The organism is Paraburkholderia sp. Cy-641, from assembly GCF_011752945.1.
In the GTDB taxonomy this organism is placed as follows: Bacteria; Pseudomonadota; Gammaproteobacteria; order Burkholderiales; family Burkholderiaceae; genus Paraburkholderia.
Genome location: NZ_VWWM01000002.1, coordinates 1 through 57,208, shown reverse-complemented (window position 1 = coordinate 57,208; position 57,208 = coordinate 1). Strand labels below are relative to the sequence as shown.

The 57,208-nt window shown below is 65.5% G+C and carries 52 protein-coding genes, 1 tRNA gene, 1 pseudogene and 1 riboswitch (1 of these 55 cut by a window edge); of the genes and pseudogenes, 34 read left to right on the top strand and 20 right to left on the bottom strand.

From position 1 onward, the window contains the following. From F3J20_RS01620 to F3J20_RS01605, 4 genes are all read right to left on the bottom strand, one after another. Positions 1-601, bottom strand: partial view of a cytochrome b/b6 domain-containing protein gene (locus F3J20_RS01620; RefSeq protein WP_167046556.1) — the 5' portion only. It extends 266 nt beyond the left edge of the window; only the first 601 of its 867 coding nucleotides appear in the window; the start codon lies at positions 599-601; its stop codon lies beyond the left edge, outside the window. A 56-nt stretch (positions 602-657) separates the two neighbouring features. Next, positions 658-1,293, bottom strand: a complete 636-nt coding sequence (locus F3J20_RS01615) for a hypothetical protein (RefSeq protein ID WP_167046559.1) — start codon at positions 1,291-1,293, stop codon at positions 658-660. 118 nt (positions 1,294-1,411) lie between these two features. Further along, a complete protein-coding gene (locus F3J20_RS01610) occupies positions 1,412-1,915 on the bottom strand; it encodes a hypothetical protein (RefSeq protein ID WP_167281556.1) in 504 nt (167 codons plus the stop codon). A gap of 98 nt (positions 1,916-2,013) precedes the next feature. After that, positions 2,014-2,595, bottom strand: a complete 582-nt coding sequence (locus F3J20_RS01605) for a TetR/AcrR family transcriptional regulator (protein ID WP_167046563.1) — start codon at positions 2,593-2,595, stop codon at positions 2,014-2,016. A gap of 347 nt (positions 2,596-2,942) precedes the next feature. Between F3J20_RS01605 and F3J20_RS01600 the strand changes: the two genes are divergently transcribed. The 3 genes from F3J20_RS01600 (at position 2,943) to F3J20_RS01590 (ending at position 5,186) form a co-directional block, all read left to right on the top strand. Further along, positions 2,943-3,479, top strand: coding sequence for a TetR/AcrR family transcriptional regulator (locus F3J20_RS01600; protein ID WP_167281554.1), 537 nt, complete (start codon positions 2,943-2,945; stop codon positions 3,477-3,479). A gap of 65 nt (positions 3,480-3,544) precedes the next feature. Continuing rightward, positions 3,545-4,423 carry a DMT family transporter gene (locus tag F3J20_RS01595; protein WP_167281552.1) on the top strand — a complete coding sequence of 293 codons (879 nt, stop codon included), beginning with the start codon at positions 3,545-3,547 and terminating at the stop codon, positions 4,421-4,423. Between the two features lie 55 nt (positions 4,424-4,478). After that, positions 4,479-5,186 carry an alpha/beta fold hydrolase gene (locus F3J20_RS01590; RefSeq protein ID WP_167281550.1) on the top strand — a complete coding sequence of 236 codons (708 nt, stop codon included), beginning with the start codon at positions 4,479-4,481 and terminating at the stop codon, positions 5,184-5,186. Between the two features lie 142 nt (positions 5,187-5,328). On the opposite strand, the gene F3J20_RS01585 is transcribed toward F3J20_RS01590, so the two are convergent. Beyond that, positions 5,329-6,261 carry a LysR family transcriptional regulator gene (locus F3J20_RS01585; RefSeq protein ID WP_167046575.1) on the bottom strand — a complete coding sequence of 311 codons (933 nt, stop codon included), beginning with the start codon at positions 6,259-6,261 and terminating at the stop codon, positions 5,329-5,331. 154 nt (positions 6,262-6,415) lie between these two features. On the opposite strand from F3J20_RS01585, the gene F3J20_RS01580 reads away from it, so the two are divergent. The 11 genes from F3J20_RS01580 (at position 6,416) to F3J20_RS01530 (ending at position 16,881) form a co-directional block, all read left to right on the top strand. Beyond that, a complete protein-coding gene (locus F3J20_RS01580) occupies positions 6,416-7,555 on the top strand; it encodes a M20 family metallopeptidase (protein WP_167281548.1) in 1,140 nt (379 codons plus the stop codon). A gap of 49 nt (positions 7,556-7,604) precedes the next feature. Continuing rightward, positions 7,605-8,921, top strand: coding sequence for an MFS transporter (locus F3J20_RS01575; RefSeq protein ID WP_167046580.1), 1,317 nt, complete (start codon positions 7,605-7,607; stop codon positions 8,919-8,921). 80 nt (positions 8,922-9,001) lie between these two features. Continuing rightward, positions 9,002-9,901: a polysaccharide deacetylase gene (locus F3J20_RS01570; RefSeq protein WP_240162672.1), complete on the top strand. Its 900-nt coding sequence runs from the start codon at positions 9,002-9,004 to the stop codon at positions 9,899-9,901. Between the two features lie 157 nt (positions 9,902-10,058). Further along, positions 10,059-11,171: a porin gene (locus F3J20_RS01565; protein WP_167046583.1), complete on the top strand. Its 1,113-nt coding sequence runs from the start codon at positions 10,059-10,061 to the stop codon at positions 11,169-11,171. Positions 11,172-11,216: 45 nt separating this feature from the next. After that, positions 11,217-11,969, top strand: coding sequence for an amino acid racemase (locus F3J20_RS01560; protein WP_167046587.1), 753 nt, complete (start codon positions 11,217-11,219; stop codon positions 11,967-11,969). Between the two features lie 11 nt (positions 11,970-11,980). After that, entirely contained in the window at positions 11,981-13,015 is a 1,035-nt protein-coding gene (locus F3J20_RS01555) for a D-cysteine desulfhydrase (protein WP_167046590.1), read from the top strand. An 87-nt stretch (positions 13,016-13,102) separates the two neighbouring features. Further along, entirely contained in the window at positions 13,103-13,591 is a 489-nt protein-coding gene (locus tag F3J20_RS01550; protein ID WP_167281546.1) for a hypothetical protein, read from the top strand. Between the two features lie 306 nt (positions 13,592-13,897). Continuing rightward, entirely contained in the window at positions 13,898-14,455 is a 558-nt protein-coding gene (locus F3J20_RS01545; protein WP_167281671.1) for a tyrosine-type recombinase/integrase, read from the top strand. 134 nt (positions 14,456-14,589) lie between these two features. Continuing rightward, positions 14,590-15,036, top strand: a complete 447-nt coding sequence (locus F3J20_RS01540; RefSeq protein ID WP_240162671.1) for a hypothetical protein — start codon at positions 14,590-14,592, stop codon at positions 15,034-15,036. Positions 15,037-15,176: 140 nt separating this feature from the next. Next, positions 15,177-16,160 (top strand): hypothetical protein, encoded by a 984-nt coding sequence (locus tag F3J20_RS01535; protein WP_167281544.1) that lies wholly within the window; start codon positions 15,177-15,179, stop codon positions 16,158-16,160. A gap of 487 nt (positions 16,161-16,647) precedes the next feature. Beyond that, positions 16,648-16,881 (top strand): hypothetical protein, encoded by a 234-nt coding sequence (locus F3J20_RS01530; protein WP_167281542.1) that lies wholly within the window; start codon positions 16,648-16,650, stop codon positions 16,879-16,881. 109 nt (positions 16,882-16,990) lie between these two features. Here F3J20_RS01530 and F3J20_RS01525 read toward each other — a convergent pair. The 5 genes and pseudogenes from F3J20_RS01525 to pepN all read right to left on the bottom strand — a co-directional run bounded on the left by F3J20_RS01525 (position 16,991) and on the right by pepN (position 21,911). Further along, positions 16,991-17,066, bottom strand: a tRNA-Thr gene (locus tag F3J20_RS01525). Between the two features lie 73 nt (positions 17,067-17,139). Further along, positions 17,140-18,156 carry a class 1 fructose-bisphosphatase gene (locus tag F3J20_RS01520; protein ID WP_167046742.1) on the bottom strand — a complete coding sequence of 339 codons (1,017 nt, stop codon included), beginning with the start codon at positions 18,154-18,156 and terminating at the stop codon, positions 17,140-17,142. Between the two features lie 140 nt (positions 18,157-18,296). Next, positions 18,297-18,736: pseudogene (locus F3J20_RS01515) on the bottom strand (HigA family addiction module antitoxin). A gap of 16 nt (positions 18,737-18,752) precedes the next feature. Then, positions 18,753-19,034, bottom strand: a complete 282-nt coding sequence (locus F3J20_RS01510) for a type II toxin-antitoxin system RelE/ParE family toxin (protein WP_167046748.1) — start codon at positions 19,032-19,034, stop codon at positions 18,753-18,755. 171 nt (positions 19,035-19,205) lie between these two features. Continuing rightward, positions 19,206-21,911 carry an aminopeptidase N gene (gene pepN, locus F3J20_RS01505; RefSeq protein WP_167281541.1) on the bottom strand — a complete coding sequence of 902 codons (2,706 nt, stop codon included), beginning with the start codon at positions 21,909-21,911 and terminating at the stop codon, positions 19,206-19,208. A 445-nt stretch (positions 21,912-22,356) separates the two neighbouring features. On the opposite strand from pepN, the gene F3J20_RS01500 reads away from it, so the two are divergent. Further along, positions 22,357-23,061: a DUF4136 domain-containing protein gene (locus F3J20_RS01500; RefSeq protein WP_167281539.1), complete on the top strand. Its 705-nt coding sequence runs from the start codon at positions 22,357-22,359 to the stop codon at positions 23,059-23,061. 97 nt (positions 23,062-23,158) lie between these two features. Here F3J20_RS01500 and F3J20_RS01495 read toward each other — a convergent pair whose 3' ends face one another. Beyond that, entirely contained in the window at positions 23,159-23,731 is a 573-nt protein-coding gene (locus F3J20_RS01495) for a TMEM165/GDT1 family protein (protein ID WP_167046757.1), read from the bottom strand. A 12-nt stretch (positions 23,732-23,743) separates the two neighbouring features. Beyond that, positions 23,744-23,958, bottom strand: a riboswitch (yybP-ykoY riboswitch). A gap of 563 nt (positions 23,959-24,521) precedes the next feature. Between F3J20_RS01495 and F3J20_RS01490 the strand changes: the two genes are divergently transcribed. The 17 genes from F3J20_RS01490 (at position 24,522) to F3J20_RS01405 (ending at position 41,828) form a co-directional block, all read left to right on the top strand. After that, entirely contained in the window at positions 24,522-25,376 is an 855-nt protein-coding gene (locus tag F3J20_RS01490; RefSeq protein WP_167281537.1) for a beta-ketoacyl synthase chain length factor, read from the top strand. Then, the gene (locus F3J20_RS01485; protein ID WP_167281536.1) at positions 25,360-26,154 is read left to right on the top strand and encodes a 1-acyl-sn-glycerol-3-phosphate acyltransferase; all 795 of its coding nucleotides are present in this window, start codon (positions 25,360-25,362) and stop codon (positions 26,152-26,154) included. The genes F3J20_RS01490 and F3J20_RS01485 overlap by 17 nt, the downstream gene beginning before the upstream one ends. Then, positions 26,129-26,428, top strand: coding sequence for a phosphopantetheine-binding protein (locus F3J20_RS01480; RefSeq protein WP_167046768.1), 300 nt, complete (start codon positions 26,129-26,131; stop codon positions 26,426-26,428). The genes F3J20_RS01485 and F3J20_RS01480 overlap by 26 nt, the downstream gene beginning before the upstream one ends. Positions 26,429-26,431: 3 nt before the next feature. Next, positions 26,432-26,683 (top strand): acyl carrier protein, encoded by a 252-nt coding sequence (locus F3J20_RS01475; protein WP_167046770.1) that lies wholly within the window; start codon positions 26,432-26,434, stop codon positions 26,681-26,683. Beyond that, on the top strand, positions 26,683-27,354 hold the full coding sequence (locus F3J20_RS01470; protein WP_167281534.1) for a hypothetical protein: 672 nt from the start codon (positions 26,683-26,685) through the stop codon (positions 27,352-27,354). Before F3J20_RS01475 ends, F3J20_RS01470 begins: the two co-directional genes overlap by 1 nt. Next, the gene (locus tag F3J20_RS01465; RefSeq protein WP_167281532.1) at positions 27,351-29,069 is read left to right on the top strand and encodes an AMP-binding protein; all 1,719 of its coding nucleotides are present in this window, start codon (positions 27,351-27,353) and stop codon (positions 29,067-29,069) included. Before F3J20_RS01470 ends, F3J20_RS01465 begins: the two co-directional genes overlap by 4 nt. Further along, a complete protein-coding gene (locus F3J20_RS31970; RefSeq protein WP_240162675.1) occupies positions 29,069-30,943 on the top strand; it encodes a glycosyltransferase family 2 protein in 1,875 nt (624 codons plus the stop codon). Before F3J20_RS01465 ends, F3J20_RS31970 begins: the two co-directional genes overlap by 1 nt. Positions 30,944-31,022: 79 nt before the next feature. Next, positions 31,023-32,630, top strand: coding sequence for an aromatic amino acid ammonia-lyase (locus F3J20_RS01450; protein WP_167281668.1), 1,608 nt, complete (start codon positions 31,023-31,025; stop codon positions 32,628-32,630). Beyond that, a complete protein-coding gene (locus F3J20_RS01445) occupies positions 32,627-33,058 on the top strand; it encodes a thioesterase family protein (RefSeq protein WP_167046779.1) in 432 nt (143 codons plus the stop codon). Before F3J20_RS01450 ends, F3J20_RS01445 begins: the two co-directional genes overlap by 4 nt. 32 nt (positions 33,059-33,090) lie before the next feature. Further along, positions 33,091-33,825 (top strand): outer membrane lipoprotein carrier protein LolA, encoded by a 735-nt coding sequence (locus F3J20_RS01440; RefSeq protein WP_167281530.1) that lies wholly within the window; start codon positions 33,091-33,093, stop codon positions 33,823-33,825. Next, complete coding sequence (locus F3J20_RS01435; protein WP_167281528.1) at positions 33,825-36,425, top strand: MMPL family transporter; 2,601 nt, start codon at positions 33,825-33,827, stop codon at positions 36,423-36,425. The genes F3J20_RS01440 and F3J20_RS01435 overlap by 1 nt, the downstream gene beginning before the upstream one ends. Beyond that, entirely contained in the window at positions 36,422-37,606 is a 1,185-nt protein-coding gene (locus F3J20_RS01430; RefSeq protein ID WP_167281526.1) for a beta-ketoacyl-[acyl-carrier-protein] synthase family protein, read from the top strand. The genes F3J20_RS01435 and F3J20_RS01430 overlap by 4 nt, the downstream gene beginning before the upstream one ends. A 5-nt stretch (positions 37,607-37,611) precedes the next feature. After that, positions 37,612-38,100, top strand: coding sequence for a hotdog family protein (locus tag F3J20_RS01425; protein WP_167281524.1), 489 nt, complete (start codon positions 37,612-37,614; stop codon positions 38,098-38,100). After that, positions 38,097-38,822, top strand: a complete 726-nt coding sequence (locus F3J20_RS01420; RefSeq protein ID WP_167046790.1) for a 3-ketoacyl-ACP reductase FabG2 — start codon at positions 38,097-38,099, stop codon at positions 38,820-38,822. Before F3J20_RS01425 ends, F3J20_RS01420 begins: the two co-directional genes overlap by 4 nt. Further along, a complete protein-coding gene (locus F3J20_RS01415; protein ID WP_167281523.1) occupies positions 38,822-40,048 on the top strand; it encodes a beta-ketoacyl-ACP synthase in 1,227 nt (408 codons plus the stop codon). The genes F3J20_RS01420 and F3J20_RS01415 overlap by 1 nt, the downstream gene beginning before the upstream one ends. Next, positions 40,045-41,283, top strand: a complete 1,239-nt coding sequence (locus tag F3J20_RS01410; RefSeq protein ID WP_167281521.1) for a beta-ketoacyl synthase N-terminal-like domain-containing protein — start codon at positions 40,045-40,047, stop codon at positions 41,281-41,283. The genes F3J20_RS01415 and F3J20_RS01410 overlap by 4 nt, the downstream gene beginning before the upstream one ends. A gap of 122 nt (positions 41,284-41,405) precedes the next feature. After that, complete coding sequence (locus F3J20_RS01405) at positions 41,406-41,828, top strand: signal peptidase (protein WP_167046799.1); 423 nt, start codon at positions 41,406-41,408, stop codon at positions 41,826-41,828. Positions 41,829-41,965: 137 nt separating this feature from the next. Here F3J20_RS01405 and F3J20_RS01400 read toward each other — a convergent pair whose 3' ends face one another. Beyond that, positions 41,966-42,706 (bottom strand): class I SAM-dependent methyltransferase, encoded by a 741-nt coding sequence (locus F3J20_RS01400; protein ID WP_167281519.1) that lies wholly within the window; start codon positions 42,704-42,706, stop codon positions 41,966-41,968. Between the two features lie 147 nt (positions 42,707-42,853). On the opposite strand from F3J20_RS01400, the gene F3J20_RS01395 reads away from it, so the two are divergent. Beyond that, entirely contained in the window at positions 42,854-44,098 is a 1,245-nt protein-coding gene (locus F3J20_RS01395) for an NAD(P)/FAD-dependent oxidoreductase (protein ID WP_167281518.1), read from the top strand. Positions 44,099-44,209: 111 nt separating this feature from the next. On the opposite strand, the gene guaD is transcribed toward F3J20_RS01395, so the two are convergent. The 7 genes from guaD to F3J20_RS01360 all read right to left on the bottom strand — a co-directional run bounded on the left by guaD (position 44,210) and on the right by F3J20_RS01360 (position 54,738). Continuing rightward, on the bottom strand, positions 44,210-45,574 hold the full coding sequence (gene guaD, locus F3J20_RS01390) for a guanine deaminase (protein ID WP_167281516.1): 1,365 nt from the start codon (positions 45,572-45,574) through the stop codon (positions 44,210-44,212). 179 nt (positions 45,575-45,753) lie between these two features. After that, on the bottom strand, positions 45,754-46,824 hold the full coding sequence (locus F3J20_RS01385; RefSeq protein ID WP_167281515.1) for an adenosine deaminase: 1,071 nt from the start codon (positions 46,822-46,824) through the stop codon (positions 45,754-45,756). Positions 46,825-46,871: 47 nt separating this feature from the next. Next, positions 46,872-47,888 (bottom strand): xanthine dehydrogenase accessory protein XdhC, encoded by a 1,017-nt coding sequence (gene xdhC / locus F3J20_RS01380; RefSeq protein WP_167281513.1) that lies wholly within the window; start codon positions 47,886-47,888, stop codon positions 46,872-46,874. After that, entirely contained in the window at positions 47,869-50,448 is a 2,580-nt protein-coding gene (gene xdhB, locus F3J20_RS01375; RefSeq protein WP_167281512.1) for a xanthine dehydrogenase molybdopterin binding subunit, read from the bottom strand. The genes xdhC and xdhB overlap by 20 nt, the downstream gene beginning before the upstream one ends. After that, on the bottom strand, positions 50,445-52,133 hold the full coding sequence (xdhA, locus tag F3J20_RS01370) for a xanthine dehydrogenase small subunit (RefSeq protein ID WP_205299175.1): 1,689 nt from the start codon (positions 52,131-52,133) through the stop codon (positions 50,445-50,447). Before xdhA ends, xdhB begins: the two co-directional genes overlap by 4 nt. Before the next feature lie 435 nt (positions 52,134-52,568). Then, the gene (locus tag F3J20_RS01365) at positions 52,569-53,078 is read right to left on the bottom strand and encodes a disulfide bond formation protein B (protein ID WP_167046821.1); all 510 of its coding nucleotides are present in this window, start codon (positions 53,076-53,078) and stop codon (positions 52,569-52,571) included. 280 nt (positions 53,079-53,358) lie between these two features. Further along, on the bottom strand, positions 53,359-54,738 hold the full coding sequence (locus F3J20_RS01360; RefSeq protein ID WP_167281508.1) for an amidase: 1,380 nt from the start codon (positions 54,736-54,738) through the stop codon (positions 53,359-53,361). A 249-nt stretch (positions 54,739-54,987) separates the two neighbouring features. On the opposite strand from F3J20_RS01360, the gene F3J20_RS01355 reads away from it, so the two are divergent. After that, positions 54,988-56,745 (top strand): cation:proton antiporter, encoded by a 1,758-nt coding sequence (locus F3J20_RS01355; RefSeq protein WP_167046827.1) that lies wholly within the window; start codon positions 54,988-54,990, stop codon positions 56,743-56,745. Between the two features lie 169 nt (positions 56,746-56,914). On the opposite strand, the gene F3J20_RS32500 is transcribed toward F3J20_RS01355, so the two are convergent. Next, positions 56,915-57,208 (bottom strand): hypothetical protein (locus F3J20_RS32500; RefSeq protein WP_205299173.1); only part of this gene is annotated, 294 nt, incomplete at its 5' end.

Below are 57,208 nucleotides of genomic sequence, written 5' to 3'. Positions count from 1 at the left end.
AGGTGATCTTTTGCAGGGCGTTGTAGCGTCGTGCCTCATCGCCTTTGGCGAAACGAAGGCGCGCGTGATCCAGTACTTCGCGCCACACATGCCGCGGTGCGAGCTGGTCTCGATCCGGCAATAGATCGCGGCGAATATGGCCACGCCAGAAGCCGTGCGCGAGATAGATCGCGCCATTGATAACCAGCAGCCATGCAAACAGAAAGTGCCAATTCCGGGCTGCGCCGAGATCGTAGTAAGAAGGAATCGTGAGCCAGGAAGGAAATGCTCGTGGCACGACTGCATTGCCTTCCTGGGAAACACCGAGAAGGCCTGTCGTCCCGATACTCAGCGAACCGATGCGCAAAAAACCGTGCAAACCGTCTGCCTGTTTCCGCGACCCGATGACAATGAATGCATGGTCGGTATCCGCGCCATATTTGCCCCAATACAGTCTGGGGTGCGCATTGAAGATTTGCAGCCCACTCATCAACATGACGGAAAGGCACAGCACATTGATCCAGTGCGTGATGCGCACTGTCGCTGAATGTCGCCGGATAAACCGGCGGCGCGTCGGGCGGGGAAGCGGTGCCCGCGCATGCGTTGAATCAGGGGTGTTCATTGAAAAGCCTCGTACCGGCTGGCGGATAACACCAGCCGGTCATGGTGGTCGCTACATTACATCGGCGGCACGACGCCGTTCTTGCCCACGATCAGTTGACCCGAGCTCAGCGCGCCGTTTGCCTCTTGCTGTGCGGGGATAAATACCGCCGTGCCGGGTTTCACGTCGTCGGGTGTGGCGGGCGCCAATGTCACGACAGGCGTACCGTTCGGAATGGAGATCTTCTTTTCCTGGCCGTGATAGTTGACGGTCACGGTGCTGCCGTCCACCGACTTGACCGCGTCTCCCACGGTCGCGTTGGTCATCGTGCTATTGGGTTTCAGGTCCCAGCCATAACTGCCTTCTCCGGTCCCCTTCAATGCCGGCGGGAAAATCAGCACTTCCAGGGCGCCGTCGCCGCCTTCGGATTTGGGCAACGATGCAATACCGACAAAATCGCCCGGCTTGATGTCGCCGATACGGGCTTTCACGACTGCCGATGCTCGCCAGCCGTCCTTGAGCTTCACCGTGAGCGCTTGGCCGTCGCGTGATTTCACCTGAAGCTGGTCGCCCGCTAACGAGACGACCGTACCCCGCACACGAACCGCCTGGTCCGCCGCGTGAGCGGCGGTGGCAGCGGCCAGGCCGCTGGTCGCGAGTACGACACCGGTCAGGCTGCGGGCGAGAAGTTGGCGAAGTCGTGCAATATCCATCTTGATTCTCCTGGGTGATATAAGCATCGCGTTACCGATACATGGCGCGTGAACGAAGAAAACCGTCGAAAGCCGCGCCGGGCAACTTCCGAAAGTGACGGATCAGTGCATAGCGATCCTAAGCAGATTGCACACGCCCGCGTTGCGAGCGCATCCACCAGTATTGCAACGCCGCTCCCACCACGAAGATGCCGAGCCACGCCGCCAGCGTGCTGCGCACAAGGGGAGAGGCGGGACCTTCCGCGAGGGGATGGGCAACGGGCAGCCGCGTCAGCGTCTCGTTGATCCCGGGGACCAGCAGCAGGAAGAAGCTGAATGTGAAGCCGAACTGGGATAGATAGGCTCGCGCGCGCCCCAGAATGGATATCCGTGGAATCAGTAGCGCGGCGCCTATTGCGAGGAGCGCCAGAATACCCAGGGCATGGCCGGCGTTGAAGCCGCCGGTGCTGGATAGCCCGAACGAGGTAAGCACCGACACGACCAGTCCGCCGAGATAAATCCGTCCCGACTGCCTGGTGCTATCGATGCCGTGATAGCGGACGAAGCTATAGAGTCCCGCAACAAACGGAACCAGGCTGACGATGGTATGGCAAGCGCCCAAAGTGGAAATAGGGTGGGGCATAAGACGGTAGCTCCGAAAATCAACCAACTAGTTGATTGGTTGGGTGGTCAAAAAAATGATCGCCTTACTGGTTCGCCAGTCCAGTAAGGCGATCGGTTTTACGCAGTCAGTCGGCCAATGGCCGAGCGCGAAATGGCACGGAACGATTCCGGATTGCCCAATGCTCGCGCCGTCAACATTGCGCCATGCACGGTGGACATAAACGTTTGAGCTTCGACGCGAGCGCTGTCGCGCAAATGGAATTGCGACTTTGCCGCGCCCTTCTTCAGAACCGTCGCGATCCACGTGGTCAGGTCTTCGAAATAGCCGTGCACTTCGTCTGCAATCTCTTGCGGGATCATCGGTGATTCGGCTGCCAGCATGGCGCAAATGCACATGGACGATGTGCCTTCGCGTATGCATTGCGCCCAGTAGTCGGTGTAGGCCGTCAGTTGCGCGAGCGGATCATCGAGTTGCCGCTGCATGGCGGCCAAACCTTCCCGGGCCTGCTCGCGGTGTTGTGCGACCACGGTCAGAACGAGGTCGGCCTTGCTCGGAAAATGATGGTGGATGCTGGCCTTGCTGATATTGACCCGCTCGGACAGATCGGCATAGCTGAACCCGTTGTAACCGCCGGCGGCGAGCAGGAGCTTGGTATGCTCGGCAATTTCGGTGGCGCGGGGAGACAGTTCCACACTCATGAGTATTGACTCGATTGGCTGAATAGACGCGTGAGACAACATTCACCCGGTTCGATACGACAGGATCGTTGTCGTCTGCAATGGATTGCAATCTACTAGTTGGTTGGTTTCGCGTCAAGGCTTTCCGCCGACATTTTTAATCCGGGACGCCTGATGGTGCTGTCCGCATGCGGGCAGTACGTTCGTCCTGGCCATGGATTCATGGCGGTAAAGATGACTGGGCTGGAATCTTGACTATTTTGGACCATCTGGTTTATAAATGTGCCATGCCTAATCCACATGCCACCGCCGACCGGCAGCGAGGACGTCCTCGCGAGTTCGACCTCGACCAGACTATCGAGCACGCAATGCAGATTTTCTGGACGAAGGGCTATCAGGGCACCTCCTTGCCGGACCTGCTGGACGTCACTGGGCTCTCCCGAGGAAGCCTGTACGCAGCCTTTGGCGACAAGCACGGCCTTTTCCTGCTCGCCCTCGATCGCTACATCGTCCAGGCACTCAAGCGCCTGGACGATGAATTTGCCTCAGGCCAGAAAGCCCTGGCGGGGCTCAAGGCATGCATGAATGGTTATGTTGCGCGCACGGAGGGCGCCGCCGGCAAGCGCGGCTGCCTCGTCGTGGCGACGGCCATGGAATTAGCGGCACATGACGAAGAGGTTGCGAGCCGGATCGCTTATTTTTGGAGCGCCATGGAGGCGCGGTTGATCAAAGCCTTGAAACGTGCCCAGAAAGAAGGGGATCTGGCGAGGAACGTCGACCCCGCGGCGGCGGCTCACGTGCTCGTTTGCTTTCTCGAAGGCCTTCGTGTCGTTCGCAAGATCGGCTTCAAACCCGACAGGGCAAAGGATGCCGTGCAGGCACTGATCAGCAGCCTGACGGCTTGAATACGGAAGACAAGGCACGACGCATTTTCGCGCGTCGATTTTTGGACTGATTGGTTTATTTATCAATGAAAGCTATTCATATCGCCGCGGCCCTGCTGGTTCCTTTGCTGTGGGGATTGCAGTATGCCGTCATCAAGGCGGGGCTCACGGTGCTGCCGCCGTTATTCTTCGCCGGCCTGCGGTTTGCCGTGATTGCCGCGATTCTTATCCCTTTCGTGGGGCGTATTCGCGGGCCGGAGATTCGACCGATCTTCCTGATTTCCTGCTTCATGGGCGGGGTGAACTTCGCCTGCGCCTTCGTGGGACTCACCAGATCGCCGGCTGGCGTCGCCGGGATTGCCAACCAGTTGTGGACCCCGTTCACCCTGATGCTTGCCTGGCCCATGCTGGGCGAGAAACCCTCTGCCCGAATGGTGTTCGGCGTCGGTATCGCACTATGTGGCGTGGCGCTTTCGATCGTCGATCCCAGGTTGAAGGTCTCGGCCATTCCGACGCTTTTCGTGATCGGGTCGGCGCTCGGATTGGCGATCGGCAATGTACTCGCCAAAAAATTCGGCCCGTTCGATCCGGTGAAGCTCTTTGCCTGGATGTCGTTCTTCACGGCATTCCAGCTGCTGGGACTGTCGCTGATCGTGGAGGGCGGTCAGATTGCCGCGCTGCAGAGGGCATCCAGTTCAGAGTGGCTGGCTTTCGCCTTTACCGTCATGCTCGGCGGGATCGCCGCCTTCATCACCTGGTTCTGGCTTATCGGGCGGTTCTCGATGGCCCGGGTTGCGCCCTATGCCTTGCTTCAATCATTTTTCGCCATTAGCGCGGGCGTTGTCTTCAGGCATGAACCCATTACGCCGGCGCTGATGCTGGGCGCCATCATTTGCGTCTCGGGAGTCGCACTCAGTCAATGGCCGATCTCCGCGCGGCTCCGCACGGGAAACGGGACGCGGTGAATCGCTCGCGACGGCACGATGCATTTTTTACGGCAAATCAAAGGAACACTTAGTTATGGCGAAATTCGTTCTGGTTCATGGCGCCTTTCAGGGCGGCTGGGTTTACGCGAGAGTCGCCCGCCGGCTGCGCGAGGCGGGACACGATGTCTACACGCCCACGCTGACCGGCCTCGGAGAACGTTCTCACCTGGCTGATCGGGCCATCAACCTGGACACGCACATTCAGGATGTCGTCAACGTCTTCGAGTACGAGGACCTGACCGACGCCATATTGTGCGGTCACTCGTATGGCGGACTGGTCATCACCGGCGTGGCGCACGAAGTCGGGGAACGCATCCGCACACTGTTCTATCTCGACGCTTATGCGCCGGCCGACGGGCAGTCGCTCGTCGACATCACCGGTGCCGACACCGCGCTGGCTTTTCTGGCGCAGGCGGGCCGGAACGACGGCATGATTCCGCCTATTCCCGCGGCCCTGTTCAACGTGAACGAAGCAGACGCCGCCTGGGTCGACAGGATGTCTGGACCGCAGCCGCTTGCCACGTTCGTTCAAGGCGTCAAGGCGGGAGTGGATTCGGTGCCCGTTGCCAATCGCACTTACGTGTTCGCGACGAGGAACGGTGGGGATTGGTTCGTCGAAACCCATGCCAGGCTGAAGCATGCGCCTCGATGGAAGGTCCACGAAATACCGTGCGGGCATTCGATCATGCTGGATTGCCCGGCCGACCTCGCCGAGTTACTCCTGGCTGAAGCGACGCATTGACGTTTAGCTGTCCGGATGGCCGCTTTTCCGCAAGGCGGCTATTGACCGCGGATTCAGCCCGTTGACGCAGCGGCGGCCCGAAGCCGCCAGCCGCCAGCCGCCGCGCTGCGCGGCAACCCACGCTGAAACACGCGATTCATGCCTATCCCTTTGCGGCAGAGGTGGCCCAGCTTGACGCAATCACCTCCGCGCATTCGAGCACCACGCGCTGAAACCACTGACTCGCGGCGTCCGCTTCCGAGTTGACGTGGAACAGCATCGACAGGTCCAGCGGCGGCAGTTCGATCGCGCACGGGCGAATCTCGATGGCGGCGGTCTTCGCCGCAAATTCCGCGATGCTGCGCGGAAGCGTTGCCACGTACTCGGTCTCCTCCACCACGTGCGCGGCCGATACGTAACTGGGCATCGAGATTGCGATCCGCCGCCGGATCTTGTGCGCGGCCAGCGCACGATCAAGCGTCGCGTTATAGGCCGCGTTTTCGACGGTAATCGCGATATGGCTGGCGCTCGCATACGCGTGCTCGTCGAAGCAGTCGAGTGCCGGATGCGAACGCGCGAGCACACAGACTGCCTGCTCCTCCAGCACCGGACACAGCCGCAACTGAGGATGAACGTTCCGGTAGTAGCCAATCCCGAGGTCGACCTGTTGCTGCTCGATCAATTGCACGCCGCGATACGGATTCGACGGAATGACGCGCAGCGACACGTTCGGCGCTTCTGTCGCGAGGCGGCGCGCGAGCAGCGGCAGAAACAGATACTGCGTGTAGTCCGACGCGAGAATGGAAAAGCACCGGTCGGATACGCCCGGAGAAAAATCGCCGTCGCGGTCCGTCAGTTCGCGCCACTGCCGCAAGAGCGGTGCGAACTGCTGCTGCAACGACAGCGCGTAGGCCGTCGGCGCGAGTTCGCGTCCGGTGCGAACGAACAGAGGATGCTCCGTCATCGAACGCAGCCGGCGCACCGCCGCGCTCACGGCGGGCTGGCTCACGCCGAGCACTTCCGCGACACGCGTCGCGCTGCCGTGCCTCACCAGCAGATCCAGATACACGAGCAGGTTCAGGTCGTTATGTCTCATCGGCTTTCCTTTTCCGGTCGGATTGAAACATAAACAATATTTATTCGGCAGTTATTTTTGATCTCGTTGTTCGAGCCCGGTCACCGCCCAATAATCGGTTCATTCCCGCGCTGCTCCTCTCGCATCGGCGCCAGCCCTTCGACCTCGAGGTGACATGAACCTGCTTTGCCAGCCGACAAGGCTCGACGCGCTGCTCGACGATATCGGCGCGTGGGTACGCCACGAATCGCCGTCCGGGGACGCCGCCGCCGTAGAGCTGCTGCAACGCAATATCGCCATGCACGCGCAGCGCGCGGGTCTCGCGACGCGCTGGATTCCGCTGCCTTCGGCAAGCGCGGCGCCGGTGCTCGTCGTATCGAGTCGCGCCCCCGGCGATACGCGCGCCGGCATCCTCGTGCTGACGCACGTCGACACCGTTCACCCGCACGGCACGCTCGAACGCAATCCGTACCGTATCGACGGCGATCGCGTCTATGGTCCCGGCGGCTACGACATGAAGGCCGGCGCGTATCTCGCTTTGCGCGCCCTCGCGACGGTGGCTCATCAATGCCGCGCACGACTGCCGGTCGACATGCTGTTCATTCCGGACGAGGAAGCGAGCAGCCTGCAATCCCGCCCGGTGACAACCGGTTTCGCGCAGCATGCGCGTTACGCGCTCGTTTGCGAGCCGGCGCGCAGTGGCGGCCGCTGCGTCACGAGCCGCAAGGGCGTGGGCCGGGCCCGGCTCAAGGTGACGGGCCGCGCGGCCCATGCGGGTATCGATCACGAGCGCGGCCGCAACGCGATCGTCGAAATGGCGCGCCACGTCGCCGTGCTCTCGAACCTGACCGACTATTCGGTCGGCACCACGCTCAACGTCGGAACCATCGAAGGCGGCACCGGCGCCAACGTCGTCGCGGAGGAATGCGCGATACGCGTCGATTTTCGCGTCGCAAGCATGGCCGAAGCGGAGCGGATGCTGGCCGCGCTGCGCGGGCAGCGCGCCTCGAGCGGCGACTTTACGCTCGACGTCGACGTGCAGTTGACGCGGCCGCCGTACGAAAAGAGCGCCGCCACCGCCGCGCTGTTGCAGATCGCGCAGCAACATGCGCGCGCGGCCGGTTTCGACCTGCTCGACGTGCCGCAGACCGGCGGCGCCAGCGACGGCAATTTCACCGCCGCGCTCGGCGTGCCGACGCTCGACGGCCTCGGCGTCGATGGCGCGGGCGCGCACACCTTGAACGAGTACTTCCTGGCATCCAGCGTACTGCCGCGCCTCGATTTCTGGACGAGGCTGCTCGCGGCGCTCGAATGAGCCACCGCGCAACCCATCCATCCGAGCCTTTCAATCAGACAACCTCGCCATGAACAAGCAGACGTTGGTCATTCATCAGTCGGACGAATCGGCACCTGTCGCCGGCGGCAAGCGGCAACCGGCGGACAATGCGCTGGCTGCCGTCGGCGCGGCGGCGATCGGCAACGTGCTCGAGTGGTACGACTTTTCGGTCTATGCCTTCGTGGCGCCGATTCTCGCGCGCCAATATTTTCCGAAGGTCGACGAGCTCTCCGCGCTGCTCGGCACGTTCGCCATCTTTGGCGTCGGGTTTCTGATGCGTCCGCTCGGCGGCTTCTGCTTCGGCCGCATCGCCGACCGCCACGGCCGCAAGAGCGCGCTGACGCTGACGATCATGCTGATGGCCGTGAGTACGATCGCGATCGGCATCATTCCGTCGTATGAGGCGATCGGCGCGTTCGCCTCGCTTGCGATGCTGTTCGCGCGCCTGCTGCAAGGATTCAGTGCCGGCGGCGAGTGGGGCAGCGCGAATACGTTCCTCGTCGAATGGGCGCCCAACGGCAAGCGCGGGCTGATCGCGAGTTTCGCGCAGGTTACGACGGTGACCGGCACCTTGCTCGGCTCCGCGGTTGCGGCGTCGCTCAGCAGCGCGCTATCGTCGGCCGCGTTCGAAAGCTGGGGCTGGCGGATGCTGTTCCTTTTTGGCGGACTGATCGGGCCGATCGGCTTCTATCTGCGCCGCAACGTTGCCGAGCATCTGCCGGCCGAACTGAAGCAACCGGCCGACCCGCATGCGCCGGGCCATGCGTTACGCAAGATCGCGCAGGCCATCGGCTTCACCGTGGTCTGGGTCACGTCGCATTACATCCTGCTGCACTATATGCCGACCTATCTGACCCGCTACGCGCATCTTTCGCGCACCGAAGCGTTGTGGTCCGACAGCATCGGCCTCGTCGTGATGATCCTGCTCATTCCATTGACGGGCGCACTGTCGGACCGCATCGGCCGCCGGCCGCTGCTGCTCGGTTGCTGCGCGCTGCTCGTGGTGTTGCCATACCCGCTCGCCCGTCTGCTGTTGTCCGGCGTGTCGTTCGGCACGGTCATCGGCGTGCAGATACTGTTCGGCATCGTGCTGGCGATGTACTCCGGCCCCGCGCCGGCTGCGATCGCGGAGATATTCCCGGCGCGCGAACGCGCGGTCGGCATGTCGGTCGGCTACAGCGTTGGCGTTGCGGTGTTCGGCGGTTTCGCGCCTTTTGCCGCGACGCTTCTGATCCAGCACACCGGTTCGCCGATTTCCCCCGTGTTCTGCGTGATCGCCGCCGCTCTATTGTCCGGCTTGACGTTGTGGCACCTGCCCGAAACCGCGCATACCGCATTGAAGTAACACCGTTTCGAGACTGCGCTTGCAGTGGGCTTTCCTGTCATCGTCGGGCGCAATGTCCGTCAACCCGTTGGAGAGTATTTTTGAATAGCACATCGAATCAAGAGCCGTGGCAATGGCCGGACACCCAGTGGCAAATGCTGGTCGACCGGGTACGCGCCGGCCGGCCGCTGAAGCCGGGAACATGGAAGAACGGCGCGCGCTGCGCGTTCGCCGTGTCGTTCGACTCCGATCACGAAACCAGCGACCTGCGCGACGGCGGCCGATCGATCAGCCGGCTGTCGGCGGGCCAGTACAGCAGCCGCGCCGGTATTCCACGAATCGCCGACATCCTGCACCGCCATGACGTACCGGCGACCTTCTTCGTGCCGGCGGTATCGGCCTTGCTTCATCCGGACGAACAGCGCGCGTTGTGCGGCGCCGGCCACGAGATTGCAATGCACGGCTGGATTCACGAACTGAACTCGATGCTGCCCGCCGCAGCGGAACGCGAGCTCTATCTGCGCGCCAGCGACACGCTCACGGCGATCTGCGGCGAGCGGCCGGTCGGTTTGCGCACACCGTCATGGGATTTCAGCGATCACACGCTCGCCATCATCGCCGAAATGGGCCTGCTGTACGACTCCTCGCTCATGGGCGACGACGACTGCTACGAACTCGTGGGAGGCGGGCAGCCGACCGGCATCGTCGAAATTCCCGTCGAATGGATTCGCGACGATTCTCCCTACCTTGCGATGAACCGCTTTTCGTCGCTGCGCCCGTACACGCCGCCGGCCGCAGTGCTCGATATCTTCATACGCGAATTCGAAGCCGCGTATGCGGAAGGCGGGCTATTTCAATTGACGCTGCATCCGCACGTGATCGGGCATCGCTCGCGCATCTGGATTCTGGAAGAGATCGTGCGCCTGGCGAAGAGCCGCCCGGACGTCTGGTTCACGACCCATCGCGACCTTGCGCAATGGGTCAGCGAGCACGCCGATTGATACCGATTGACACGGCTTTTTCACGACGCTTGCGCGAGGATTGGCGCAAGCGCCAGCAGAGTTTTTTCATCACATAGGCGCAATGCCGGAGCCAATGCACCCGCGTGCCGTTTGTATCGGATTCTCAATTAGCATTCTTAATAAATAAAGAAAGGTCATGAGAACTCTAGCCTGGAAAATCATATTCGGCACGCTGACGTACCAGCTCGCCGTGTGCGCGACGACGGCTCACGCGCAGTCGAGCGTGACGATGTACGGCTTATTGGACACGGGTATCGAATACCTGACGAACGCGAACAAGACGAGTCATTCCGCGCTGGTGGCGTCGTCCGGCAACATTCAGGCCTCGCGCTGGGGAATACTCGGCGTCGAGGATATAGGCAGCGGCTATTACACGACGTTTACGCTGGAGGCGGGCATTACGCCTAACACAGGTGCGCTCGCGCTGAACGGACGGTTGTTCGGACGCCAGGCGACAGTCGGGTTCCGTGGCCATGGGAACCAGTTGTGGATCGGCCGTGCCTACAATCCGATGTACCAGATGGGCAACCTGTTCGACCCCGCTTCGTATGCCCTGTATTCGCTGCCGACCCAGGACCCGGGTCTCTCCGCGCGCGGCGACAACTCGATCCGCTACCAGCGCGCATTCGGATCGTTCACCTTCGATGCATTCTATAGCCTCGGCGTCGACACACTGGCCGCGCCGATCGGCGGCACCGCAGGCGCGTCGGCGAACGCGAAAGACCTTGCTCTCGCGCTGCACTACAGCGGCCCGGCCTTCGGCTACGAGCTGTTATACGACAATTTGCGCGGCCCGCTGTCTGCATCCGGAGCGGGTCTCACGGCCGTGGCGACGTCCCTGACGGCGGCGCCGTCGACGTCGTCTGACCGGGCCCGCCGATTCATCGCCGCTGGAAGCTATCACTTCCACGACACCACCCTGTACGCGGGCTACCGCCTTCTGAAATCCGACTACGCCCGTCAATCCCTGAATGCCAATCTGTTCTGGACCGGGTTTCGCCAGCGCCTCGGCCCGCAATGGGCGCTCGTCGGCGCGCTCTATCAGACCATCGTGCCGGGAAAGGACGTCAAGCCGTTCAGCGCGGTCACTGAGGTCAAATACAATCTCTCGAAGCGAACGATGCTGTACTGGAACATGAGTTACGTGCATAACTCAGCCAATAGCAACCTCGCGGTCGATTCGGGTAGCTATACGTTGCCGGGACAAAAGCAGTTCGGTACGGAGCTCGGCATTTTCCACTCGTTCTGAACGAGGCTTCACGCATTGACTCGTTCCTGTACCAAGGCACAACTCATGAGCGATACGTCTTGCAGACCGCGCGAACTCGTCGTCGGCGTGCTGGGTGGCATGGGGCCTCAGGCCACGGCGGACTTCCTGCAGAAACTGATCGCGGCGACTCCGGTCGAGTGCGAACAGGAGCATCTGCGAATACTGATCGACTGCAATCCTAAGGTACCGGATCGCAACGTCGCGCTCGCCGGCGCCGGGCCTTCTCCGGGCCCGGCGCTTGCCGGGATGGCGGCCGGTCTTGTGCGCTCGGGGGCCGACTTTGTCGTGATGGCCTGCAACACCGCGCACGCGTACGAGGCCGACATCCGGGCGGCGCTGACGGTGCCGTTCGTCAGCATGGTCGAAGAAGCCGGCGACGCATGCAGCCGGCGCTGGCCGACTGCGAAACGCATCGGAGTACTGGCAACGCGCGGTTGCGTCGACGCGCAACTGTATCAGCGTGCGTTCGCCGCGCGGGGACGCGAAGCGCTGGTTCTCGCACCGGCTTGCCAGGCGACGTTCATGCAGCTGATCTATCGCATCAAGCGAGGCGAGGTGTCCGACGAGGTTCGCGCCGGCATGCGTGCTCTCGCGACGAGTCTCGCGGACGCCGGCGCGGAGGCGATCGTCTCGGGCTGCACGGAAGTGCCGCTCGCGCTATCCGAACATGACGCGCCGTGCCCTGTGCTCGATGCGACCTCGAATCTCGCGCAGCGCTGCGTACGTTACGCGCGCCTTGCCGAGGCACTTCCCGTTCTTCCGATTCACTCCCATTGACAAGGTCTGCCATGCATCTCTCGAAGTTTCCTCGCCTATCGCTCGGACATCTGAACACGCCGCTCGAACCCATGCCGCGCCTGAGCGCCTTACTCAAGGGTCCCAGGCTGTATATCAAGCGCGATGACTGCACCGGGCTGGCGACCGGCGGCAACAAGACCCGCAAACTCGAATTCCTGATGGCCGATGCGCTCGCGCAGCAAGCCGACACCGTCATCACGCAGGGCGCGACGCAGTCGAACCATGCGCGGCAGACCGCGGCGGCGGCGGCGCGGCTGGGGCTGCGCTGCATCATCCTGCTCGAAGACCGGACCGGCAATCGCGACAGCAACTACCTGTATTCCGGCAACGTATTCCTCGAACGGCTCATGGGCGCGCCGACGCGCACGTACGCGGCCGGCACCGACATGAATGCGGCGATGCAGGCGGTTGCCGACGAAGTTCGGGCGGCCGGCGGCAAACCGTACGTGATTCCCGGCGGCGGTTCGAACCGGATCGGTGCGCTCGGCTATGTCAATTGCGCGATGGAAATCCTGGTCCAGGCCAATCAGCAGAATCTGGTCGTGCATCGCGTGGTGCATGCGACCGGCAGCGCCGGTACGCAGGCCGGACTCGTCACCGGGTTCGACGGCATGAATAGCGGAATCGGCGTGCTCGGCATCGGTGTGCGCGCGCCGAAGGAGGCGCAGGAGGCCAGCGTCTACCGTCTCGCGTGCGAAACGGCGGCGCAGCTTGGCATGCCGGATGCCGTTAAGCGCGAGCGCGTGATTGCGAACTGCGACTACGTCGGGGACGGCTACGGTTTGCCGACACCGGGCATGATCGAAGCGGTCACGCTGGTCGCACAGACCGAAGGCATCCTGCTCGATCCGGTTTATTCGGGGAAGGGCATGGCCGGACTGATCGACCTGATTCGCAAGGGGCACTTCGACCGCGACGAAAACGTCGTATTCGTGCACACGGGCGGTAGCGCCGCACTGTTCGGCTATCTCGAACCGTTTGCGAGTCAGCTGGCGCCTGCTACCGATACGCGTACGTCGGCGTAGCGTGCAACGGCACAGCGCAGGGAGGTTCGCTCGCGTCGAGGCGCGGTATGTGAATCCCTGAGTAGACAACAAAAAACCCGCAAAGCTTTGGCTATCGCGGGTTTCAGGAACATCTCGGAACTGCTTGAAATTCAGGAAAGAGGAATCGACCCCCCGACCCTTGCATTACGAATCCGAAGCTCGCGCGCACGAAGTGGCACACCACTGCCGGTAAAAAAAGGCGCGCCAGTGCCAAAGAAAAAAAGCGAGTTGCCGCAAATCGAGATCAACGCCGATGGCACGCCGAAGCGCAAACCGGGCAGGCCGCTCAAGCGCCCCGGTGGTGCTGCGCCGAGCACGGCCACGGAATTCGCGCGGATCACGCTTGCGAAAGAGCACGCACTCGCGGGCCTTCGACAGCTTGAGTACGAACAGCGTGCGGGCACGGTGGTGGCAATCGATGTCGCGCGCCGTGTGCTCTTCGAAGAGGCAATCCGCCCCGTCGTGCCGCCTGTGTGGGTCGGTGCAAAACATAGCGAAAAATCACTTACACCGGCCCTTACACGGATTCAGAAAGCAAAAAGCCCAGCCGGTTAGGGCTGGGCTAAGTGCTTGAATCTTGTGGGAAAGAGGAATCGGAAAGGTGGTGAAAGGCACTGCCAATTGGAAATGTATAAATCGGTTGATGATTTCATACCCCCAACCGTACCCCCAAAGTTGCTCCCAAGCGCTTACTTAGCTCGTCTTGCTGAAATATGATGGCTCTGTTCGCCCCGCGTTTAGGACATGTCGAATGGTCGTAGCCGACCCGTTCAGGTCGTTGGCGTTCGAGAACAGGAGTGACCGCTTTCGCGGTCGAACTGCCAGTCACCACAATTGGCGGTATCGCTGAGGGAGTTCAAGGTGCAGGAACGGGAACTATCGTTTCTCGATGCTGAGTCGATTCTCGTTTTGCTTCGTGAGTTGCGGGCGTCTAGAAACCCGGGTGCTGAACTAATTGCCGTCGTGTGCCTGTCTACGGGGGCGCGCTGGTCTGAGGCTGAGACGTTGACGCGCAGTCAGGTGCGGAACAGTCAGATACAGTTTTCGAGGACGAAGAGTCGGAGGACTCGCACGGTGCCGATAGACGAGAAGTTGCAGCAGCGTGTTTTAGCGCATGCCGACGTACACGGGCGGGGTGTCCGGATTTTTTCGACGGCGTTCGCGGCTTTTCGGGAGGCGGTTGATCGTTCAGGGTTGGAGCTGCCGGACGGTCAACTGACTCATGTGCTGCGCCATACATTCGCGAGCCACTTCATGATGAACGGTGGGAATATCCTGACGTTGCAGCGGATATTGGGGCACGCTAATTTGACAATGACAATGCGGTACGCACATCTGTCGCCGGAGCATCTTCAAGAGGCGCGGACGCTCAATCCTGTGTCGAGGCTAGTTTGTGCTTCGGGCGAGGACGAGTCATGAGTTGTAGAAGTCTGGACTTGATTTGACAGACGCTGTCAGTCGTCGGTCTCAGTTCGGCCAGAACTGGCCGTTCGACGTCGCTGGCTGGATCGCTGACAATCCAGATTCCGTACATTATGGAGGAGGTCCAATCAATGAGTTCGGCTTACCCGTTCCGGGCGATCACAGACCGCGCATCGCTGGAAGGTACCGCCTATGTCGAAGTCATGGCAGGCGCCTACGCAAATCGATGCTGGAACGATGGTTCGCTGTTCTTCGAGGAAGAGGTGTTCGGGTATATCGAACCGACGATCGAAAAATACGAGCCGACTTACGATCACTACGCTTTCACTCAAATCAGCATGCCTGACTGGGAAAAGATAGTCAAAGCCCTCGCGGACATCCGAAGCGGGCTGGAAGTCGAGACCTTCAGACCGGCCATGCTGGAGCGGATCGGCTTCCTCTTCACCGATTCAAAAGAAAGATTTACTGAGAATCTGAACAAGAATTGTGTCGCCCTCGGCGCGCTGATATCGCAAATGGAGATGTGGACCAGTGACAATCAGTACGGGCATAGCTGTGTCACGATTCTCGGCCTGTAGTTCCCACGTCGGCCGAGAAGCGCCGCTCGCTCGACGATGATGCACGGCTGGAACTCGACCCGTTTCGGTCATTCGCCCCGGTCGATGTCGCCTATGAGATTATCTCGAACACTTTCGACAATGAATGCTCACTCAAGCTCATGGAAAACTCGCTCGCGGTCTCACCCTATGCTCTGGCGGTCTACTTCTACGGCGGAATCCAGTATTGCTTCGAAAGCGCGCCTAGGGATATGCCGTCTATGGATGAGGTCAACCGCAAGCTAGCGCAAATCGTATGGCAGGAATCAGGTCCCTCAAATGTGCCCATATCAGCTCGCCGCGATGGTTTTCTGATCTTTGACTTCGACAAGTCTCCGAACTTTGCACAAGTGCCAAGTACGACGTTTGACGAAAAGATTATGCGAGAGCGGCAGGAACTAGCCCATCAGCGCTTTCAATACATGAACGCATTCTTGATGGCGCTACATTCGGGTCTCGCTGAGACGATGCAAACCGGAACACCCGTACAGTCGCCGCTGAATCCAACTAGCTACTACAAGGCTTTTGAGCAGCAAGGCCACTGGCTTATCACGGACATCTCGATCCACCAAGTGGAGGGATCAAACTTCTTGGCGCAGGATATAAAGCTAGCCGCCCTAGATCATGCATTGCACGTGATGGCACGCTGTAGCGAAGTGTTTGCGGACGACGGCCTGAAAATTTTGGCACTCTGCCTGACTGCAGGCAATCAGTTGACGCTTCATCAATACGAATCCGCCCACCTTATTGCTTGGTCGGTGATCGAAAAATCACTCAATAAAGTGTGGGCCAACCTCGTACATGAACTAGACGCAAGGAATGGCGGGCACACAGAGATGAACCGCGATCGCCGCAGGATGCTGCTTGAAGGGCACGACTACACTGCTTCGATCGTGACGCAGATGCTCTCCTTTCATAAAAAAATTGACGACGACATGCTCGCGCGCCTGGATGATGCAAGACGCACGCGCAACAATTTTGCGCACAGCCTCCGTCCCGTGAGGTGGGACGACGCGGCTCGCGCGATCAACACTGCAAACGAACTCATCAGCAAGGTCGTCGGCACGAAGGTCCATTGTCAGGCTGCGTTGCAGTGGCACGGCTGAACGGATGGTTGCCGTCTTCTTGACAGCTACTGATGATAGTGACTGCGCTGCATGCGAATGTCTCATATCGGCGAGACAGCGGGCGGGCGTTCGTGCTAACTGAGTGACTCAAACGGGTCGATAGTGTTGAAAAACTCGCTCCTGTCCGCAGCGCGATTGCGTCGCGAAAATTTGACCTCTCAGATCGCTCTACAAACCGCTCGCGAGCACCGGTTAGGGGTAAGAGGACCCTTGAAAACCGGGCTTGGACCTCGATTGGGGAGTTTTTCAACACTATCGGTCGGGTGCCGTCTTTCGCCACCTGCATGGTTGAGCAGCCTTCGCAGGATCTGACGGTGCCTGTCCGATGACGTCCCGACTTATACAGATGAGTACTGTAGCTACCCTAGCTACCCTAGCTACCCTAGCTACCCTAGCTACCCTAGCTACCCTAGCTACCCTAGCTACCGTACACTGGTAGATGCCACCCTTACATAGACGGCCATCCATGAGTACCAAGTCATCGATCAAATCTCACCACGGGAACGACGGGGAGCCGTCATGGCATCTTTATAGGGATGTGTTGGAAAAAGACAACGTGGTCTATCTCGAACTGGACGGCGTGCAGGCCGACGTGGTCATGATTGACAGCATATGGGCCAAGGCGGGCACGGTGCTGCTTCGCCTGCCCATTGCCACAGCCATGCAGCTTGGACTGTTACCGCCCAGCGACCCGGCATAACACCAGACGTTGGGAGTGTGCAAAGCGTACGGCGAAATCCGCGTTGACACTTCGTTGACAGGCCAGAAAAGAAAATGGCCTAGCCCGTAGGCTAAGCCATTGAATCTTTTGGTGCCGGAAAGAGGAATCGAACCCCCGACCTTCGCATTACGAATGCGCTGCTCTACCGTCTGAGCTATTCCGGCATCGGAGAAGCGAAATTATAGGGATTACTTTGGTGCTTTGGCAAGCCCCTCGGCGCATTTTTTTATTTCGAGATCACTTTTTCGCTTCGAGGTGATAGCGGGTCACGCGATCGACCTCGTTCTTCGAACCGAGGAACACCGCGACGCGCTCATGCAGGCTCTTCGGCTGAATGTCGAGGATGCGCTTTTCGCCATTGGTCGCGGCGCCGCCGGCCTGCTCGACGATGAACGCCATCGGATTCGCTTCGTACATCAGACGCAATTTGCCCGGCTTGTCCGGCGTGCGCTTGTCGGCCGGGTACATGAAGACGCCGCCGCGATTGAGGATGCGATGCACGTCGGCGACCATCGATGCGATCCAGCGCATGTTGAAGTCGGCCTGGCGCGAACCTTCCTTGCCGGCCTTCAGTTCGCCGATGTACTGCTGAACCGGCGGATACCAGTGACGCTCGTTCGAGGCGTTGATCGCGTACTCGCGCGTTTCGACCGGAATGCGCATGTCGCTTTGCGTGAGCACCCACGAGCCGAGTTCGCGATCGAGCGTGAAGCAGTTCACGCCGTTGCCGGTGGTCAGCACGAGCACGGTTTGCGGGCCGTACACCGCATAGCCCGCGGCGACCTGCTGCGTGCCCGGTTGCAGGAACGACTGCTCGGTGGCCTGATGGCCGTCCGGGCAGCGCAGTACCGAGAAGATCGTGCCGATCGACACGTTGACGTCGATGTTCGACGAGCCGTCGAGCGGATCGAACACGAGCAGGTATTCGCCCTTCGGATAGTTGGCCGGGATCGGGAAGAACTGCTCCATTTCCTCGGACGCCATGCCAGCCAGGTTGCCGCCCCATTCGTTGGCTTCGAGCAGGATTTCGTTCGAGAGGATGTCGAGCTTCTTCTGCACCTCGCCCTGGACGTTTTCGCTGCCCGCCGAGCCGAGCGCATCGCCGAGCGCGCCTTTGCTGACGTGGTAGCTGATCGCCTTGCAGGCACGCGCAACGACTTCGATCAGGAGGCGCAGGTCGGCAGGCAGGTTGTTGGTTTCGCGCTGCTGCTCGATCAGGTACTTCGTGAGAGTGGTACGACGTTGCAAAGACATTGCTGTACTCCGGGGAGGCTAGAGGAATATCGGGATTTTAACCGTTCGTTGTGTCGGCTCCATGCATTTGCTGTGCTGAGGCGTGCGACGCCGTGTGGTGCGGCGTGGCATCGTTTGCCGCACGTATGGCGCGGCAGCCTTCAGCCCTTGCGGCGCGCCTTGCCGCTGACGCTCGCCGCGAGCGCCGCGGCCCGCGCGTGCCGGCCGGCACGCTCGGCATTTTCGGGCGCTCGGCGCGCGGCAGCGGTTCGATCTCGCGCGCGATCTGCTCGCCCGCGGCGGCGGTGGCGACGCGCAGGTCGTAGGCGATTTGCAGATTGAGCCAGAATGGCGCGCTGGCGCCGAAGTAGCGCTCGAGCCGCAGCGCAGTATCGGCGGAGATCGCGCGGCGGCCGCGCACGACGTCGTTGATGCGCGGCGCCGGCACTCGCAGCGCGAGCGCGAGCGCGTTGACGGACATGCCGAGCGGCTCGAGAAACTCGCTGCGTAGAATCTCGCCGGGATGGATCTCGGCAATGACCTCGCCCGTATCGACGTCCGAGAAATCGATGCTGTTGAGCGCGGAGCGTTTGATGACCATGTCGGTCTCCCAATAGTCAGTGATAGTCGACGATCTCGACATTCAGCGCGTCTTCGCCCACGAAATGAAAGCAAATGCGCCATTGCGCATTGATGCGAATGCTCCATTGCCCGCTGCGCAGGCCCTGCAAGGCTTCGAGCCGGTTGCCGGGCGGCGCGTGCAAATTCGCGATGGAGCTTGCGGCGTCGATCATCAGCAGCTTGCGATAGGCGAGCGCCTGGATGTGATGCGGCAGCGAATGCACGAACTTGCCCTGGAAGATTCTCGCGGTGGCCTTGTCGGCGAATGTCAGTATCATGGATGATATAACGCGTCACGTTAAATGTAAATAATTAAACCGAGGCGTATACTTTCTCCTTGCGAACGAGGCATGAACAGTCGGCCAGATGGCTAATGTCGCCACCGCCAGACGAAAAAAAGCCGGCAACGCGTGCCGGCTTTTCGGTGCGGTGTGAAACTCAGCGAGGCATTACGCTAGCGCCTTCTCGACGATCTCGCGCACGTCGCGCGATTTCACCTGCGCGGCCACTTTTTCGAGCGCCGCGCGCATGCTGTCGCGCAGCGCCGGCGTGAAGCGGCGCCACAGTTCGAGCGAGCGCGCGAGGCGTGCGGCCACCTGCGGATTGAGCGCGTCGAGCGCGATTACCTGGTCGGCCCAGAACGCGTAGCCCGAGCCGTCTTCGGCGTGGAACTGCGCGGGGTTCGCCGCGCAGAAGCTGAAGATCAGCGCGCGCGCGCGGTTCGGGTTCTTCAGCGTGAAGGCCGGGTGCGTCATCAGCCTGCGCACCGTGTCGATGACCGGATGCTGCGCGCTGCCGCGCTGCGTCGCCTGCAACGCGAACCACTTGTCGATGACGAGCGGCTCCTTCTCGAAGCGCCGGTAGAAGTCGTCGAGCGCGTGCTGCGCCTCGGCGCTGCCGCCTTGCGGCGCGCCCGCGTTGAGCAGCGCGGAGAGCGCGGCTGCGCGATCGGTCATGTTGTTCGCGGTGTCGTATTGCGCGGACGCGAGGCGCACGGCTTGCGCCGGATCGTCGAGTTCCGCGAGATACGAGAGCGCGAGATTCTTCAACGCGCGATGACCGGCCGCCTCGGGCGTCGCTTCATAGTCGCCCGGCGTGCGATGCTGCTCGTACACCTTCAGCCAGTCGTCGCGCAGCGCGTTGGCGAGGCGCTTGCGCACGAACTGCCGCGCCGCATGAACCGCGGCCGGGTTCGACTCGGCCATCTGCTCGGCCAGATACGCTTCGGACGGCAGCATCAGCGCGAGTTCGCGGAACGCCGGCGATAGCGTCTCGTCGGTCAGCACGCGCGCGAACGCGGCAACCACCGAGTCGTCGAGTTGCAGCGCCGCGCCCGTGGCCGCGCGTGCGGCGAGCGCGAGCAACTCGCGCGTGGCGAGCCGCTGGCCGGCTTCCCAGCGGTTGAACGGATCGCTGTCGTGCGCGAGCAGGAACGCGAGCTGTTCGGCCGTGTAGTCGTATTCGACGATGACCGGCGCCGAGAAATTGCGCAGCAGCGACGGCAGCGGTTCCTGCGCGACGTCGACGAACGTGAAGGTCTGCTCGGTCTGCGTGAATTCGAGTACGCGCGTGGTCGATGCCGCCGCCTGCGCCTCGCCGTCGAGCCGCAGCGGCAGATCATGGCCGTCCGCGCCGATCAGGCCGAGCGCGAGCGGAATCAGCAGCGGTCCCTTCTGCGTTTCGCGCGCGGCCGGCGCGGCGTCGCCGTAACCTTGCCTGAGCGTCACGCTGTAGCGCTGCTGCGCGGCGTCGTAGCGGGTGCGCGCCGATACGCGCGGCGTGCCGGCCTGGCTATACCAGCGCTCGAACTGCGCGAGGTCGCGGCCGTTCGCGTCGGCGAGCGCGTGGCGGAAGTCGTCGCAGGTCACGGCCTGGCCGTCGTGGCGCGCGAAGTACAGGTCCATGCCCTTGCGGAAACCGTCGCGGCCGAACAGCGTCTGATACATCCGCACGACTTCCGAGCCTTTCTCGTAGACGGTCATCGTGTAGAAGTTGTTGATCTCGACGTAGCTCTCCGGGCGCACCGGATGCGCCATCGGGCCCGCGTCCTCGGCGAACTGCATCTGGCGCAGCACGCGCACGTCCTCGATGCGCTTGGTCGCGCGCGCGGCTTCGTCGCTGCTGCCCGTCTGGCCGCCCGCCATGTCGGCCGAGAACTCCTGGTCGCGGAACACGGTGAGCCCTTCCTTCAGGCTCAGCTGGAACCAGTCGCGGCAGGTCACGCGGTTGCCGGTCCAGTTGTGGAAGTATTCGTGGCCGACCACCGCCTCGATGTTCGCGAAGTCGGTGTCGGTGGCGGTTTCGGGGTTCGCGAGCACGTACTTCGTGTTGAAGATGTTGAGCCCCTTGTTCTCCATCGCGCCCATGTTGAAGTCGCTGACCGCGACGATCATGAAGCGGTCCAGATCGAGTTCGAGCCCGAAGCGCGCCTCGTCCCATTGGATCGAGTGGATCAGCGAGTCCATCGCGTGACGGGTCTTGTCGAGATCGTGCGGTTCGACCCACACCTGCAGCAGCTTTTCCTTGCCCGAGCCGGTCTTGACGCGTTCTTCGAGCGCGACGAGCTTGCCCGCGACGAGCGCGAACAGGTAGCTCGGCTTTTTGAACGGGTCTTCCCAGCGCGCGAAATGGCGGCCGTCGGGCAACTCGCCTGCTTCGAGCAGATTGCCGTTCGACAGCAGCACCGGATAGTCGGCCTTGCTCGCGCGCAGTGTGACCGTGAAGCTCGCCATCACGTCGGGGCGATCGAGGAAGTAGGTGATGCGGCGAAAGCCCTCGGCCTCGCACTGCGTGAAGAAGTTGCCGCTCGAGACGTACAGGCCCGACAGCGTGGTGTTGTCCGCGGGATTGCAGATACTGGTCAGCGTCAGCTCGAAGCTGTCCGGCACGTCGTCGAGCACGAGGCCATGCTCGTGCGGATGCGCATGGGAAAACGGCTGGCCGTCGAGTTCGGCGCCGACGAATTCGAGCTGCTCGCCCATCAGTTCGAGATGCGCGGCGCGCGCTGCGTCCGGGTTGCGGCGCACGCGCATCGTATTCCTCACGACCGTGCGTTCGGGGACCAGATCGAATTCGAGCGCGACGGTGTCGATCAGGAAGGCGGGCGGCGCGTAATCGGCGCGGCGGATCACATTGGGCGTTGCGGTATCGGCCATGGCGTTCTGTGGTGGTGGACTCGAGCGGTCAGGCGCGCGCAGGGCGCGCGAGCCGGGCTTGGTCGAGCCATTGTACAAAGCCTCGGGTGATTGTGCGGAACGATGCGGGGGCGAGCTTCGAAGCCTGGCGGTACGACCTGACTGTGCGGCCTGGCCGGGCGTCGATAGCGGGCCGCCGGCTTCGTTGCGCCTTGGCCGGGAAGAACCTTTTGCCGGCCGGCGAGGTCAGCGTATTATCGGGCGCTGCGCGCGGCGGCAGTCCGTGCGGTCAGTGTGGTCCGTGAACGCGTGGCGGCGGGTTCCGCGCCTCGGGCCGGCATCGATCCGCTTCGGCGGATCAGGTCGCGCGAAGAGGTCACGCGAAGAAGCGCGCCACCGGCACGGAATAATCGCGCTCGATCCACGGTTTTAATTGCAGCACTTCAGACGCATCACGAGGTAGACCATGAACACCGATCGATGGACGCGCCGCATCATGCTGCTGTTCGCGGCACTGACGTTGCTGCTCGCCGGCTGCACGACCTATGTGACGACCCAGGTCACGGCGTTCTCCGCGTGGAGCGGCAGCGACGCGATCCGCACCTATGCGTTCACGCGACACGAGGATCAGCAGAACAATCTGGAGCTGACCGCGTACGAGCGGATCGTCGCGAACGAACTGGCCGCGCAGTCGTTCCGCGAGGTTCCTCGCAACGAGGCGCGCTATCTGGTCGAACTCGCCTACGGCATTCGCTCGGACATCGTGACCGTCGCGGAACCGGTCTATTACAACCCGTGGCCCGGTCCGTACTGGGGCCGGCCGTTCGATCCGTGGGGGCCGTGGGGACCGTTCCCGACCGCTTACGTGAATCAGAGCTACCCGGTTTTCACGCATCTGCTCGGCATCCGGATGACCGAGCGCGCGAGCGGCAAGGAGGTCTACAACGTGAGCGCGCGTAATTTCGGCGGCGAGTCGTCGCTGGTCAGGGCGATGCCGTATCTCGCGCGCAGCGCGCTCGCCGATTTTCCGCTCGGCAACGGCGCCGTGCATACGGTGAAGATTCCGGTCGGCAACGGCGGCATGGCGGTGACAGAGGTGTCGATGCCGGCTGCGGCGCCGGCGGCGGCGTCGGGCACCTCGGGCTCATCGGCCACCAAGCCAGGGCAGTAAGCCGCGCTCGCGCGGTACGTCGGCACCCGGCGCACCATGCAAAACCACGCAAAAACGGCCCGGCAGGCGTGATCCGCCGGGCCGTTCGCTTTGCCGCCTAAACCCCCACCCCGAGCAGCGCCATCGCCCCGAGCACGACGAACATCACCGCCGCGATGCCGTGCACGAGCTTCGTCGGCAGACGATGCGCGAAGCGGTCGCCGAGCAGAATCGCCGGCACGTTGGCGATCATCATGCCGAGCGTCGTGCCGGCCACCACGCTGAAGAAATCGTGAAAGCGCGCGGCGAGGGCGACCGTCGCGATCTGCGTCTTGTCGCCCATTTCCGCGATGAAGAACGTGACCACCGTCGCGCCGAACACGCCGAAGTGCGTGCGGTTGGTGTTGGCTTCCTCGTCGTCGAGCTTGTCGGGCACGAGAATCCACAAGCCCATGCCGATGAACGAGGCGGCGAGCGCCCAGCGCATGATGGCCGGCGTGAGCATCGAGCCGAGCCACGCGCCGAGCGCGCCGGCGCCCGCGTGATTGATCAGCGTCGCGACGAGCACGCCGAGAATGATCGGCACGGGTTTGCGGTAGCGGGCGGCGAGCACGAGCGAGAGCAGTTGCGTCTTGTCGCCGATTTCGGCGAGCGCGACCGCACCGGTCGAAATAAGGAAGGCTTGATTCACTTTGAAGGGATTCCTCGGGCCGAATCATGAACGAGCGACGACCCACGACACGCCGGGCCCTGTTGCGGCGCGTGTGGATCATCGGTCTCGCCAGGCCAGAGGCTGCGGCTGCCATGGCCGTGACGGCCAAGTCTGTTGACAGGCGCCCTCGCGAACCGCACGTGCGACGCACCGGCGAAACGCGGTGCGGACGTGCTGCGAGGCGGCTACTCCCCAATGAGGGCCGGAGTATAACAGAGCCGGCGGTGCGTTTACCGCGGATATCGGGCCGATACCGGTCTGATATTGCACGGATGTTGCGCGGATGCCGCGCCGCGCATACGGCGCCGGCTGCGGCGGTTTGCAACAATTGCCAGGAAAGGCCGCAAACGATTTTCGGAAAGCAGGGCGCCGCTCCCGTCTCTCCCGCCACCCCGAAAATTGCCGCCGGCCCCGCGCGCAAGCCTTCCCGGCGGGCCCGCCGCAGCGTTCCGGCCATTTTTGTCAATTCGTCTGACAGTTTGTTGTTTTAAGGCTCGGATACAGATGGATACGTCTTTCCTGGCTGATTTAATCCAGAATATTCAGTATGATTCCGGCGACAAAAGGAGCCTGAGCCAAATCTCGCAGACCCATTGACAAAGGCGCCTAAATAATCGGGGCCAATTGCCGATAATTCGCTGAATTCCCCCTAAGAAGATTGGTCGATCCCGGCTGAAAACATCCCGATCCGCGCGGCGCCACACGCTGTGACGGCTGTATATTCCGTCAGGCGCTTGAGCCTTTTCCCGTTTCTACGCGCGAACACCGTATGCCCGATCTGCACTGGACCATTCCGGTCGGTCGCTGGTCTAGCTGGCCGGCTACCGCATCTGCCGCACCCGATATCGGCTTTATCGAGCCGATCGTGCGGCGGCGTCTCAGCACGCTGTCCAAAGCCGCGCTCAAGGTTGCGCACGATTGTGTCGCGCGCGAGCCGGTGCGCGTGGTTTTCGCGTCGCGGCACGGGGAATTGCGGCGCACCACCGACATCCTGCGCAGCATCAGCGCCGGCGAACCGGTTTCGCCGACCGCGTTCAGCCTGTCGGTGCTCAATGCGATGACCGGCGTCTTCGGCATTGCGCGCGGCGACCGCTCGGCCGCGAGCGCGGTGTCGGCCGGCGCGCAAACGCTCGGCTATGCGCTGCTCGAAGCGTATGCCCAATACGCGACGCAACCCGACTCTCCGGTGCTGCTCGTCTACGCCGACGAACCGGCCGATCGCGCTTACGGCACGATCGAAGACGAAGTACAGGGCGGCGCGCTCGCGCTGCTGCTCGACGACACGGCGGCGGCCGGGCACATCGTATGCTCGCTGTCCCGCGCGGCCGGCTCGCGGTCCGCGCCGGTTGACGGCGCCGCGGCCAACGTAACTGCGGCCACCGCTAATCTGGCCGTTAACCTGGCCAGTAACCTGGGCGCCAACCCGGGCAACGCTGCCGCCGAAGCCGCTGCCGCCGCTAACAACCCGCCCGCCAACCCGAACACCCTCGCCGCCGACACCGCCGCAACCCGCTTTCCCACCCAGAGCCAGGCGCTGCTGCACTGCCTCGAAACCGGGCAGCCCGCGTGCTGGGAGCGGGCCGGCGCCCTCTGGCACTGGAGATGGCATGACCGCGCGGCTTGATTATCTGTGGCGTCTTGGCGCGACCGGCATGGCCTTCGTCGTGTTCGGCCTCTGCGGCATGCTGTTTTCGGTGCTCGTGTTTCCGCTCGCGTGGCTGTGGCCGCATCGCGCGTCGCGGCAGCGCGCCGTGACCGCTGTGATTCACTGGTTTTTCCGCGCGCTCGTCGCGGTGCTGCGCGGCGTCGGCGTGATGGAGCTCGACGTGTCGGGCGCGGCCGCGCTGCGCGCGGGCGGCCCGGCCGTCGTCGTCGCCAATCATCCGACCTATCTCGACGTGATGGTGCTGCTCTCGCTCACGCCGCGCGCGTGTTGCGTCGTGAAGAACGCGCACTGGCGCAATCCGTGTTTCTGGGGCATCGTGCACGCGGCCGAATACGTGAGCAACGCGGACGCCACCGAACTCGTCGAAGCGGGTGCGCGCCAGCTTGCGGCCGGCTACACGATGATCGTGTTTCCCGAGGGCACGCGCAGCCCTGCGCCGAACCGGCTGCACGCGTTTTCGCGCGGCTTCGCGCATATGGCGCTGAAGGCCGGCGCGCCGATCGTGCCGGTGCTGATGGATTGCGACCCGCCCGCGTTCACGCGGCAGATGCGCTGGTACGACGTGCCGGCGCGCGCTTTCCGGATGCGCGTGAACGTGCTCGCGCCGCTCGGCGTCGGCGAACTTGCCGCGCACGACGCGACCCCGGCCCTCGCGGCGCGCAGCGTGACGCGCGCCGTCGAAGCCCACATGACCCAGCACCTGTTCGATTATGGATTCTTTAAAACTGGAAATTAAAAAGCTTCTGATCGAAGCGCTCGATCTCGAAGACCTGAGCCCCGCCGATATCGACGACGATGCCCCGTTGTTCGACACCGACGGCATCGGTCTCGATTCGATCGACGCGCTCGAAATCGGCATCGTGCTGCGCAAACAATACCAACTAACCATCGCGGCGAACGACGAACGCACGCGCGAACACTTCCGCTCGATCAGCACGCTCGCCGCGCTCGTCGAGAGTCAGCGCGAAGCGTCGCAGGCTGCGAACGAAACCACCAGGAAAGGGGAATGAACCGTGACCGAGACTGAGATTCTTGAGCGCATCCGCGCGATCTTCAAGGAGAACTTCGCGATCGAGCCCGAGCGCGTGACGCCCGAGGCGCATCTGTTCGAAGACCTCGATCTCGACAGCATCGACGCCGTCGATCTCGCGATCAAGCTGCAGGAAATGACCGGCCGCCGTATCAAGCCCGAGGAATTCAAGTCGGTGCGCACCGTCGGCGACGTGATCGGCGCGGTCGAGTCGCTGCTCGCGGCGCAAGGCTGATGCCCGCCGCGCGCTCGCGATCGCAGACGGCGCCGTCGTTGTCCGCCGCGGCCGGCGCGCCCGGTACGCGGACTCACTGGAGCAGGGCCGTCGTGCGGGGGCTGCTGATGCTCGCGTATCCGGTGCTGATCCTGTGCGCATGGCATTGGGACACGCCACGGCTCGTCGGCTTCATGCTGCTCGCGATCCTGTGGCTGCAGCGCTGGGCCGGCGGCGGTCCGCTCGCGCTGTCGCTGCGGCAGCTTTCCGCGCTCGACTGGGGCGTGCTCGTGCTGCTCACCTGCGCGTCGGCGGCGATCGTCGTGACCGACAGCGAGCTGTTGCTGCGCCTCTATCCGTCGCTCGTCAATCTCGGGCTGCTCGTCGCGTTCGGCGCGACGCTCGCGCGCGGGCCCTCGATGATCGAAAAATTCGCGCGGCTCGGCAATCCGAACCTGCCGGCCGACGCGGTGCGCTATACGCGGCGCGTGACCCAGGTATGGTGTGCGTTTTTCGTCGCCAACGGCGCGTTTTCGGCGTATACGGCGCTGTACTGGAGCCGCGCGAACTGGTCGCTCTATAACGGCGCGATTGCCTATGGGCTGATCGGCCTGCTGCTCGCCGGCGAGATCGTCTGGCGTTATCTCGTCGTGTTGCCGCGCGCCGCGCGAGCGGGTTCGGAGGCCGCATGATCGCGCTGCACGATCTGCTTCCGGCCGTCGCGTCGAGTGCGCCCGATACGCCCGACGCGCTCGATACGCCGGTGTGCCGCGACGGCGCGACGCTCATCGACCGCGCGGCGTTTCGCGCGCGCGTCGCGGCACTGATCGCGCTTGCCGAGACCCATGCGGCGCCGCGCTGCGCCCTGTGCATCGACGACCCGTTCGATTTCTCCTGCGCGTTGTTCGCGCTTTTCGCATGCGGCAAGGAGCCGGTGATCCCGGCCAACGCGACGCCGGGCTATCTGGCCGATCTCGCGGACGCCTACAACTTCATGCTGACGGACGCCGATCTGCCGCCGTTCGCCGCGCGCGACGCGACTCATGCTGCCGCGACGCATGCTGCCAGCCCGATCGATCCGCATGCGCCGCTCACGCTCTACACATCCGGCAGCAGCGGCACGCCGAAGCCGATCCGCAAGACGCTCGCGCAGTTCAACGCCGAAGTGCAGACGCTCGAACAGCAGTGGGGCGCGTTGCTCGGCGACGCGACGATGCTCGCGAGCGTGCCGCATCATCACATCTACGGGCTGCTGTTTCGCGTGCTGTGGCCGCTCGCGGCCGGCCGCGCGTTCGACCGAGCAATCGGCACGGAGCCGCTGCAATTGCAGGAACGCATCGCGCAGTGCGGCGCGACCGCGCTCGTCTCGACGCCCGCACAATTGTCGCGCTGGCCCGCGTTGCCGGGCTTTGTCGCGCTGACCCCGGCGCCGCGCGCGTTCTTCTCCTCGGGCGGCCCGCTCGCGGCCGACGCCGCGCAGCACTATGCGTCCGCCTACGGCGCGGCGCCGCTCGAAATCTACGGCAGCACCGAAACCGGCGGGATCGCGTGGCGTCGTCAGGATCACGGCGACGCGTGGCAGCCGGTCGCGGGCGCCGAGGTGCGGCGCGACGACGACGGCGCGCTGTGCGTGCGCTCGCCGCATCTCGATCACGATGGCTGGCATCGCACCGGCGACCGCGTTGCCTTCGACGCCGATGGCCGTTTCCGTCTGCAAGGCCGTCTCGACCGTGTGCTGAAGCTCGGCGGCAAGCGGGTCTCGCTGCCGGAACTGGAAGCGCGTCTCGCGCTGCATCCGTACGTGGCGCAGGCGGCGCTCGTGCCGCTCGAAGGCGCCTCGCGCGAACGGGTCGGCGCGGTGGTCGCGTTGAGCGAGGCGGGCGGCGCGGCCTTGCGCGAGGAAGGCCGGGTGGCGTTCGCGAAAACGCTGCGCCGTCATCTTGCCGATTATTTCGATGCGGTCGTGCTGCCGCGTCACTGGCGTTTTCGCGTGAGCCTGCCGTTCGATGCGCGCGGCAAGCTGCCCGCGAGCGCGGTGGCGGCCGCGTTCGAGCCGCGCGCCGAGGGCATGGAAGTGCTCGCCGAAACGCGCAGCGGCGACACGCTGCACTACGAACTGCGCGTGCCGCCCACGCTCGTGCATTTCGCCGGCCACTTTCCGGGCCTGCCGATTCTGCCGGGCGTCGTGCAGATCGACTGGGCCGTGCGGCTTGCGGCCGGGCATTGGCCGAAGGTGCGCGCGCTTGCCTCGGTCGAGCGTCTGAAGTTCATGGCGCCGGTCCCGCCGGGCGCGGTGCTCGGGCTCACGCTGACGCACGACGCCGCGCGCCGGCGCGTGCAGTTCGCCTACCGGCTCGACGGCCGCGAATGCGCAGCGGGCGTGCTCGTGCATCGGGAGGATGCGTGATGGGCATCGCGGCCTGCATCGTCATTCCGATCTATAACCACAAGGACGCGATCGGCGCGACCGTCGCGCATCTCGCGGTGCATGGCCTGCCGATCTTCGTCGTCGATGACGGCAGCGACGAGCCGACCCAACAGGTGCTCGCCGTGCTCGCGCGGCAGTACGCGGAGCGGCTTACGCTGCTGCGTCTGCCGCACAACGGCGGCAAGGGCGCGGCGGTGATGGCGGGCTTGCGGGCCGCGCGCGCGGCAGGCTACACGCACGCCTTGCAGATCGACGCCGACGGCCAGCACGATGCCGCCGACGTGCCGCGCTTCATCGACGCGGCGCGCACCGCGCCGGGCGCCGTGATTCTCGGCCGCCCGGTCTATGACGACAGCGTGCCGAAGGCGCGTCTCTATGGCCGCTATCTGACGCACGTATGGGTGTGGATCGAAACGCTGTCGCTGACGATTCGCGACTCGATGTGCGGCTTTCGCCTCTATCCGCTCGCGCTCGCCTGCGAACTGATCGACAGTGTGCGACTGCCGACGCGCATGGACTTCGACATCGAGATTCTCGTGCGCCTCTACTGGCGGCGCGCGGCATTCCGCTCGATTCCAACGCGCGTCACTTACGCCGCCGATGGCGTGTCGCATTTCGACGTGTTGTGGGACAACGTGCGCATCAGCCGCAGCCATACGCGGCTCGTGTTCGGCATGCTGTGGCGTTTGCCGATGCTGCTCGCGCACAAGGTGATGCCGCGCCGTGGTGTGCTGGTCGATGAGGCTGATGGGGAAGCGAACGGCAAAGCGGCGGATAAAGTTGCCGCCAACGCCGCGGACACCGCCAACACCGCCAACACCGCGCGTGACGCGGCGGGCCAACCCATCGGCAACCCGCCACGCAAACCCGCGGACGAACCCGCGCAAGCCGCCGCCCCCGAAGCCTGGTGGCGCATCGCCGAACGCGGCAGCCATCTCGGCATGAGTCTGCTCGCGCTGAGCTGCAAGCTGTTCGGCCGCCGCTTCACCGCGCTCTGGCTGCATCCGATCGTCGCGTATTTCCTGCTGACGGGCCGTGCCGCGCGCAAGGCGTCGGCCAACTACTTCAGGCATCTGAGCGCGGCCGCATCGTCCGCCGATGCCGATACCGACACGCCGCAGCCGGGCTGGCTGTCCGCCTATCGGCACATGCTCGCGTTCGCGCAGTCGGGCTTCGACAAGCTCGCCGCGTGGAGCGGCCGCGTCGACGCGGCCGACGTCAGGTTCGACGATCCTTCGGCATTCGAAGCATTGATCGCGAGCGGCAAGGGCGCGCTCGTGATCGGCGCGCATCTCGGCAATCTCGAGATGACGCGCGCGCTTGCCGTGCGCGGCGCACACGCGAAAGTCACGGCGGTGGTCTATACCGAACACGCGCGGCGTTTCAACGAGGTGCTCGCGTCGGCCAATCGCGACTTCGCGCGGCATCTGCTCGAAGTCGGCGATTTCGGTCCCGAGACCGCCGTGCTGATGCAGCAGCGCATCGAGGCGGGCGAGCTGCTCGTGATCGTCGGCGACCGCGTGCCCGCGCGCGAAGCGGGCCGCACCACCGACGCGCAATTCCTCGGCGCGAGCGCACCGTTCGCGCAAGGGCCGTACGTGCTCGCGCATGCGCTCGGCTGTCCGGTGTATCTGTTCTTCTGTCTGAAAGAGCGCGACGGCTATCGCATGTACTTCGAGCCGTTCGCCGAGCGCATCGAGCTGCCGCGCCGCGAACGCGCGCAGCATCTGGCTGCATGGGCGCAACGCTATGCGCTGCGTCTCGAACACTATTGCCGCAAGGCTCCTTATCAATGGTTCAATTTCTTCGATTTCTGGGCGAGCCCGAGGCGAGGCGCAAATGGCCGAACATGATCTGAGTACGGCGCACGAGGCCGGCGCGGGTACGAACGTGGACCCGGATCGGCATGCGCAGATGAACCCGCGCATCGATATGCACGTCGACCCGCACACCGTTCCGCGCACAAGCGCCGAGGCGATCGTGATCGGCGGCCGTCGCCTGACGATCGAAGAGGTCGTCGCGATCGCGCGGCACCGCGCACCGGTCGCGTTGAGCGCCGATCCCGCGTGGCGTGCGCGCATCGAGCGCGGCGCGGATTTTCTGCGCCGCCATCTGGCGCAAGGCGCGACCGTCTACGGCGTCAACACCGGTTACGGCGATGCCTGCGTGGTCGACGTGCCGATGGAACTCGTCGAAGCGTTGCCGTTGCAACTGACGCGCTATCACGGCTGCGGCATGGGCGCGTATCTCGACGACGCGCAAACGCTCGCGGTGATCGCGGCGCGCCTGAACTCGCTCGCGTATGGTTTTTCCGGCGTGCGGCCCGTGCTGCTCGAACGTCTCGCCGACCTGATCAATCACCGCGTGTTGCCGCGCATTCCGTCCGAAGGGTCGGTCGGCGCGAGCGGCGATCTGACGCCGCTCTCGTACGTGGCGGCGGCGCTCGTGGGCGAACGCGAGGTGCGGTTCGCGGGCGCGTCGCGCGAGGCGCGCGGCGTGTGGGCCGAACTCGGCGCCGCGCCGCTCACGCTCGCGCCGAAGGAAGGGCTCGCGCTGATGAACGGCACGGCCGTGATGACGGGGCTCGCGTGTCTCGCGTTTGCGCGCGCCGATCATCTGACGCGGCTCGCCGCGCGTCTGACCGCGCTGTCGACCGTCGCGCTCGACGGCCGCGCCGCGCATTTCGACGCGCTGCTGTTCGAGGCGAAGCCGCACTTGGGCCAGGCCGAAGCGGCCGCCTGGATTCGCGACGATCTCGCGGGCCGCGACGATACGCCCGGGCATCGTCTGCAGGATCGTTATTCGATTCGCTGCGCGCCGCATGTGATCGGCGTGGCGCGCGATGCGCTGACATGGGTGCGCCGCGACGTCGAAAACGAGCTGAACAGCGCGAACGACAATCCGCTGATCGACCCCGACAACGAACGCGTGCTGCACGGCGGCAACTTCTACGGCGGCCATATCGCGTTCGCGATGGATGCGTTGAAGGTGGCGGTCGCCAATCTCGCCGATCTGATGGACCGGCAGCTCGCGCTGCTCGTCGACGTGAATTTCAACAACGGCCTGCCGCGCAATCTGTCGGGCGCCGCGCCCGCGCGCGCGGCGATCAATCATGGCTTCAAGGCCGTGCAGATTTCGTCGTCCGCGTGGACCGCCGAAGCGCTCAAGCACACGATGCCCGCGAGCGTGTTCTCGCGCTCGACCGAGGCGCACAATCAGGACAAGGTCAGCATGGGCACGATCGCCGCGCGCGACTGTTTGCGCGTGCTCGAATTGACCGAACAGGTGGCCGCCGCGCACACGCTCGCGACCGTGCAGGCCGTGAAGCTGCGCTTGCGCATCGATGCCGCGACGCCGGTGCCGGTGCCGCTGCGCGAGTTCATCGACGCAGTGAGCGCGCAATCGCCCTTCGTCGATGAAGACCGCGCGCTGGAAGGCGAACTGCGGGCATTGACCGCGTGCATCGGCGCGTGCGAACTGCTCGACGGCTATCGGACCACGGCGGATTCATCCCGCCAACGCAAAGGACGCGACGCATGAGCGGAACGCCGAAAACGCTGAGCGCGAGCGCGACGGTCGAAGTGCCGTTTCACGACGTCGACGCGATGAACGTATGCTGGCACGGCAATTATCTGAAGTACTTCGAGATGGGCCGTGCCGCGCTGCTGCGCGCATTCGACTACGACTATCGCGAGATGCAGGCGTCGGGCTATCTGTGGCCGATCGTCGAGGCGCATCTGAAGTATGTGCGGCCCGCCGTCTACGGGCAGACGCTCGACGTGCGCGCGCAACTGCTCGAATACGAAAACCGCCTGAAAATAGGCTATGAAATCGTCGATTGCGCATCGGGCACGCGCCTGACGAAGGGCTATACGATTCAGGTCGCCGTCGATGCCGCGACCCAGGAATTGCAGTTCGTGTCGCCGCCGGTCGTGTTCGAAAAACTGGAGCGTGTATGGGGGCGATGAGGGGAATGATGAGGAAGCCGATGGAAGGGGCAATGAATCGGCGGCCGGCGTTTGCGGCCTCGTTCTGGGTGTCGGGCGCAATGGCTGTGACGTGCGCGATCGCATGGCCGGCAACACCGGTGCATGCCGCCGCTGCAAACGCAAATGCCGGTGCAAATGCCACTGCCACCGCGAATACGACAACCGCAACGACACCCGCAACCGCCAACAACCCTGCGCTCGTCTCGCAGATCGCCTCGCATCTCGCCCAGGCCAAAGGCGTGCGCGCGCAATTCACGCAGACCCAAACGCTCGCCGCGATGAAGCAGCCGCTCGTCAGCAGCGGCACGTTGCTGTTTTTCCGCGAGCGCGGCGTGATCTGGCAGATCGACACGCCCTACAAAGCCACCTACGTCATCACCGATGCGGGCGTCGCGCAACTCGACGCCGAAGGCCAACGCGTGACCACGCACAGCGCACAGGGCGCACGCGGCGTCGCGCAGGTCTCGAAGATGATGCGCGCGATGCTTGGCGGCGATCTGTCCGCGCTGTACTCGCAGTTCGACGTGGCCGCCGAGGGTAGCGCCGCGCAGTGGCGCATGCGGCTCACGCCAAACCAGCCGCAGCTCGCGCAATCGATCAAGGGGCTCGACATGGCGGGCGGCGACTATCTGCAAAGCCTGCGCATCAGGCTCGCGAACGGCGACGTGACGAAGCTCGAGTTCGCGAAGAGCGTGACCGTCGACGCACCGACCGCGGCCGAGCGCAATCTGTTCGGAGCGCCGTGATGGACATGCTGCAGCAGCGGTCCGCGAAACAGGCATGGGGCGTGCGCGCCGCATGGCTCGTGCTCGCGCTGCTGGCGGCCCTGTATTGCGGCTGGCGCTTCGCGGGACCGGCGCCGCTCGAAACCAATCTGCTCGCGCTGCTGCCCGCGACCGAGGCGGACCCGGTCGCCGAAAAAGCGGTCGATACGCTCGCGAGCGCGCTCGGCGATCGCACGGTGCTGCTCGTCACGAGCCGCGACGACGCGCACGCGAAAGCAGCGGCGAAGCAACTGGGCGCATCGTTGCAAAAGAGCGCGGCGTTCGCCTCGGTGACGGCCGAATTGCCCCCGTTCGATCTGTCGCAGATCGCGGCGCTTTATATGCCGTATCGTTTCGGTCTGCTCGCGCCGGCCGATCGCGCGGCGCTCGCGGGCGGAGTACCGTCGGCGACATCGACATCGACATCGACATCGACATCGACATCGGCATCGGCATCGGCATCGACGCACACGTCCGCCGTCGCTGCGACCTTGCGCGACCAGCTCGCGCAGCGCCTCTACAGCCCGCTGCAAGCCGGTCTTAACACGCAACTCGCCGACGATCCGTTCGGCTGGCTCGAACGCTGGCTCGGCAATCTGCCGCTCGCGACGTCGAATCTCGAAGTCGAGGACAACCTGCTCGTATCGCATCGGCACGACGCGCAGGGTGACACGACGAGCGTGCTGATCGTCGCGACGCTGCCGGGCTCCGCCTACGAAACGAAAACGCAGCGCGCGGTCCACGCGGCGCTCGCCGACGCCGAAAGCACGCTGCGGCAGACTTTCCCCGACGTCACGGTTGCGCGCACGGGTGCCGTGTTCTACGCCGAGGCCGCGCGCAGCGCATCCGAGCGCGAGGTGCATCTGATCGGCATCGCCTCGCTGTGCGGGATCGCGCTGCTGCTGATGTGGGTATTCCGCTCGCCGCGTCTGCTGCTGCTCGGCTTCGTCTCGACGGCGCTTGGCATCGTCTGCGCGCTCGCGGCCACGCTGCTGGTCTTCGGCAAGCTGCATCTGCTGACGCTTGTGTTCGGCGCGAGCCTGATCGGCGAGGCGGTCGATTATTCGATCCAGTACTTCGTCGTCTATCTCGGCGCGGGGCGCGCCTGGGATGCGCGGCTCGGCGCACGCACGGTGCGCCCCGCGCTGACGGTCGCGTTGACGACGAGCCTGCTCGGCTACGCGATCCTGATGTGGGTGCCGTTTCCCGCGCTCAAGCAGATCGCATGCTTCGCGATGGCCGGCATTACGACCGCGTTCGCTTCGGTGCTGTGGCTGCTGCCCGCGTTGCTCACACGCGCGCCGCGCCGCAGTCCGCAGCGCGTATTCGACGGCGCGGCGCGCCTGCTCGCGGGCTGGCAGCGCGCGATCGGCGGCAAGCGCGCCTGGCCGCTCGCCGCGGTGCTGCTGATCGTCGCCGCGCCGGGCTGGCTGCGCCTCATGAGCGACGACGATATCCATCTGCTGATCCAGCGCGATGCGTCGCTCGTGGCGCAGGAAAACCAGGTGCGCGAAGCGGTTGGCGTCGACAACAGCGCGCAGTTTTTCGTGGTGCGCGGCGCGACCCAGGAAGCGGTGTTGCAACGCGCCGAAGCGCTCGGCGCGAAGCTCGATGCGCTGAACGGCACCGCGGATAGCGTCGGCGGCTATCAGTCGATCACGCAGTTCGTGCCGTCCGCGCAGCGTCAGAACGAAGCTCGCGCGCTGCTCGCGCAACGCGTATTCAACGATGCCCCTGCATTGCGCGCGATCCTGCTGCAAGCGGGCTTCAAGGACGAAGTCGCCGATGCATGGCTCGCGGCCTTTGCGAAACCGCAAGCGCCGCTGACCGTGGACCGCTGGCTCGCGGTGCCGTGGTCGCAGCCGTACCGGCATCTATGGCTCGGCGCAGTGGAATCGAATCCGGCCAGTCAGGCGAACCAGGCGAACCCGCCGCATGCGCAAAGCTACGCGGCCGTCGTGATTCCGCAAGGCGTGACGCCGCGCAACGAGCCCGCGCTGATCGCACTCGCGCACGGCCTGCCCGGCGTCGTATTCGTCGACAAGGCGGCGAGCGTGTCGAAGCTGTTCGGCGCCTATCGCCGGGATAGCGGTGGGTGGCTCGGCGGCGCGCTCGTGCTCGTCTGCGTGCTGCTGATGCTGCGCTACAAGCCGCGCGGCGGCATCGCGACGACCTTGCCGGTGCTGCTTGCGGTTGGCGTCGCGCTGGCGGTGTTCGGCTATGCGGGCGTGCCGCTCAATCTGTTCAACTGGCTCGCGCTGATGCTCGTGCTCGGCGTCGGCGCAAACTATGCGGTGTTTCTGCGCGAAGGCTGTTTGCGTGCGGACGCAGACCTCGGCGCGGTATGGACCGGCGTGCTGCTGTCGGCGGCGACCACGCTGCTGTCGTTCGGCATGCTCGGCATGAGCGCGATGCCCGCGCTCAGGAGCTTCGGCACGACGCTCGCGCTCGGCATCGCGGTCGCGGTGCTGCTTGCGCCTATCGGCATGCCCGAGGACGAGGGCATGGCAGCGGGCAGGTCGGCGCACAGGCCATCGCGCGGATCATCGCGCAAGTTATCGGAATCACGGAGAGCCGCATGAAAGCGCCACCCGTTTATTTGCACGCGCTCGGCATGATCAACGCGCTCGGCGGCAATCTCGACGAAATCGTGCCGGCGCTCGCCGCCGCGCGCGCGCCCGGCATGGGCCCCGCGCATACCGGTATCGGCGATGCGTTCGTCGGCAGCGTGCTTACGCCGCTCGATCTCGCGCCGCGCGCCGATCTCGCGCGCTACGACTGCCGCAACAACCGTCTGCTGCTGGCCGCGCTCGCGCAGATCGCGCCCGCGATCGACGCCGCGCGCGAGCGCTACGGCTCGGAGCGCATCGGCGTCGTGCTCGGCACCAGCACCTCGGGTATCGAGGCGGCCGAAACCGCGTTCGTCTATCACGCGCAGGCGGGCGAGCTGCCGGAGAACTTCAACTACCGGCAGATGGAAATCGGCACGGCCGCGCCATTCGCCGCCGCCGCGCTCGGCGTGCAGGGACCGGCGTTCACGATCTCGACCGCCTGCACGTCGAGCGCGAAAGCGTTCGCGTCGGCGCGCCGTCTGCTGCAATTGCAACTGTGCGACGCGGTCGTCGTCGGCGGGGTCGACTCGCTGTGCGAGTTGACCGTGCAGGGTTTTGCCTCGCTCGAATCGACGAGCGGCGCGCGCACCAATCCGATGAGCCGCAACCGCTGTGGCATCAACGTCGGCGAGGGCGCGGCCGTGTTCCTGATGAGCCGCGACGAAGCGGCGGTGCGGCTCGCGGGCCTCGGCGAATCGAGCGACGCGCATCATATTTCGGCGCCGGACCCGCAAGGCCTCGGCGGCGAGCTCGCGCTGCGCGGGGCGCTGGCCGATGCGGGCATCGCGGCGTCGGCGGTCGGCTACGTGAATCTGCACGCGACCGCGACGCGCAAGAACGACGAGATGGAAGCGCAACTGATGGCGCGCGTGTTTCCCGGCGGCGTCGCCGCGAGCGGCACCAAGCCGTTGACCGGCCACCAGCTCGGCGCGGCCGGCGCGACCGAACTCGGCTTCGCGTGGCTCGCGCTCGCGCGCGAAAACGCGACGCTGCCGCCGCATCTGTGGGACGGCGAAGCCGATCCCGAACTGCCCGCGCTCGATCTCGTCGAAGACGCGCGCCGCTTGCCGCTCGGCGTCGGCCCGCAATACGCGATGAGCAATTCGTTCGCGTTCGGCGGCAGCAATGTCAGCGTGATCCTCGGCCGGTAACGCATATGACGGCCCCGCTTCTTACCATCGAGCAACTCCTGCGCCAGCCGATCGAGGCGATCGTCCCGCATCGCGGCAGCATGCTGCTGATCGACGCGGTCGAGACCTTCGACGAAACCACGCTGAGCGCGCGCGCCAGCGTTGACCCGCACGCGTGGTATGCCGACGCCGACGGCGCGATGCCCGCGTGGATCGGCATCGAACTGATGGCGCAGTCGATCGCCGCGCACGTCGCCTTGCTCGCGATGCGCAACGGCGGCCACGCGCGGCCGGGTGTGCTGCTCGGCTCGCGCAGCTACCAGGCGGCGCGGCCCGCGTTTGCCGGCGGCGCGCGTTTGCGCATTCGCGCGAGCGAGCTGCTGCGCAGCGAGGCAGGCCACGGCGCGTACGAATGCACGATCGACGCGGACGACGTGCGCTGCGCCGAAGCCGTCATCAAGGTATTTCAGCCGCCCGATTTTCAGTCATTCATCGAAGGGAGTTTCAGTTCATGAGCCGGCGTGTTCTCGTTACCGGCGCAAGCCGCGGCATCGGCCGCGCGATTGCGTACAAGTTGGCCGCCGACGGCTTCGCGGTCTCCGTGCATTGCCGCACGGGACGCAGCGAGGCCGAGGCGGTCGCGACGGGCATCGCCGCGCAGGGCGGCACGGCGCGCGTGCTGCAGTTCGACGTGCGCGAGCGCGCCGTGTGCCGCGACGTGCTCGAAGCGGACGTCGCCGCGCACGGCCCGTACTACGGCATCGTCTGCAGCGCGGGCGTGACGCGCGACGCCGCGTTTCCGGCGCTCACCGAGGAAGACTGGGACATCGTGATCGAGACCGGGCTCGATGCGTTCTACAACGTCGTGCATCCGCTCACGATGCCGATGGTGCGCGCGCGCAAGGGCGGGCGCATCGTCACGATCGCGTCGGTGTCGGGCGTGATGGGCAATCGCGGCCAGGTCAACTACAGCGCGGCGAAGGCGGGGCTGATCGGCGCGACCAAGGCGCTCGCGGTCGAACTCGCCTCGCGCAACATCACTGTGAACTGCGTCGCGCCGGGTCTCGTCGAGACCGGCATGCTCGAACAGGTGACGCTCGAACACGCGCTGAAGACCGTGCCGATGAACCGCGTCGGCCAGCCGGCCGAAGTGGCGTCGGTGGTGAGCTTTCTGATGTCGGATGGCGCGTCGTACGTGACGCGCCAGGTGATCGGCGTGAACGGCGGGATGGTCTGATGAAGCGCGTCGTCATTACCGGCATGGGCGGCGTGAGCGCGTTCGGCGATAGCTGGGACGCGATCGAGGCACGCCTGAAAAGCGGCGAGAACGCGGTGCGCCGCATTGCCGAGTGGGATTACTTCGAATCGCTGCATACGCGGCTTGCGTGTCCGCTGCCGGGGTTCGCGATGCCCGCGCATTATCCGCGCAAGAAGGTGCGCTCGATGGGGCCGGTCTCGCTGTACTCGGTGCGCGCGAGCGAACTCGCGCTCGCCGATGCGGGCCTGGCCGGCGACGCGAGCATTGCCGACGGCCGCATGGGTGTCGCCTACGGCTCGTCGTCGGGCTCGGTGCAGCCGATCCGCGCGTTCGGCACGATGCTCGAAACCGGCTCGATGAGCAACGTCACGTCGAACAGCTACGTGCAGATGATGCCGCACACGACGGCCGTCAACGTGAGCCTGTTCTGGGACCTCAAGGGCCGCATCATCCCGACTTCGTGCGCGTGTGCCTCGGGCAGCCAGGCGATCGGCTATGCCTACGAGGCGATCCAGTCGGGCAAGCAGACGCTGATGCTCGCGGGCGGCGCGGAAGAGCTGTCGGGCCCGGCGGTCGCGGTATTCGACACGCTCTATGCGACCAGCACGCGCAACGACGAGCCGCGGCTGACGCCGCGCCCGTTCGATGCCGCGCGCGACGGTCTGGTGGTCGGCGAGGGCGCGGCCACGCTGGTGCTCGAAGAGTACGAACATGCGCGAGCGCGCGGCGCGCGGATTCATGCGGAAGTGGTCGGCTTCGGCTGCAATTCGGACGGCGCGCACATGACGCAGCCGACCGCCGAAACGATGACGCTCGCCATGCAGCTCGCGCTGCGGGACGCGCGGCTTGCGCCCGAAGCGATTGCCTATGTGAACGCGCACGGCACCTCGACCGATCGCGGCGACGTCGCCGAGAGTCATGCGACCGCGCAGACCTTCGGCGCGCGCATGCCGATCAGTTCGCTGAAGAGCTATGTTGGCCACACGCTCGGCGCATGCGGCGCGCTCGAAGCGTGGTGGACCATCGAGATGATGAAGCGCAACTGGTACGCGCCGACGCTGAATCTCGACACCGTCGATCCGGCCTGCGCGGCGCTCGATTACATCGTCGGCGGCGCGCGCGAGATCGATGCCGAGTACGTGATGAGCAACAACTTCGCGTTCGGCGGCATCAACACGTCGCTGATTTTCCGGCGCGTTCGATGAGCGGCGCGCTGCAACGCGTGGTCGTGACCGGCATGGGCATCGTGTCGTGTCTCGGCAATACGCTCGACGACGTATCCGACGCCTTGCGCGCGGGGCGTTCGCACATCACGCGGGTCGAGGCATGGCGCGAGCGCGGGTTGGCGTCGCAGGTCGCGGGCGTCGCGTCGGTGGCGCACGAAGCGCCGTTCGAGCGCAAGCTCGAACGCTTCATGGGCGACACCGCGCGCTTTGCCTGCCATGCGGCACAGCGCGCCATCGACGACGCGGGGCTCGCGCGCGAGGCGCTGCATTCGCCGTACGCGGGCGCGGTGATCGGCTCGGGCGTCGGCGCGCTGGCGAGCTACGACGCGGCGCTGGCGATTGCGCACGCGCGCGGCGTCGACAAGGTGCCGCCGTACACGGTGCCGCAGGCGATGAGCAGCACCGCGTCGGCCAACGTTGCGCAGATGTTCGGGCTCGAAGGCGTCGGCTACTCGCCGTCGTCGGCCTGCACGACCTCGGCGCTCGCGATCGGCCAGGCGATGCAGCTGATCCAGACCGGCCGCCAGCAGATCGTGCTCGCAGGCGGCAGCGAGGCGCTGCACGACAACGTGACCTTGCTGTTCGACGCGATGGGCGCGCTGTCGCGTCGCTTCAACGACACGCCGCACAGCGCCTCGCGTCCGTACGACACGCAGCGCGACGGTTTCGTGATCGCGTCGGGCGGCGGCGTGCTCGTGCTCGAAGCGCTCGATCATGCGCTCGCGCGCGGCGCGCGCATCCACGCGGAGCTGACCGGCTTCGGCGATTGCACCGACCGCGCTGGCATGGTCGCGCCGCGCGCGGCCGGCATCGCGCGCGCGATGCGCGGCGCGCTTGCCGAAGCGGGGTGTCGTCCCGATTACGTGAATACGCACGCGCCGTCGACGCCGCTCGGCGACGTCGAGGAACTGCATGCGTTGCGCGACGTGTTCGGCGCAACGAAAGAAGGCGTGCCCGCGTTTTCGTCGACGAAGGGCATGACTGGGCATTCGCTCGGCGCATGCGGTGCGCACGAAGCGATCTACACGCTGTTGATGATGCGCGATGGTTTTATCGCGGGAACGGCGGCCATCGATACGCCGGAGTCGGAAGCGGCGGGCATGCCGCTCGTGCGCGAGGCGCGCGCTGCACGCATCGGCAGCGCGATGTCGGTGTCATTCGGGTTCGGCGGCAGTTGCGCGAGCCTGATGTTCGAAGCGTGGCGAGGTGCTTGAGCCGGGTTCGCCGGCTCGCCACGGCAACTGGCCGCGTAATAGTGAAAGTGAAGCGTGAAGCGCGCAAAAACGCGTAGAGCGCGCAAAGCGGCCGCAAATAAGCGTAAAGGGAGAGGATAAGAATGAAAAGGTTTTGCGGGGTTGGCGCGATGCTGGTGGTGGCGTTGACGCAGGCCGGCTGCGCGACGCAGGTGATGTCGCTGCCGTTCGCGGCGGCCGGCGGCGAGTCGCGTGGCGAAGTGCCGGTGTATTTCGGCGACCAGGATCATCGTCCGGTGAAGACGCATCTCGGCGACGTGTCGTACTCGGTGCGGATCGCACGCAAGGTGGCGGACCCGAACGAAGCGTGTCATCTCGCGCTGGCCGAAGCGGTCGGCAAGCTGCGCGCGGCGGCGCGCGAGCGTCATGCGAATGCGGTGATCGACGTGTCGACGCGCTTTCACAGCACCGAAACGAGTTCGTCGAGCAGCTTCATGTGCGGCGTGAGTCCGAGCGCGGCCGCGCTGGCGGTGCGCGGGCAACTGGTCGTGCTGGACGCGGGTTGAGCGTGAATTAGCCGTGGCTTAGGCGTGGCTTGAGCACGGATCGGGCACGGATCGAGTGCGCCTTGAATCTCGGGCGCGCAGCCACAGTCCGTTCGCAACGAAGCGTCACACGGCGCCGCGCGCAACGGGAAACCGTGTCAATCGGTGTCGGACGCGGTCTTGACCGCCGCGACATTGACGAGCGTTTCGCGGCGCTTGCCGGGCTGCGGCCGATAAAGACCGAGCCGTTCGAGCAGGCCGAAGTCTTTCGCGCGGCTCCACCACAGGTAGGGCAGCGACACGTTGCGCGGGCCGAAGCGGAAGCCGGCCTCGCGGATCATGTCGAGATAGCCGTCGGCGCTCTTCTGCACCTGCATCGGATGACGAAACAGCAGCCGGATCACCCACGACTTGATGTACGCATCGGTCGATTCGGCGAACAGCAGCACGCCGCCCGGCTTCAGCACGCGGCGGAATTCGGCGAGCGCGCGGTCCTGTTCGACGAGATGATGGAAGGTTTGATGGCAGAACACGAGGTCGGCGCTCGCATCGGGCAGCGGCAGTTGCGCGCAGTCGCCATGCAGCAGTTCGATGTCGGCGACGGTCTCGCGGCAGGCCTGCGCGGCCTGCTCGGCGAGCATCAGCGAAGGCGCATGGTAATCGACGCCGACGATGCGGCGCGGCTTGAACGCGTTGGCGAGCAGACGGAAAGAGACACCTTGCCCGCAGCCCGCATCGACGATGACGGGCGCGGCGGGCAGCGGTGTATCGATCAGGCGCGCGAGGTCGTCGATCGCCACCCGCAGCACGTGATGTTCCCACGTGTGGGTGCGCAGGAACCAGATTCCGAAGGCCGTTTCCGGCACAAAGGGCACATTGGATATTTCGGATGACGACACGATGCACTCCCCGGCGAAACAGTGTTCTTACAGTGTTCTTGCTGTCTGAAACCGGATTGTAACGAGAAGTCCATGTATCGCGCGATGCCGCGCGCAGCATGCAAACCCCGCGTGCGTCGCACGCATGCACACCGTTGGAGCAGAGATTTGAAGATCGATTCATCAAAGCGGACCGCCGTCGACGTGGCGATCATCGGCGCGGGTCCGGCGGGCGCGGTGGCCGCCGCACTGTTGCGCAAGGCCGGCCGTTCGGTGCTCGTGCTCGAGCGCCAGCATTTTCCGCGCTTCTCGATCGGCGAGAGCCTGCTGCCGCAGAGCATGGCGTATCTCGAAGAGGCCGGCATGCTGCAGGCCGTCGTCGAGGCGGGCTTCCAGCACAAGAACGGCGCGTATTTCGTCTATCGCGACCAGCGCTCGTCGTTCGACTTTCGCGACAAGCATTCGGCGGGCTGGGGCACCACGTATCAGGTCGAACGCGCGCAGTTCGACGACGTGCTGATTCGCTGCGCGGCCGCGCAGGGCGCCGAGGTGCGTTTCGGCCACACGGTGTGCGCGCTGCAAACGGGCGACGCGCCGGTGCTCGACGTGGTCGACGAAAACGAGACCGCGTATCGGGTCGAGGCGCGTTTCGTGCTCGATGCGAGCGGCTTCGGGCGTGTGCTGCCACGTCTGCTGAATCTGGAAGCGCCGACACGCATGCCGACGCGCGCGGCGCTCTTCACACACGTGCGCGACGGTCTCGCGCTCGACGCGAGCGATCGCAACAAGATCTGCATCGCGACGCATCCCGAGCGCCGCGACGTGTGGTTCTGGATGATTCCGCTCGCGGGCGGCCGTTCGTCGGTGGGCTGTGTCGCCGAGGCGAGCTTTCTCGACATGCCGGAAGCGCAGCGCGAAGCGGCCTTGCGCAAGTTGATCCAGCAGGAGCCGACGCTGAACCGACTGATCGGCACGGCGCCGTTCCTGATGCCGGTGCGGCAGATCGGCGGCTACGCGGCCAACGTCGAGCGTCTGCATGGGCCCGGCTATGCGTTGCTCGGCAATGCGGGCGAGTTTCTCGACCCGGTGTTTTCGTCGGGTGTGACGATCGCTCTACGCTCGGCGCATCTCGCGGCGCGCGCGCTGAACCGGCAACTCGACGGCGAGACGATCGACTGGGCCGCCGATTACGACGTGCCCTTGCGCCGCGGCATCGATACGTTCCGTGCGTTTGTCGAGCGCTGGTACACGGGCGAGTTGCAGGACATCATCTACTACCCGGAGCAGACGCCGTCGATTCGCCGCATGATCTGCGCGGTGCTCGCGGGCTATGCGTGGGACGAGTCGAATCCGTATGTGGCCGAGCCGGTGAGGCGGCTCAATGCGCTGCACGAGGTGTGCAAGGCGGGTTGAGCGCGTGTGAGAGGGCGCAGGAAGGTGTGCGAAGGTGCCGCCAAGGTATTAAAAAAGCGGTGCTTCGTGATTATTCGAAGCGCCGCTTTGCCTTGGGCGTAACGACTGTCCTCAGGCCGCGATCTGCGCGCGTCCCGGCACGCGCTGCCGCGCAGCGTCGCGAGCATGCACGCGCTGGCCGGCCGCATACGTTTCGTACACCGCGCGATCGTCGCCGAGCAGCGCGAACGCGAACAGCAGTTCTTCGAGCGATTCGCGCCGCGCCGTGCGGCGCGCGAGCAGCGGCGTCGCCTGCGGATCGAGCACGACGAAGTCCGCTTCGGTGTGCGGGCGCAGCGTGCCGACCTTGTCCGCGAGATCGAGCGCTTCGGCCGCGCCGGCGGTCGCCAGATAGAACATGCGCGTCGCCGTCAGATGATGGCCGCCGAGGCGCGCTACCTTGTGCGCTTCGTTCATCGTTTGCAGCATCGAGAACGATGTGCCGCCGCCGACGTCGGTGGCGAGCGCGATCGGCATGCCGGCCGCGTCGGCCTTGTCGAAATCGAACAGGCCGCTGCCGAGGAACAGGTTCGAGGTCGGGCAGTGCGAGGCGAGCGCGCCGGTCTGCGCCATGCGCCGGCGGTCTTCTTCGTCGAGGTGGATGCAATGGCCGTACACCGCGCGGCGGCGCAGCAGGCCGTAGTGATCGTAGATGTCGAGATAGCTGCGGTGGCCGGGGAACAGATTGGCCACCCACTTCACTTCGTCGGTGTTTTCGGCGACGTGGCTCTGGATGAAGAGGTCCGGATGCTGTTGCGCGAGCGCGCCGCAGGCTTCGAGCTGCGCTTCGGTCGAGGTCGGCGCGAAGCGTGGCGTGAGCGCGTACATCTGCCGGCCGCGATTGTGCCAGCGGCCGATCAGCTCGGCGCTGTCGTCGTAGCCCGATTGCGCGGTGTCGCGCAGAAACTCGGGGCAGTTGCGGTCCATCAGCACCTTGCCCGCGACCATGCGCAGATTGCGCGCCTCGCTCGCGGCAAAGAGCGCCTCGGCCGACTGCTTGTGGACCGTGCAGTAGACGAGCGCGGTGGTCGTGCCGCACGCGAGCAGTTCGTCGACGAAGAAGTTCGCGGTGTCGTTCGCATAGGCCGGGTCGGCGAAGCGGCGCTCGGTCGGGAACGTGTACGTGTCGAGCCACGGCAGCAATCCCGGCGCCGGCGACGCGATCACGTCGGTCTGCGGATAGTGGATGTGCGTGTCGATGAAGCCCGGCACGATCAGCTTGTCGCGCCGGTCTACGAGCTGGGTGCCGGGCGCGAGCCGCGCGGCGAGCGTCGCGTACGCATCGGCCGCGACGACGCGGCCGTCTTCGACGATCAGCAGGCCGTCTTCGTGGAAGACCGCCGCGTTCGGCGAGTGCGCGGGATCGCCGGTGAAGGTCAGCAGTTGCGCGCGGAATGCCGTTTGCGCGGCGGGCGTGGTGTGAGCCGATGCAGTCATGGAAAAGCTGTCTCCGAATGTTGAAATCTGGGCGAAAAATGGCGTGGCGGCGCTTGCGTTCGCGCGGGTTCTTCTGCGCGAGCGCAACCGATACCGCCGGCTAGCGCCTTCGCTCGGCGCTTCCGGCTAAAGCTCCCGGTTAAAGCCGCTGGTTAAAGCCCCGGTTAAATAAGGCCGCGTCAGTGCGGACCGTTCTCTTGCCAGTGCGCGTCGAGCTTCGCGATCAGCGCGTGGCGTTCCTCGGGCGTCACGAACGACGCCTCGAAGCCGTTGCGGATGATCGTGTAGACCTCGGCGGCATCGAGCTTCAGCGCGTCGATCGCCGCGAGGTAGTTCGCGTTCACGTAGCCGCCGAAGTAGGCCGGGTCGTCGGAATTGACGGTCACCGCGACGCCGCGCTCGAGCAGGTCCTTCAGCGTGTGTTGGGTCATATCGTCGAACACGCACAGCTTGAGGTTCGACAGCGGGCACACGGTCAGCGCGACGCGCGTGTCGGCCAGCCGCGTGACGAGCGCCGGGTCTTCGATGCTGCGCACGCCGTGATCGACGCGGTCCACCTTCAGCACGTCGAGCGCTTCGTAGACGTACGAGGGCGGCCCTTCCTCGCCTGCATGCGCGACGAGCTTCAGGCCGAGCGCGCGCGCCTTCGCGAACACGCGCTCGAACTTCGAGGGCGGATGGCCGCGCTCCGACGAATCGAGCCCGACGCCGATCAGCCGATGCCGGTACTGCTCGAAGAGCGGCCGCGCTTCGTCGAAGGTGGCGAGCGCGTCTTCCTCGGACAGATGGCGCAGGAAGCACAGGATCAGCTTGCTCGACATGCCGCGTTTTTCAGCGTCGGCCAGCGCACGCTCGATGCCGGCCACCACCGTGGCGATCGGCACGCCGCGTTCGGTGTGTGTCTGCGGATCGAAGAAGATTTCGCTGTGGATCACGTTGTCGGCGAGGCAGCGCTCGACGTAGGCCATCGTCATGTCGTAGAAGTCCTGCTCGTGCAGCAGCACGCTCGCGCCCGCGTAGTAGATGTCGAGGAACGATTGCAGATCGGTGAACGCGTAGGCGGCGCGCAAGGCTTCCACCGATTCATAGGCGAGCTTCACGCCGTTGCGTTGCGCGAGCGCGAAGATCAGCTCGGGTTCGAGCGAGCCTTCGATGTGAATGTGCAGCTCGGCCTTCGGCGCGCGCGCGGTTTTGTCGGCAAGCGTACCGGGGGAAATGGGGGAAGCGGGGATAGCGGTGGTGGTATTCATCGTGGTTTGGAATAGTGTGTTGGGTAATGAGCCGCGCGGCCCGCGGATCACACCGCCTGCGACGCGCGGCGCCCGCCCGCGTTCGCCTCGACGGCCTGCAGAACCTGCGCGGCCGCCGAGATCGCGATGATCTCGGGCGACTTGTCGACGATGCCGTCGACGCCGAGCGGGCACTTCATGCGTGCGATCCACGCCGGATCGATGCCGCGCGCCGCGAGCCGGTGCTCGAACTGCTTGCGCTTGCTGTGCGAGCCGATCATGCCGAAGAACGCGAAGTCGCCGCGCCGCAGGATGCGCTCGGCCAGCTCGAGGTCGAGCGCGTGGTTGTGCGTCATCACGACGAAGTACGTGTTCGGCGCGGCCTGGTCGATCGCTTCGTCGGGCGCGTCGTTCGCATCGATCGTCACGTTCGGCGCGTGCAGCGTGTCGAGCGCGGGAAACTGCGCGTCGCGCTCGTCGACCCAGCGCACCGTGCACGGCAGCGTCGCGAGCACGCGCACGAGCGCCGCGCCGACGTGACCGGCGCCGAACAGCACGACCGCGAATTCGCCGGGGGCGATCGTTTCGGTCAAGAGCGCGCTGCTGTCGTCGAAACCGGCGCCGTCCCACAGCAGACAATCGGCCGTGTCGATGCCGGGCTCGGGATCGGACAGCATGACCGCGGTGGGCGCGGGGCCGAATGATACGCTACGCACGGTCGATTGACCGGCCGCGAGGCGCTTCACGAGCGAGGTGATCCAGCCGAGATCGCCGACGTCGAGCCGCTCGAACGAGAGAATCACGGCGCCGCCGCAGCACTGGCCGAGGCTCGGCCCCAGCGCGAAGCGTTCGAGCCGGCGCGTATGCGGTGCGCGCATGCCGTCGCGCAGCACCTGGCGCGCGGTCTCGATCGCCTTCCATTCGAGATGCCCGCCGCCGATCGTATGTTTGGCCGCCTCGCGCGTGACGATCATCTTCGTGCCGGCCTCGCGCGGCGCCGAACCTTCGGCACGCGCGACCGTGACGAGCACGGCGGCGTCGCCGTGGGCGAGCAGGTGTTGCAGGTCAGTGAGCCAGGTTTGCATCCGGCGGTTCTCCGTGCGAAGCCGCGCAAGATGCCGGCGCGGCGGGTGGCGTAGGGTGGTCGGCGCTGGCGGGCGGCGTTGCGTGGGTGGATGCCTGTGTTGTCGCGCAGGTTGCGGCATCGGTTGCCGCGCAGGTTACCGTACGTGCCGCCGTCGGTTCGGACGGGTTGGCGCTTTGCAACGCGTCGAGCGCATCGAGTATCGCTTCGGGCGTGGCCGGCGCGCGCAATGGCGGCGCCTCGATTGCGCCCGGCGCCGCGGCCGCGATCGCGTCGCGAAGCGCGAGGAACACCGAAAACGGCAGCAGCAGCGGCGGTTCGCCGACCGCCTTCGAGCGGAACACGGTCGGCTCCGCGTTGCTGTTTTCGTAGAGCCGCACGTGGAACGCGGCGGGCGTGTCGCTGACCGCCGGAATCTTGTACGTGGACGGCGCGTGCGTCATCAGACGGCCCTCGCGGTTCCACCACAATTCCTCGCTCGTGAGCCAGCCCATGCCCTGGATGAAGCCGCCCTCGACCTGGCCGAGATCGATCGCCGGGTTGATCGACTGGCCCGCGTCGTGCAGCACGTCCGCGCGCACGAGCTTCCATTCGCCGGTCAGCGTATCGATCACGACTTCCGACACCGCCGCGCCATACGCGAAGTAGTAGAACGGATGGCCGGTCAGCGTCTGCGCATCCCAATGCACCTTCGGCGTCGAGTAGAAACCGTCGGACCACAGCTGCACGCGCGCGAGATAGGCGGCATTGACGAGCTGTTCGAACGGCAGTGTGCCGCCGTTCGCGGCTACCTTGCCGTGTGCGAACTGTACGTCGTCCGCGTGGCCGCCGAGCCGTTGCGCCGCGAGTTCGGCGAGGCGCGCGCGGATCGTTCGCGCGGCGGCTTCCGCGGCCTTGCCGTTCAGATCGCTGCCGGTCGATGCGGCCGTTGCCGACGTATTCGCGATCTTCGACGTATCGGTGGCCGTCACGCGCACGCGCGCGAGCGGCAAGCCGAACTGGTTCGCGACCACCTGCGCGACCTTCGTGTTGAGCCCTTGGCCCATCTCGGTGCCGCCATGATTGACGAGTACGGAGCCGTCCTTGTAGACGTGCACGAGCGCGCCGGCCTGGTTCAGGAACGGCACGTTGAACGAGATGCCGAACTTGACCGGCGAAAACGCGAGGCCGCGCTTGAGCACGGGGCTGGTCGCGTTGAATGCGGCGAGCGCCGCGCGGCGTGCGCGATAGCCGCTCGAAGCGAGCAGCGCGTCGGTGAGCGGCGCGATGATGTTGTCCTCGACACGCTGCCCGTACGGCGTCGTATCGCGCTCGCCGATGCCGTAGTAGTTCGCGAGCCGCACGTCGAGCGGATCGAGCCGCAGCTCGCGCGCGATGTCGTCGAGCAGCACTTCCATGACGAGCGCGCCTTGCGGTCCGCCGAAGCCGCGAAACGCGGTGTTCGATTGCGTATTCGTCTTGCAGCAGAGCGCGACGATATCGACGTCGGAGAGGTAGTACGCGTTGTCGAAGTGGCACACCGCGCGCGTCGCGACCGCGCCCGAGAGATCGGCCGAATAGCCCGCGCGCAACGCGATTTCGACGCGCACGCCGAGAAGGCGACCGCGGTCGTCGAAACCCGCTGCGTATTCGTAGATCGCGTCGTGGCGCTTGCCGGTAATCATGAAGTCGTCGTCGCGATCGGCGCGCAGCTTGACCGGCCGGCGCAGGTGCCGTGCCGCGAGCGCGGCCGCGCAGGCGAACAGCGCCGACTGCGATTCCTTGCCGCCGAAGCCGCCGCCCATGCGCCGGCATTCGCAGACGACGTTGTGCGCGGGCCAGCCGAGCATATGCGCGACGACCTGCTGCATTTCGCTCGGATGCTGCGTCGAGCTATAGACGAGCATGCCGTCCATTTCCTTCGGCACCGCGTAGGCGATCTGGCCTTCGAGATAGAACTGCTCCTGGCCGCCGACTTCGAAGCGGCCTTCGAGCCGATGCGGCGCGGCGGCTATTTTCGCGTCGGGCTCGCCGCGCCGCAGATGCAGCGGCGGCAGCACGAACTGCCGCGCGGCTTTCGCTTCGGCGGCGGTGAGGAGCGCGTCGAGCGGCTCGTAGCGCAGCACGTCGTCGCTTTTCGCGAGCGCGGCGGCGCGGCGCGCGAGTTCATGCGTCTCGGCGATCACCGCGAAGACCGGCTGACCCAGATAGAGCACCTCGCCGTCGGCGAAAATCGGGTCGTCGTGCAGCACCGGGCCGCAATTGTTTTCACCGGGGATGTCGGCGGCGCTCAGCACGGCGAGCACGCCGGGCGCGTTGCGCACCGCGTCGAGGTCCATCGAGACGATGCGCGCATGCGCGTGGCGCGACAGGCCGAGCGCCGCGTGCAGCGTGCCGTGCAATTCGGCGATGTCGTCGGTGTAGGTGGCTTCGCCGCTGACGTGCAGCGCGGCGGATTCGTGCGGCAGGGGGGCGCCGATCGAGGCGTCGGTCGTTGCGTCGTTCGTGACGTCGCTCGATGCGGTGGCGCGTTGTCCGGCGTGCTGGCCCGCGTGTTCGACAAAGACATCGGTACGGTTCATCGCGGCGCCTCCTTGGCGAGCGGCGCGGCAGGCGTGTTTGCTGCGTGCGTCGTATTCGCTGCGTCCGTTGCATCCGACGCTTCCGCTTCGAAGGCGAACGCGTTCACGTCGCACAGCGCGAGCGGCGCATCGTCGCGCGTTTCGAGGTAGAAGCGCCACAGCAGATTGCGCGCGACCTTGAGCCGGTACGCGCTCGATGCGCGCATGTCGGTGAGCGGCTGGTAATCGGCGGCGAGCGCGTCCATCGCGCGGCGCACGGTCGCTTCGTTCCATGCCGCGCCGTCGAGCACCGCTTCGGTTTGCGTGGCCCGCTTCGGCGTGGCTGCCATGCCGCCGAACGCGATGCGGGCCGCGCGGAGGGTGCCGGGCGTTTCCTCGCGGGTTGCGCCGTGAGTTTCGTCGAGCATTTCAGCGTGGGCCGCAGCGCGCATTTCACCGCGAGGCTCGCCGCTTCCGCCGATGCGCAACGCGAACGCCCCACACACCGCCGAGATGTCCTGGTCGTAACGCTTCGACACCTTGTAGGTGCGAAAACGCAGATTGCCGACCGGACGCGGCACGCGCAGCGCCATCACGAATTCGCCGGCCGCGAGCGCGGTCTTCTGATAGCCGAGGTAGAACGCGTCGAGCGGCAGCGTGCGGGTCGTGCGCGCGCGGCGCAGCACGACCTCGGCGCCGAGCGCGAGCAGCGCGGGCATCGAGTCGCCGATCGGCGAGCCGTTCGCGACGTTGCCGCCGAGCGTGCCCGCATTGCGGATCGGCCGCGAGGCGAAGCGCGTCCACAGCTCGGCGAGTTCGGGGTAGTCGACGGCGAGCGCCGCGAACGCGTCTTCGAGCGTGACGGCCGCGCCGATCGTCAGCGTCTGCGCATCGCGCTCGATCGTCTTCAGTTCGGCGACGTTGCCCGTGTACAGCAGGTCACCGAGGTCGCGGAACTGCTTGGTGACCCACAGGCCGACGTCGGTACTGCCGGCGACGATGCTCGCGTCGCCGTGTTGCGCGCGCAGCGCCGCGAAGGCGTCGAGCGTGACGGGCGCATAGAAAGTGGGGGAGCCGAACATGGCGCCGCGCGCGTCGGGGGCGCGGTATTCGAAGGTGTCGTCGCGTTGCAGCGTGCGCAGCGTGGCCGCGATGGCCTCGCGATCGAGCGTGACGCGCGGATACCGAGCGTAGTCGAACATCCTCTGCGTGGCTTCGACGATCGGCCGGTAGCCGGTGCAGCGGCACAGATTGCCGGACAGCGCGGCGTTGATTTCGTCGCGGGTCGGCAGGCCGGAGCTCGCGGGCTGGTTTTCGTAGAGCGCCCACATCGACATCACGAAGCCGGGCGTGCAGAAACCGCATTGCGAGCCGTGACAGTCCACCATTGCCTGCTGCGCCGGATGCAGCGCGCCGTTCGCGGCGCGCAGGTCTTCGACGGTGAAGAGGGCGCGGCCGTCGAGCGTCGGCAGGAACTGGATGCAGGCGTTGACCGCTTTCAGCGCGAGGCCGCCGTGTGAGCCGTGTGCGTCGAGTTCGCCGGTCACGACCGTGCAGGCGCCGCAATCGCCTTCGGCGCAGCCTTCCTTGGTGCCGGTGCAGCGCAGGTCCTCGCGCAGGTGCTGAAGCACGGTGCGCGTCGCCGGGACGCCCGCGATCTCGCGGACGAACCCCTGGTGATAGAAACGGATGGTTTGCGTTGTCATGGCGAATCGAAAGACAGTGCGGACCGGGCGCGCGTTACGCATGGGGTCGCCGAAGCCGGCCTCGCGCACGTAGATCGCCATCCATACCCGAAGATAGCACTACCTCGTTCCGAAAATATTTCCCGGTTCGCATGAAGCTTATTCGGCGGCGGTCATGACCTTTGTACGATTCGCGCGGGGGCGGGAAGTTGCGTGGGGGCTTGATGCGGGCGACGGTGCGTGGTGCGCCCGGACCGTGCAGTTGCGGCGGCGCGCTTGTGGAGCCGAGGCGGCGCGCAGGCGGGGAATGGCGGGGAATGACGGGAAGCGGCGAAGAACGGCGCGATTTTCGGCGCAGAAGTGCAGAAGCCGCTGGCGACAGGGCTGTTAGCGGGACCGCGAAGCCCAGCCGCGTCCAACCCCGTCAACCGGACCCGCCCCGCCCGACCAATCCATTCAGCTGATGCGGCGGCGATTCCGGACCAGGCTCGACACGAGCACGAGAAACGCGACGACGAACCCGACCAGCGACCACATCGGCAGCGTGAGGCCGAGAATCGGCGGATAGGCGGTTTCGCACAGGCCCGCGACCTTGAACACGCCCGGCAGCCAGTGCGCGGGCGGCAGGCTGTCCACGACCGGCTGCAGCGCGTCGAAGCCGCAGCTGAAGCCCGGATTCGCCTGCACGTACACGTGCCGCACCGCGGTGACGATGCCTCCCAGCGCCGACAGCGCCGCGAGCACTTCGAGCAGACGCACGCCGCGCCAGTTGTTGAAGCGCGCGCCGAGGAACGCGAAGATCGCGATCAGCAGGAAGAAGTAACGCTGGATGATGCACAACGGGCACGGGTCTTCGTGCAGGAAAAACTGCAGGTACAACGCACCGCCCACGAGGGCGACGCAGATCAGGCCAAGCAGAACCAGCAGGGAGCGCTCGCGGCGCAGCATCGCGGAGTCGTTGTTCATCGGTCGTAGGTTTGTCTGGGACAGAAAAGGCAGGTGCCCGCGATTCTAGCGCGAACCCCTGTTATGTCGCTGATGTGCCGCTGATTGCGCCGTGATGCGCGCGGCCGCGCGGCGAACCGCACTGCGGCGTGCCAATCGCCTGCGCCTCGCGAGCCGCGTCGTGTGCAGGGCATCGCCGCGCGTCTCGCGAGTCGCGCCGCACCCGGCAAATTGCCGCAGGTCTCGCAAACCGAGCGACGCTCAGCTCAGCGAATCCGCCCCGCCCCGCGCTATCCCGTGCTCAGCGAATCGCGTTCAGCACCGCCTCGGCCGCGCGGCCGATCGCGAGCAGCGTGTCGTCGGCGTGCGGCGCGCCCGCCAGCATCAGACCGACCGGCGCGTCGCCGCGCAGATGGCACGGCAGCGACAGCGCGCAGCTATCGAGGAAGTTGAACGCGCTCGGATTGCGCAGGATCAGCGCGTTGGTGCGGGTGAACGTGTCGTCGTCGTGGAGCAGGTCGGCGAGGCGCGGCGGCACGACCGGCACGGTCGGCGCGACGACCGCGTCGCAGTGCTGCCAGAGCGTGCGTGCGGCTTCGTCGAGCATGGCGGCGCGCTCGGCGAGCAGGTCCAGATAGTCGGTGGCGCGGGCCGATTGCCCCTTCATGATGCGCGCGAGCACGCGCGGATCGTACTGCTCGCGGTGCTTGTCGAGCAGCGGACGGTGCCACGCATAGGCCTCGATCGACGCAAAGCTGAAGCGGTTGATCTCGGGCAGGCGCTCGAGCGGCGCGAAACGCACCTCGCTGACGATCGCCCCGGCCGCTTCGAGGTGCTTGAGCGCGGTGTCGAGCGCGCGCGCGACCTCGGGCTCGACGCCGTCGGTGACGAAGTGGGTCAGCACGCCGAGGCGCACGCCTTCGAGCGGCCGCGCGGCCGGAATGCGCGGTTCGAGCCCGGCGAGGATCCGGTCGACCAGTGCGCAGCAGGCGACCGAGACGCCGATCGGCCCGAACGAATCGAGCGTCGACGAGAGCGGCACGCCGCCCTGCTTCGGGATGCGCGCGGCGGTCGGCTTGAAGCCGGTCAGGCCGCACAGCGCGGCCGGAATGCGGATCGAGCCGCCGGTGTCGGTGCCGAGTGCGATCGCGGCCATGCCGTCGGCGACCGAGGCCGCCGCGCCCGACGACGAGCCGCCCGAAATCCGCTCGTCGCCTTTCACGCCGCGCCGGTACGGCGAGAGCGGATGGCCGTAGTGCGGGTTCAGGCCGAGTCCGGAAAACGCGAACTCGCTCATGTTGGTGCGCCCGACGAGCACGGCGCCAGCCCGCTTCAGACGGGCCACCGTGACGGCGTCGGCCGTCGCGGCGGGCGCGTCGGCGAGCGCGATCGAGCCTGCGCGGGTCGGCTGTCCCTCGATGTCGAACAGGTCCTTGATCGACACCGGAATGCCGGCGAGCGGCGAGAGCACGGTGCCGGCCGCGCGCAGGCGGTCGTGTGCGTCGGCGGCGGCGCGCGCGGCCTCGGCGTCGACGTGGATGAACACGGATGCGCCCTGGCCGGCCGGATCGGCGATCCTGTCGAGCGCGGTTTCGACGAGCGCACGGCTCGTGGTGCGGCCGGCGGCGAGATTGGCGGCAAGCTGGGCAAGCGGCGGGAACGGCGTGAATTCAGTGGCCATGATGTCGGTGGAAGTCCGGTAAGCGCGGTGGTCGCGGCACGGGTCGAGCCGGCGGGAATGTCGTCTGCATTGTAGAGCACGGTTTTGGGCGGGCATGGCGCGGCACGCAGGGCGCGCAGCGGTCGGCCTGCGCTTCATGCCTCGTACCGATGCCGATGCCGATGCCAGCGCGACGCCGACACGGCGGAGCCGCCCCCGATCCGTTTGTTAAACTGCCCTAGTAAATTACTTTTTGTAAGGAAGGCGTTCATGCACCATGGCATTGGCTTCATTCAGGATCTGGCCGTCGTGATGGCGCTGGCCGGCGTCGTCACCGTGCTGTTTCATCGCCTGAAGCAGCCGGTGGTGCTCGGCTATATCGCCGCCGGCGTAATCATCGGGCCGTACACGCCGCCGTTCCAGCTGATCCACGACGAGCAGACGATCCAGACGCTCGGCGAGCTCGGCGTCGTGTTCCTGATGTTTTCGCTCGGTCTCGAATTCAGCCTGCGCAAGCTGTTCAAGGTCGGCGCGACGGCGATCGTCGCCGCGCTCTCCGAGATCGTGCTGATGCTGTGGATCGGCTACGAGATCGGCAGCGCGTTCGGCTGGAGTCCGATGGATTCGCTGTTTCTCGGCGCGATCCTCGCGATCTCGTCGACGACGATCATCGTCAAGGCGCTGTCCGACCTCGGCCTCAAGCGCGAGGGCTTCGCGCAGCTCGTGTTCGGCATCCTGATCGTCGAGGACATTCTCGGCATCGCGATGCTCGTGCTGCTGACCGGCATCGCGCAGACCGGGCAGCTGTCCGCCGGGCTCGCGGCAGTCACGCTCGGCAAGCTGCTGCTTTTCATGACGGTGTCGCTGATCGTCGGCGTGCTGCTCGTGCCGCGCGCGCTCAATTACGTCGCGCGTGCCCACAGCGACGAGATGCTGCTCGTGTCCGTGCTCGGCTTCTGCTTCGGCTTCTGTCTGCTGGTGGTCAAGCTCGACTACAGCATCGCGCTCGGCGCGTTCCTGATCGGCGCGATCATGGCCGAGTCGCGCCATCTGCACCGGATCGAGCATCTGATCGCGCCGCTGCGCGACGCGTTTTCGGCGATCTTCTTCGTGACGATCGGCCTCATGCTGAACCCGGCCGTGATCCTCGACTACGCGTGGCCGATTGCCATCATCACGTTCGCGGTGATCGTCGGCAAGATCGTCTCGTGCGGGCTCGGCACGTTCCTCGCGGGCCGCGACGGACGCACGGCGATGCGCGTCGGCATGACCGTGTCGCAGATCGGCGAGTTCTCGTTCATCATCGCGTCGCTCGGTCTCACGCTGAAGGTGACGAGCGCGTTTCTGTACCCGATCGCGGTGGCGGTCTCGGCGCTGACCACGCTGACGACGCCGTACCTGATCCGCGTGGCCGATCCGCTCACGCGCCGCCTCGCGCGCGCGATGCCCGCGACGCTCTCCAACGCGTTCGGTCTGTACGGGCAATGGCTGCGCAGCCTGAGCACCGGCAGCGGCGAGCCGACGCTGTTCGGCATGACGCGGCGGATCATCCTGCAGATCGCGGTGAATCTCGCGCTCGTCGCGGCGATTTTTCTGACCGTGTCGTATAGCGCGCCGCATACCGGCAAGCTGCTCGGGCACTGGCTCGGCGACGAATCGCTGCAGCGCGTCGTGCAGTGGAGCGTGGCGCTCGTCGTGTCGCTGCCGTTTCTCGTGGCGGTCTATCGCAAGACGAAGTCGCTCGCGCTGCTGCTCGCCGAGGTCGGCGTGCAGCCGGCGACGGCGGGGCGCTTCACGAGCGCGCTGCGTTACGCGATTTCCGATCTCGTGCCGATCGTCTCGATGCTCGGCGTGTTTCTGCTGGTGGCCGCGCTGTCGGGCAGCATCCTGCCGCCGACCGGTCTGCTCGTCGCGGTGCTGGTTTGCGCGGCGCTGCTGCTCGCGCTCGTATGGCGCTGGTGCGTGAAGATTCACGCATCGATGCAGATCGCCTTGCGGGAAACTTTCGACGAGCAGCCGGACCCCTGAAGCGCGGGCGCAAAAGGGTGATGCAGGGATATGACGCCGCTGCGTGTCACGCTCCGTAACAATGTGAGCAATTGTGTGTGGGTTTGCCGGGCCTGCCGCGCTGACGGATAATCGGGGCATATTCATTCGTTCGCGTGGAAGGCGCCTGTCCGACAGTCATGAGCGAAAATCAACCCGAAAACGCCGGCACGACCGGCGCTTCCTCACCGGTGCCGGGTTCGCCCGCGCCGTCCACCACACCGGTAACCGGCGCCGCGCCATCTGCGGCGGCAGCCTCGTTACCTCCATCGCATGAAGATGCCGCCGCGTCGCCGGCCGCGGACTCCCCGAGCCCGGCCGACGCGCAAGCGGCCGTGAGGGCATCGACCGACGACCCGCTCGGCGCGTCGACAGTCACGCCCAGCGATCCGCGAACGGCGCGCCAACGCGACGCGGCCGAGGCGCGCAGTGCCGCCGCGGCGTG

Bases quoted from the DNA above. Each gene is read 5' to 3' on its own strand.
- F3J20_RS01615 (WP_167046559.1), bottom strand. From the start codon at position 1,293: ATGGATATTGCACGACTTCGCCAACTTCTCGCCCGCAGCCTGACCGGT.
- F3J20_RS01610 (WP_167281556.1), bottom strand. From the start codon at position 1,915: ATGCCCCACCCTATTTCCACTTTGGGCGCTTGCCATACCATCGTCAGC.
- F3J20_RS01605 (WP_167046563.1), bottom strand. From the start codon at position 2,595: ATGAGTGTGGAACTGTCTCCCCGCGCCACCGAAATTGCCGAGCATACC.
- F3J20_RS01600 (WP_167281554.1), top strand. From the start codon at position 2,943: ATGCAGATTTTCTGGACGAAGGGCTATCAGGGCACCTCCTTGCCGGAC.
- F3J20_RS01595 (WP_167281552.1), top strand. From the start codon at position 3,545: ATGAAAGCTATTCATATCGCCGCGGCCCTGCTGGTTCCTTTGCTGTGG.
- F3J20_RS01590 (WP_167281550.1), top strand. From the start codon at position 4,479: ATGGCGAAATTCGTTCTGGTTCATGGCGCCTTTCAGGGCGGCTGGGTT.
- F3J20_RS01585 (WP_167046575.1), bottom strand. From the start codon at position 6,261: ATGAGACATAACGACCTGAACCTGCTCGTGTATCTGGATCTGCTGGTG.
- F3J20_RS01580 (WP_167281548.1), top strand. From the start codon at position 6,416: ATGAACCTGCTTTGCCAGCCGACAAGGCTCGACGCGCTGCTCGACGAT.
- F3J20_RS01575 (WP_167046580.1), top strand. From the start codon at position 7,605: ATGAACAAGCAGACGTTGGTCATTCATCAGTCGGACGAATCGGCACCT.
- F3J20_RS01565 (WP_167046583.1), top strand. From the start codon at position 10,059: ATGAGAACTCTAGCCTGGAAAATCATATTCGGCACGCTGACGTACCAG.
- F3J20_RS01560 (WP_167046587.1), top strand. From the start codon at position 11,217: ATGAGCGATACGTCTTGCAGACCGCGCGAACTCGTCGTCGGCGTGCTG.
- F3J20_RS01555 (WP_167046590.1), top strand. From the start codon at position 11,981: ATGCATCTCTCGAAGTTTCCTCGCCTATCGCTCGGACATCTGAACACG.
- F3J20_RS01540 (WP_240162671.1), top strand. From the start codon at position 14,590: ATGAGTTCGGCTTACCCGTTCCGGGCGATCACAGACCGCGCATCGCTG.
- F3J20_RS01535 (WP_167281544.1), top strand. From the start codon at position 15,177: ATGGAAAACTCGCTCGCGGTCTCACCCTATGCTCTGGCGGTCTACTTC.
- F3J20_RS01530 (WP_167281542.1), top strand. From the start codon at position 16,648: ATGAGTACCAAGTCATCGATCAAATCTCACCACGGGAACGACGGGGAG.
- F3J20_RS01520 (WP_167046742.1), bottom strand. From the start codon at position 18,156: ATGTCTTTGCAACGTCGTACCACTCTCACGAAGTACCTGATCGAGCAG.
- F3J20_RS01510 (WP_167046748.1), bottom strand. From the start codon at position 19,034: ATGATACTGACATTCGCCGACAAGGCCACCGCGAGAATCTTCCAGGGC.
- pepN (WP_167281541.1), bottom strand. From the start codon at position 21,911: ATGGCCGATACCGCAACGCCCAATGTGATCCGCCGCGCCGATTACGCG.
- F3J20_RS01500 (WP_167281539.1), top strand. From the start codon at position 22,357: ATGAACACCGATCGATGGACGCGCCGCATCATGCTGCTGTTCGCGGCA.
- F3J20_RS01490 (WP_167281537.1), top strand. From the start codon at position 24,522: ATGCCCGATCTGCACTGGACCATTCCGGTCGGTCGCTGGTCTAGCTGG.
- F3J20_RS01485 (WP_167281536.1), top strand. From the start codon at position 25,360: ATGACCGCGCGGCTTGATTATCTGTGGCGTCTTGGCGCGACCGGCATG.
- F3J20_RS01480 (WP_167046768.1), top strand. From the start codon at position 26,129: ATGGATTCTTTAAAACTGGAAATTAAAAAGCTTCTGATCGAAGCGCTC.
- F3J20_RS01470 (WP_167281534.1), top strand. From the start codon at position 26,683: ATGCCCGCCGCGCGCTCGCGATCGCAGACGGCGCCGTCGTTGTCCGCC.
- F3J20_RS01465 (WP_167281532.1), top strand. From the start codon at position 27,351: ATGATCGCGCTGCACGATCTGCTTCCGGCCGTCGCGTCGAGTGCGCCC.
- F3J20_RS31970 (WP_240162675.1), top strand. From the start codon at position 29,069: ATGGGCATCGCGGCCTGCATCGTCATTCCGATCTATAACCACAAGGAC.
- F3J20_RS01450 (WP_167281668.1), top strand. From the start codon at position 31,023: ATGCACGTCGACCCGCACACCGTTCCGCGCACAAGCGCCGAGGCGATC.
- F3J20_RS01445 (WP_167046779.1), top strand. From the start codon at position 32,627: ATGAGCGGAACGCCGAAAACGCTGAGCGCGAGCGCGACGGTCGAAGTG.
- F3J20_RS01440 (WP_167281530.1), top strand. From the start codon at position 33,091: ATGAATCGGCGGCCGGCGTTTGCGGCCTCGTTCTGGGTGTCGGGCGCA.
- F3J20_RS01435 (WP_167281528.1), top strand. From the start codon at position 33,825: ATGGACATGCTGCAGCAGCGGTCCGCGAAACAGGCATGGGGCGTGCGC.
- F3J20_RS01430 (WP_167281526.1), top strand. From the start codon at position 36,422: ATGAAAGCGCCACCCGTTTATTTGCACGCGCTCGGCATGATCAACGCG.
- F3J20_RS01425 (WP_167281524.1), top strand. From the start codon at position 37,612: ATGACGGCCCCGCTTCTTACCATCGAGCAACTCCTGCGCCAGCCGATC.
- F3J20_RS01420 (WP_167046790.1), top strand. From the start codon at position 38,097: ATGAGCCGGCGTGTTCTCGTTACCGGCGCAAGCCGCGGCATCGGCCGC.
- F3J20_RS01415 (WP_167281523.1), top strand. From the start codon at position 38,822: ATGAAGCGCGTCGTCATTACCGGCATGGGCGGCGTGAGCGCGTTCGGC.
- F3J20_RS01410 (WP_167281521.1), top strand. From the start codon at position 40,045: ATGAGCGGCGCGCTGCAACGCGTGGTCGTGACCGGCATGGGCATCGTG.
- F3J20_RS01405 (WP_167046799.1), top strand. From the start codon at position 41,406: ATGAAAAGGTTTTGCGGGGTTGGCGCGATGCTGGTGGTGGCGTTGACG.
- guaD (WP_167281516.1), bottom strand. From the start codon at position 45,574: ATGACTGCATCGGCTCACACCACGCCCGCCGCGCAAACGGCATTCCGC.
- F3J20_RS01385 (WP_167281515.1), bottom strand. From the start codon at position 46,824: ATGAATACCACCACCGCTATCCCCGCTTCCCCCATTTCCCCCGGTACG.
- xdhC (WP_167281513.1), bottom strand. From the start codon at position 47,888: ATGCAAACCTGGCTCACTGACCTGCAACACCTGCTCGCCCACGGCGAC.
- xdhB (WP_167281512.1), bottom strand. From the start codon at position 50,448: ATGAACCGTACCGATGTCTTTGTCGAACACGCGGGCCAGCACGCCGGA.
- xdhA (WP_205299175.1), bottom strand. From the start codon at position 52,133: ATGACAACGCAAACCATCCGTTTCTATCACCAGGGGTTCGTCCGCGAG.
- F3J20_RS01365 (WP_167046821.1), bottom strand. From the start codon at position 53,078: ATGAACAACGACTCCGCGATGCTGCGCCGCGAGCGCTCCCTGCTGGTT.
- F3J20_RS01360 (WP_167281508.1), bottom strand. From the start codon at position 54,738: ATGGCCACTGAATTCACGCCGTTCCCGCCGCTTGCCCAGCTTGCCGCC.
- F3J20_RS01355 (WP_167046827.1), top strand. From the start codon at position 54,988: ATGCACCATGGCATTGGCTTCATTCAGGATCTGGCCGTCGTGATGGCG.